A 46,147-nucleotide genomic window follows, 5' to 3' on the forward strand; every position below is an offset into this window, starting at 1 on the left:
CAGCGCCGATGGTACTGCACCCGGGAGGGTGTGGGAGAGTAGGACACCGCCGGACAACCATTAACGGTCAGGCCCCGACACACCAGTGCCGGGGCCTGACCCATTTAAAACCACACCCCCACCCCGGGCACCGGACCCCCGGACACCCAGGCACCCAACCCCGCCGGAAAACGCCATAAGCGAGCGAGCGTCGGCTCAGGAAGCGGCATAAGCGAGCGGGCGTCGGCCCAGGAAAGTCCCGGGACCCAGCAGAGGTGAGCGGGCGTCCCACCGGAAGCCCCCATACGTGAGCGAGCGTCCCGCCGGAAGCCCCCACACGTGAGCGAGCGTCCCGCCGGAAGCCCCCATACGTGAGCGAGCGTCCCGCCGGAAAACGCCATAAGCGAGCGAGCGTCGGTAGGGGGGTACAACTAGTCTCGAGCCGCTTGCGTCGCCGAGCGGTAATGTTGGTGCACATGGAGAGCCTTTTCAGTCACGCCGCGTCGGACTCCGAACCCCAGCCAGAGCAGCCCGGTGAGCTGGACCCCGTAGTCTGCACCGTCGTCGTGCCTTCGCCGGTGGCGCACGCTTTCATGGGCTTTACCGATCACCCACATTTGTGGTGGCCAATGGAGGACCACAGCGTCTACGGCGTGGGCTCGCACGTCGAATTCGAGGAGAATCTGGTCCTGGAGACGGCGGACGACGGCCGCACCTCAGTATGGGCAACGATCGACGATTGGCAACCGCCGTTGTCGTTCCATGCGAGCTGGTATCCAGGGAGTACGGCGATGTGGTCTACCGAGCTTCGGGTTGCGTTCAGGGCGGTCGACGGCGGCACGGAGGTTCGCCTGGTCCACACCGGCTGGGAAGGCGCCGAGGACCCCGCTCAAACCCGCGCGGACTACGCGGCTGACTGGCCCGGAGTTCTTGATCGCTATGTCAGATTCATGGGCGGCGGAAGTGAATAGAATCCGTCGCCTCCAGGCTGCCGACTGGCGGTTGCTTCGCGAGGTACGCCTTGAGATGCTCTCGGACACCCCTATGGCCTACGGGGAGAGCATCGCGGCCGCTCGGCGCCAGACGGACACCCAATGGCAAGAGCGCGCCGCAACCATGTCGGGCGACTCGAGTATTACCCTCGTGGCGGACGACGGCACGGACGGTAGCCGGATCAGGGGACTCATGCGCGTGGTCATCAAGCAGCCACAAGACCCCTCACAGGCGCGGCAAGCCATGCTCATCAGCGTCTATGTGGCCCCTGAGCACCGGGGCTTGGGCCTTGCTGACCAGTTGCTTGATGAGGCTTGCGCTGCAGCGAGTTCCGAGCTCGGGGCCGGCGTGATCGAGTTGGGGGTCCACGAAGACAACGTCCGCGCCAAGAAGTTCTATGCCCGGCACGGATTTGAAGTCACAGGCGCCTCGCGGCCCTATCCGCAGGATGAAGCCAAGCAGGAAATCGTCATGGCCCGGCGCATTCAGCTGCTCTCCGGGCCAAGCCATCCGGAACATCGCGCGATCGCCGCGTACTAGACTCGAAGCACTGAAAAACACCGCGAAGACTGCCGAATTGGCGTGTCCGCGGTGCTCAGCTGCGAAGGGATCCATCTTGTCGGACTACACGGCCGTTTCCGGACAAACCAAAAGCACCAGCGGGTTCCTGGATGAGCTTGCCGCGGCTCTCACCCCTGGGCAGGTGGCCGTCGACGAACCCACGCTCGTAATCTACGCTGCGGACAAAGGACCCGTCCTGGACCTTCACCTGCCCGTCGCAGTGGTGTTTGCGAATTCCGTTGAAGACGTCCAGCACGTGGTGCGCAGCTGCGCTAAACACGGGGTTCCGATTGTTGCCCGTGGTGCCGGAACCGGTGTTTCGGGGGGTGCCCATGCCAGCCAGGGATGCATCGTGCTCAGCTTGGAACGGATGAACCGCATCCTGCAGCTTAACGCGGACGACGAGACCGCCGTCGTCGAGCCTGGTGTGGTGAATGCCGATCTGAACGTTGCGGCGGCCGAACACGGCCTGATGTATGCGCCGGACCCCGCGAGTTACAAGATATCCACCATCGGCGGCAATGTGGCCACGAACGCCGGCGGCTTGCGCTGCGCCAAGTATGGGGTGACCAGGGACTCGGTGCTCGCGCTCGACGTCGTCCTGGCCGATGGATCGCTCATCCACACCGGACACCAGACCTTCAAAGGCGTGGCAGGCTACGACCTCACGGCCCTGTTTGTGGGCTCGGAAGGCACCTTGGGGATTGTGGTGGGCGTGACGGTACGCCTGCGCTACCTGCCCCGGGAAGTACAAACTGTGGCGGCTTTCTATCCGGATTTCCGTGGCGCCGCCGCGGGCGTCCTGGCGGTTGGCAAGGCGCGCGTCCAGCCCGCCATCATGGAAATGCTCGACGCCGGAACACTGGCCCAGCTCGACGAACTGTACGGCTCTGACCTCGGTGAGCGCGGACAGGCCCTGCTGCTGATCCAGACAGACGGATTCGGGGCAGCCGCGGAGGCCACGCTGGTGCGGGAAGTCCTGTCAGCTGGCGGTGCCAAGGTGATGGCGGGAGCGAATGCCGAAGCCGAGCGCCTCATCGAGATGCGGCGCTCGAGCCGCGGCGACGAGGTGGACAATGAATACCGCGTGGGCGAGGACGTCGCCGTTCCGAGGTCGCGACTAATGGACTACGTGGCTGCGCTCGAAGACATGGCCGTCAACCACGCTGTCCAGCTCAAGGTAGTGGCCCATGCTGGCGACGGCAACCTCCACCCCACGTTCTGGGTAGACCGGGTGGACACGGAAGTAGACGCAGACGCTATGTCCCGCCTCAATAAGGCCTTGGACGACTCCATCGACGCTGCACTGGAGATGGGCGGAACCATCACCGGCGAGCACGGGGTAGGGCAGTACAAGCTGCGATGGCTCGGCCTCGAGCAGGCCGAGCCTATCCGCGAGTTGCAGCACCGCATCAAGGAGCTTTTCGACCCCGCCGGGATCCTCAACCCGGGTAAAGCCATTTAGATTGTTGGTATCCCAAAATTAGGATCCGTCAATCCGGCGTCACGCGAGGCAACGGCTATAGCGGTAGTTTACTTTGATCCCCTGAGCCCATAATCTTATTTGGTATACCAAATAGACTCAAGGAGACGATCAATGGGACAAGCACGCCCGCCCCACCGCGGTTCTTCCGTGAAGGACGCAGGCTTCACCGCGGCCTGGGTCCTCGTTGCACTGGCCCTTGTCTCCATCAACCTTCGTCCAGCCATCACCACCATTGCCGGCACCATGGGGCAGCTGCAGGAAGGGTTCGGACTGGACGCGCATTTGCTGCCGCTGTTGGGCGCCCTGCCTGTCCTTGCCTTCGGCGTCTCGGCCCCTTGCGGCCCATGGCTGGCCCGTCGCCTCGGCACGGGCAGGGCGGTTGCTGTTGCGCTATTGGTGCTGGCCGTTGCGCTTCTCGTCCGCGTCCTGGTGCCCGGACTACTGCTGCCCGGCACGTTCGTTGCCGGGGCTTCGATCATGACCGCCAGCGTGCTGGTCCCACAGATCGTGAAGGCCAACCGTGGTACAGGCTGGTGGACGGGGCTGTGCACCATGGGTTTCGGGTTGGGCGCCGCCCTCGGTGCGGGACTCGTGCAGCCGTTGCAACACGTGCTCGGCGGAAGCCTTGCCTGGGCGTTGGCGGTCTGGGCTATTCCTGCCGTGATGGGTGCCGCGTTGATCCACCGCACCAGTGGAGCAACTGGACGCTCCGACGGGACTGGCCGCCCGGCGTCGGGGGTTGGTTTCCCGGCGGCGTCACTGGAAATGGGACTGAAGACGACGACGGCGGGCTGCACCGCGGGCGGCTCCCGCACAGTTCCGCTGCGGAAGCAGAGGACGGCCTGGGCAGTGACTGCCTTCTTCGGGCTGCAGGCCATGCTATATTTCGCCATTACCTCGTGGCTGGCAGTGTTCTTGGTGGCGAAGGGCCAGACGGAGGCCGACGCAGCTGCGCTCTTGGCTTGGTTCAGCGTTGCCGGGCTGCCTGCGAGCCTGCTGGCCCCCGTCCTGGCGGGGCGTCCCGCGGTCCTGAGGTTCATGGCTCCGGGGCTGGGACTGCTCGTCGCGGGGGCCTTGATGGGGGTCCTGACGGCGCCCGTGAGTTTGCAGTTCCTGATGGTTGGCCTGCTGGGGATCGTTCAGAGCGCGGGTTTCGGATTGGGAATGGCGCTGGTGGTCATCCGATCCACGGGACCACAGAGCGCGGGCAGCCTGTCCGCCATGAGCCAGGGACTGGGCTTCGCGTTGGCTTCCCTTGGGCCCTTGGGGGCGGGTTTCCTGCACGAATGGTCCGGTGGCTGGGACGTTCCTTTCTGGGCCCTGACCGCAGAAGCGGTACTCCTCGCCGCGGCCGGATTCCTCGCCGTGCGCGGGCCTGCGGTGTCCGGGGCAATCGCCGAAACCGAACACTTGAGCGAGCCCGCCGCCGTCGGGCGTTAACCTAAAGCCAGCGGCGCTAGCTTGGGCATCAGGGCGACGGCGTCCGGCAGCCCCGGTAACCAGAAAGTGGCCGGTCCCTCACAGAGGGACCGGCCACTTGCTAGCGGGCGGCTTAGACGAGTTCGAGCTGGTCTGCCACGACCTTGCCACGGTGGATCACCGTGCGGTCGGTGCCGCGGTCCATGACGGCGGAGGCGACCGTTTCGCCGTCGAGCAGCAGGAGTTCGGCGGGATCGCCGACCTCGATGCCCGGGCGGTGTGCCGTGCCCTTCAGGCGGGTGGCGGACGGGTCCAGGATGCTGGCGCCACCCACGGTAGCGATCGCGAGGGCGTGCTCGATCAGCTCGTCCTTGCGGAAGCCGTGGGTGAAGGCCAACTGCCATGTGCGGTCCAGCATGTCCGTGTTGCCGTAGGGGGACCAGTAATCGCGCTGGCCATCTTCGCCCAAGCCCATGCGGACGCCGGCCTCGGCGAGCAGGGGGATGGGCAACTGGCCGGAAATCGAGGGCGCCACGGACGCCATGGAGATGTCCAGCTCGGCGAACTCCTCGATGAGCCGGCGGGTAGTGGCCTCGGAGACACTGCCCAGCTGGTACGCGTGGGACATGGTGACCTTGCCCTGCATCCCCAGTGCGCGGGTGCGCTCGATCACCAAATCCGTGCTGAAGACGCCGAGTTCTCCGGGTTCGTGGAGGTGGATGTCGATGGGGACTTGGTACTTCTCAGCCAGCCCGAACACGATGTCCAGGTGCCTCGCGGGGTCGCGGTCCAGGCTGCAGGGGTCGATGCCGCCCATGACATTCGCGCCGGCCTTGAGGGCCTCGTCCATGAGGGGGACGGTGCCTTCCTCGAGGAGGAGGCCGGCCTGCGGGAACGCGATGATGTCGACGTCGGCCTGGTCCTTGAACTGCTCTTTGGCAGCCATCACGGCATCGAAGCGCTCAAGGCGGCAGTCCACGTCGACCTGGGCGTAGGAACGTACGCGTGTGGTGCCGCGCGCGATCATCCGGCCCAGGGTGTTGTTGACACGTTCTTGGAGAGGGACCTCGGCGTTGCGCCAGTTCTTCCGGTCGTTCATCATCATGGTCCACACGCCGGGCCCGCCGGTGTGTTCGCGGAACGGCAGCCCTATGCGGGTGGAGTCCAGGTGCACATGCACGTCAGAGAACGATGGCACCAGGAGACGGCCACGGCCTTCGACGACGGTGACGTCTCCCGGCGAGCCCGGCTGCGCTCCGGCTGCGACCGCGGTGCGTGCCGGGTCATGGGGCTCGACGCCGGCGATCTTGCCGTCCGTGATGAGGACATCGCTCAATGCTTGTCCCCACGGACGGACGGCGCGGATCAGGGTGTTCAATGTATTGCTCCTTTGGTAGTGGGTCTATTGCACACCAGCGCCGGCTCCGGCTGCCAGACCCGAATGGTGGCAGGCAGGCAGGAGCAGCTGCTGGCTGGTACGGGGACGGGCTCGCAGCCGTGGGTTCGACGCTGGACTGTAGCTGAGTCAACGGGCGTGCTCGATTCATGGCCCAAGGAGCAAGCTCCGGAACGTTTTGTATACCAAAAATAGACTAGAGCACGTTTTGTGGGATGTAAATCACAATATGCTCCAGCCTTGGAATACCAAGCGGTAATCTATTCTTCAGGCAGCAGTACCGACTCCCGCTGATCGCGATGACCCCTTCATGCCTCATGGCCGCTGCCGACGGGACGTGGACAGCGCATCGTTTCTACGATTCTGATGAGACCAATACCTGGGAGAGTCTTGGCAGTTTTGTAAAACTACCCTAGCCCTCGATCAGCTACGGATAAGCTGTTTCCGCCCGTGTATGCTCGGGTGGAACGCCGAGCGGCAACGTCCGCCCGGATCCAAGGACAACTGCACTCCATGGACGAAGACGATGGGGAATGGAAGGGTGGCCAAAGCCGATGTCGGAAACCCTGAATGGCCGCGACGACGAGGCTCGGGCTGAACAGGTCTACCAGCTGGTTCTCGAGGGAATCGTGGCCGGGAAATACGAGCAGGGCGGGCGGCTGCGCGAGCGGGAGCTTTCTGAGCTCTACAACGTTTCGCGAATCCCTGTTCGCGAAGCCATCCAACGCCTTGAGCAGGATGGCTTCGTTGAAACGTTCCCCCGCAGGGGTGCCATAGTCCGCCAATTGACGCTCACCGACGTCAATGAACTTTTCGACGTCCGGCTGTGCCTGGAAACGTTTGCCGCCCGCATGGCGGCCGTCCGCGTCGCGGAGGGCGAGCCGGGCGGGCGCCTTCAGGAACTGCTGGACGAGGCAAGGCAAGGGATCGACGACGGCCGGACTGACGACGTCGTGCGCCTCAGTGCGGCGTTTCACGCCGAAATCGTCCGACTCTCCGGCAACCGGCTGCTCATCGAATCCGTCAAGCCGTTGTTTGGCCGCATGCGCTGGATCTTCGGGTTGGCCCATAACCGAAGCAACGAACTCCAGCGCGACGAGCACGTGGAACTGTGCAGCGCCATCCTTGCCGGCAAGGCAGAGCTCGCCTACACCCTGGCGTATTCACACATCGAACTCGGACGCGAACCTGTGTTGGCGGGACTCGCGGAGACGCTGGAGCCCTGAACCCCTGCTAGTCGTCCGAGTCCGGGTATTCGTCCTGCTCGTACCGGGATTCCTCGGTTTCCACTTCCAGGATCTTCAGCAACGCCGTGTCCGGATTGAGCATGATGGCTGCCTCGTCGCGCCGGTGGCGCAGCACGGTGTCCAGGTAGGACTGCACCGCTTCGGCCAAGGGGATGTGGCTGTCCTGCTTCTGGCTCATGTACCAGCGGTGTTCCAGGACTTCGTGGACCACTTCTGCCGGCTCCAGCTTGCCTGCGAGGTCGCGGGGGATGGACCGGACGATCGGCTCGAAGATCTGGCTGACCCAAGTGTGGGCGCTGATTTCTTCGTCCATGTCCGGGTTGTTGTCCGCCCGGAATGAGTCCATGTCGTTGAGCAGGCGTCGGGCCTGGTTCTCCTGGGCGTCCAAGCCTGTGAGGCGGAGCAGCCGCCGCTGGTGGTGTCCGGCGTCGACCACCTTGGGCTGAAGCTGGATGGTGGAGCCGTCCGCGGTGGTCTTGATGGCATATTCTTCGACGTCGAAGCCGAGCTCGTTGAGGCGGCGGATGCGTGCGCCCACGCGCCAGCGCTCGCCGAGCTCAAAGGATTCCTTCTCAGTGAGTTCGGCCCACAGCCGGCGGTACGAGTCCATGATGAGCTCCGACGTCGCTACCGGGTCCACCTTCTCCTCGATCAGGCCGCCTTCGAGCAGGTCCATGAGTTCCCCGGCAATGTTGACGCGGGCGATCTCGAGATCGTACTCGCGCTGGCCCACCGAAAGATCGGGGTACAGCTCGCCGGTTTCGGCGTCCACCAGGTACGCGGCGAACGCGCCGGCGTCGCGACGGAACAAAGTGTTGGACAGGGAAACGTCGCCCCAATAGAAACCGATCAGGTGCAGGCGCACCAGCAGCAGCGCCTGGGCGTCGATAAGCCGTGTCAGGGTGTCCCGGCGGAGCATTTGCGAGAAGAGCGCACGGTACGGCATGGAGAACTTGAGGTGCCGGGTGACCAGCACGGGATTGAGCGGTTTGCCGTCGACAGTGGTGCGGCCCGTGATGACGGCGACCGGTTCGACGCACGGTACGTCCATCCGGGCCAGCTTGCGGAGCATGTGGTACTCGTGCCGGGCAACGTGCTCGGACGTCTCCTTGATGGCGATGACGGAACCGCCCAGGTGCGCAAAACGCACGATGTGCCGGGAAATACCGCGGGGCAGGGCGGCCAGGTTCTCGGCAGGCCAGTCCTCGAGCGCGATGTGCCACGGCAGGTCGAGGAGCTCGGGATCAGCTGCTGCAGCGGTGATGTTGAGGGATCCGATGACGCCCACCGGAGGGGCGGCGTCATTCGCACTGGCGGCCTCAGTGCGCGGGAGTTTGCCGATCTGCGCGTAGTCGGTGGGTTCGTCATGCCACTGGGCACCGCTTTGCTCGCTCATGGGTCAATTCTTCCGTATGGAGGCTGCTGTTAACGACGACGGCGGCCCGTCCACTCGGAAGGGCCGCCGTCGGTTCGAAATTAGGGGGCTGGTGGGTGGGCCCACGCCGGCAGGGTTCCCTGACCGAAGCGGAGCGAGGTTAGGGGACTGGTGGGTGGGCCCACGCCGGCAGGGTTCCCTGACCGAAGCGGAGCGAGGTTAGGGTGCCGGTGGGGACTAGTCGCCCAGGCGCAGGCCCGTCTTGGTGTCGAACAGGTGCACGTGGCCCGACTGCGGACGTACCCAGATGGACTCGCCCTTCATCGGGGGACGGCGGCCGTCGACGCGTGCCACGATGTCGTGGCTCTTGCCGTCAAGCGTGGTGTGACCGTAGACGTAGGCGTCGGCGCCGAGTTCTTCGACGACGTCGACCTCAACCTGAAGACCTTCACCGGCACCGACGGTCTCGAGGTCTTCCGGACGGGAACCGAGGGTGACGGTCTTGCCCGTAGCGTCTTCGAGGACGTCGTGCTGGACCGGGTAAACCGTGCCACCGAACTGGACGCCGCCGTCGACCACCGGCAGTTCCAGCAGGTTCATGGCGGGGGAGCCGATGAAGCCGGCCACGAAGACGTTCTTCGGGCGGTCGTAGAGGTTGCGCGGGGTGTCAACCTGCTGCAGAAGGCCGTCCTTGAGAACGGCAACGCGGTCACCCATGGTCATGGCTTCGACCTGGTCGTGGGTCACGTAGACCGTGGTGACGCCGAGGCGGCGGGTCAGGGACGCGATCTGGGTGCGGGTCTGGACGCGGAGCTTGGCGTCCAAGTTGGAAAGCGGCTCATCCATGAGGAAGACCTGCGGGTTACGGACGATTGCGCGGCCCATGGCAACGCGCTGACGCTGGCCACCGGAGAGTGCCTTCGGCTTGCGGTCCAAGTACAGCTCAAGGTCAAGAAGCTTGGCTGCTTCGCGGACACGCTCGGCACGCTCTTCCTTGGAGACGCCGGCGATCTTGAGTGCGAAGCCCATGTTGTCCGCAACCGTCATGTGCGGGTACAGAGCGTAGTTCTGGAAGACCATGGCGATGTCGCGGTCCTTCGGCGGGACGTCCGTGACGTCGCGGTCACCGATCAGGATGCGGCCGGAGTTCACATCCTCAAGGCCTGCGAGCATGCGCAGGGAGGTGGACTTACCGCAACCGGAGGGTCCAACGAGGACCAGGAATTCGCCATCGGCGATGTCGATGTTGAGCTTATCGACGGCGGGCTTATCTGTGCCCGGGTACAGACGCGTAGCGTTATCAAAAGTAACTGTAGCCACAGTTATCAATCCCTTCACCGGCAGGTACGTGCCGGACGATCCGTTGTGAATGGTTCATGTTTATTCAATTGGACTCCCCGCCCGGAGCTGGAGCCCAGGCAGGGGAGTTCGTGTGACGTCGCACGGTAGTTGTGCGTCACATCACAACCAAGAGTATGGCAGTAACTTCCGTTATTCGCGCAAATGTTACGGATGTCACATGTGAGATGTGTCTCCCGAGACTTCTCGGCGCCGTTCGCGAAGGACCGCTTCCAAGAGTTCGGCAACGTGAACAGGCGCTTCGACCCGGAATTCTGCCTGTGTGAAATCCAGCCCGACTTTCACCCCGACGTCGCCAGTGCCCAGCCGGGCAATCGCGTCTTCATCAGTGACATCGTCGCCCGCAAAAAGGATCCCCGTGGCCCCAGTGGCCTGGCGCAGGAACTCGACGGCCTCGCCTTTGGAGGAGTGCACCACCGAGGTCTCAAGAACGCGCTTGCCATTCTTGAGGAAGACGCCCGGGCGGCCTTCAAGGACCGTCCTGGCAGCGGCGACGGCGTCCTCCGCTACGTCGTCGGCGGCACGCCGGGTGTGGAGTACGACGCCGGCGGGCTTGTCTTCGAGGACTGTTCCCGGAGCTTCCTGCGAGATTCCGGCCAAAACCTCGCGGACTTCCGCGAGGAGCTCCCGTTGGGCATCATCGAGTTGGAGTTCTGCCGAACCGGGGCCTAGCCAGGCCTCTGCGCCGTGGCTGCCTATCAGCAGCGTGGCCTCGGGAGGTGAGGCGACCGCCCGCAGACTGGCCAATGCGCGCCCGGAGATGAGCGCCGTCGTCGTCCTCGGAAGTTTGGCGAGTTCGGCGAAAGCGGCGGCTGACCGCTGAAGCGGGCGTGCGTCGCCGGCGTGGTCGACTATCGGGGAGATGGTGCCGTCAAAGTCCATCGCCACCAAAAGATGGTCTGTTCCGGCGATCCGGCGGACGGCGTCGAGCAGTTCGGGCGGGAGGCTCAGCGGGGGAGTAGCTGCTGTGTCAGGAGTCATCGCGCACCACAATTTCTGCCAGGGCCGAGAGGAAGTCTGCGGACCAATGGTCGACGTCGTGATCGAGGATCTGTTTGCGCATGGACTTCATCCGGCGACGGGATTCATTCGGTGACAGGTGCACGGCCCTCATGATGGTGCTCTTGAGTCCGTCGATGTCGTGCGGGTTCATGAGGAGTGCCTGCTTGAGTTGATCTGCCGCGCCGGTGAATTCACTGAGAACCAGGGCCCCCGTGTTGTCTGTCCGGGCGGTGACATATTCCTTGGCGACCAAATTCATGCCGTCGCGTAAGGCCGTGACCAGCATGACATCGGCCGCGAGGTACAACGCGACCATCTCCTCGATGGGGTAGTTGTGGTGGAGATAGCGGACCGCGGTGTTCTGTATGGTGTCGTAGCTGCCGTTGATGTGGCCCACCGTGCCTTCGACTTCTTCGCGCAGGAGCCGATACTGCCGGACGCGTTCGCGGCTGGGGCTCGCCACCTGGATCAGCGTCGCGTCCTCCACTTTGAGCCGGCCYTCCTTGAGGAGTTCCTCAAAGGCCTTCAAACGGTGGGGGATGCCTTTGGTGTAGTCCAGGCGGTCCACGCCCAGGAGGATGGTCCTGGGGTTGCCAAGGTCACGACGGATCTGCCGGGCGCGTTCGATGATGTCCGGTCGTTCGGCGAGTTCGCTGATCCGGTCTACCGCGATGGATATCGGGAAGGCCTGTGCGCGGGCAATATGCGTAATCTGGCCGTCCGGCCCTTTGACATGGATCTGCTGCTGCTTGACGCTGGCGCCGAGGAAACGGCGCGCCGAGCGCATGAAGTTCGCTGCGTCGCTCGGGCGCTGGAAGCCCACCAAGTCGGCCCCGAGCAAGCCTTCGATGATGGCCTGGCGCCACGGCAGCTGGGCGAAGATCTCCGGCGGTGGGAACGGGATGTGGTTGAAGAAACCGATCCTCAGGTCCGGGCGCGCTGCGCGGAGCATGCTCGGCACGAGCTGGAGCTGGTAATCCTGGACCCATACGGTGGCTCCCTGATCGGCGTACTGGATGACGGCGTCGGCGAACCGTCGGTTGACCCGTCGGTAGGTGTCCCACCAGGTGCGGTGGAACTCGGGCGGGGCAATGACGTCATGGTAGAGCGGCCAAAGGGTTGCGTTGGAGAACCCTTCGTAATAGAGCTCAACATCGTCCGTGCTGAGTTCCACGGGAACCAAGTCCATGCCTTCGTGGCTGAAAGGCTCAAGGGGCTCGTCCGGGGCGCCATGCCAGCCGACCCACGCGCCGTCCGTCTTGGTCATCATCGGGGCGAGGGCCGTCACCAAGCCGCCGGGAGAACGGCGCCATCCGTCGTCGTTGCTTTCCGCGTCATCGCTGGAGTAGCGGTCTACCGGAAGGCGGTTGGAGACCACCATGAAATCGTATTTCGCTGCCTTTGGAGCCTGTCTGCCCCCAGGCGTGGTGTTGAGTTTTTCGCTTGCCAGTTCTTGCATTGCTGCCCCTTGGAGTTGCTTGTGACTCACATCCCACCCTACCGGCGGGAATCATCAAGGACACTTGCTCGTTCCTCAGACTGGAGTCCAAGACCCCAGCTTGTCTGTCAGTCTTCTCCCGTAAACTGGCCCCGTTGCCTTAGCTAGACCCACCAGACCAACGCCGTCGATCAATCACGAGGAACTGATGAGCCCCGCAAACGAACCACGCCTGTCCAAGGCAGAGCGCACCGCCCAGGCCCGCGAAAAGGCCCGCGAGATCCGCGAAGCTCAGTTGAAGAAGGACAAGCGCAATAAGTTGCTCATCGGCTGGGGAATTGTGGTTGCCGTCGTGGCGATCCTCGCCGTGGTTGCCTTGGTGGTCAGCCAGAACATTGCCAACAACGCACCCATTGCCGATCAGGGCCCGACGCCGGCCAACTCCAATGTGCACGGCGGCGTCACTCTCCTGAAGGGCACCGACGTGACGAAGGCCGCGGCAGCCACGGTCAACCTGGCCGACCTGCCGTCCGCCCCGGCAACCAAGCCTGCCACCGTGACCGCTCCCGGTGCCGAGGCTGAAGCCGGCAAGCCGGTCAAGGTGGTGGCCTACATCGATTTCATCTGCCCCGTCTGCAAGAACTTCGAAGCCACGTACAACCAGCAGCTGACCCAGCTGCGCAACGATGGCAAGATCAGCCTGGAGTACCGTCCGCTCGGCTTCCTCGACGCCAGCTCAAGCACCAATTACTCCTCCCGCGCTGCCAACGCCGCGGCCTGCGTTGTGAACTCTTCGCCGGACAAGTACTCGGCTTTCGTTGACCTGCTGTTCGCACGCCAGCCCGCTGAGGGTAGCGCAGGCCTTTCGGACAACGACCTCAAGAAGATGGCCACCGAAGCAGGCGCTGCCAACATTGACTCCTGCGTAGACAGCAAGACCTACCGCCCGTTCGTCAAGGTTGTTACCAAGGAGGCTGCCGTCATCGGAGTCACCGGTACGCCCACGGTCTTCGTCGAAGGCAAGCAGTGGGACGGCAAGACGGACCTCATCGCCGACTTGAATGCCGCTGCCGCCGCGAAGAAGTAGAGGGCTCTGCAAGGATTTTTGACGCCGGCTCGGGCGGTGCGCGCTATTTTGAGAACAGTGCGTGCCGGCCGGGCCGGCGCTTTGGTTTTGTGTGGGGCTGGGGCCTGGATCTTCAGGGCGCCCACCTCCGACCTCGCCGAATTTCCGTGGGCGGGAGGTCTTGGGCTAACCTTATCTAGCGTTCGTGCGCACCAGCTCCGGCTTGCCGGAGCGCCAGTCCCGGTCCGCCGGGGCACCTAGCTCCGGTCCGCCGGGGCGCGCCTCCTTAGCTCAGTTGGCCAGAGCACCGCTCTTGTAAAGCGGGGGTCGTCGGTTCGAATCCGACAGGGGGCTCTTAGTTTGGCTCTGACCTGCGGGTTTACTTTGGTAAACGGCCTGTCTGTGGGGGCTATTCCGACCGTCACTCGAAGTGTGTCGTCGGTTCAAACTCCGAGTGGATTCTGACATGGTTCCGGCCTCCGGTTTTAGTTCCGTGTGTAGCCCGGAAGAGGCCTAGTCCAGCCGTGACTCACCTTTAACTCACCTCAATCAGTTTGTTCCGCATCTGATGAAGCACCAATCAAACCCTTGCCTCGTCCAGTTCCCACTTTGGGAGAGCGGTATTGGAACATCCGCGGTATTGGAACATCAAGGAGAAAAAACTACGGGCCCAGTTCGCTTGAACTGGGCCCGTAGTATGCAAGGAGCGAGCAAAATTTACGCGGTGACACCACTTGGATGCCGTGTCGAAGTGAGGTCCTCGACGGCTTTCTGCATGTGCCGCTTTATGGCTTGTTGAAGTCCGCTCTGGTCCCGCGCCTCAAGAAGGTCCAGGATGTTTTGGTGTTCCTGTACCAGCACATCAATGCGGGGATATGCGACTTCCAGGCTGAGGATACACATGCGGGATTCCGCTGCGAGTGTCTCGTAAATCCGGATCAGTCGCGTGTTCCCCGTGCCTGAAACGAAAGCGGTGTGGAATTGCATGTCCAGCCTGGCGATCGCCTGCCAGTCCGACGCCGCAACCTGCTTCACCATGTTCTTGATGATGCCCTTGAGCTCTCGGCAGGTATCCGTGATCTGGTCCGGACCAGAGTCGAGGAGGGTGTTGGCGGCGGCCAGTTCCACTGCCTCGCGTACGGCATAGATCTCTTTGATGTCTTCGGTTGAAAGCTCCAGCACGAAAACGCCGCGATTACGCTTGCTCACCAGGATGCCTTCCTGGCACAGGCGCTGCAGGGCTTCCCTGAGGGGCCCCCTTGACGTGTTGAGCTGGCTCGCCAAGGCAGATTCGTTCACCTGCTGACCGGGGCTGAAAGCCCCTTGGACGATGAGCTCTCGGAGTTGGTCAGCGATCAGCTGCGCCGTGGGCCGGCCCTCCAATACGAACATTCCCTCCGGTGCCGCCATTGACATCCCCTCATTTCATACTTCGCCAAATTGAATCTATTAGACCGCTATCGCGGTGTACTTGTATTCCAGGAATTCCTCGATACCGATCTTTCCGCCTTCACGTCCCAGGCCCGACTGCTTGACGCCTCCGAAAGGAGCGGCGGGATTGGACACGATGCCGGTGTTGATCCCGACCATTCCGACCTCCAGTTCCGTTGAGAACCGCATGGCCTTGTCCATGCTTTCGGTGAATACGTAGCCCACCAGGCCCCATGCCGTGTCGTTGGCCATACGCAGTACTTCGTCCTCACTGTCGAAGGGCGTGATGGCTGCTACCGGTCCGAATATCTCCGTGGTCATCAGCTCGGATTCCAGCGCCACATCCGTCAGGACCGTGGGGGAGTAGAAGTAGCCTGGACCTTCCGGGTGGCTTCCGCCAGTCAGCACCCGTGCACCCTTGGAAACGGCGTCGGCAACGAGATACTCCACTTTGTCCAACCCTGCCTGTTCGATGAGCGGACCCACTTCGGTGCCTGCCGTAGCGCCGTTGCCCACCTGCAATTCTGACATCTTTTTGGAGAACTTCTCGCCAAACTCCTCTGCAACGGAGCGGTGGACGAAGAAGCGGTTTGCGGCCGTGCAGGCTTCGCCCATGTTCCGCATCTTTGCCTTCATGGCTCCATCCACTGCCTTCTCGATGTCGGCATCGGCGAGCACAATGAACGGTGCGTTCCCGCCGAGCTCCATGGAGGACCGCATGACGTTGTCCGCGGCCTGCCGCAGGAGGATCTTGCCCACCTCGGTGGAACCGGTGAAGCTGATCTTGCGGGCGATTCCGCTGTCCGTCCAGTTTCGTACCACGCTGGAGGCGCTCGATGTCGTCACAACGTTCAGCACGCCGTCGGGAAGTCCGGCTTCGCGGAAGATGTCCACAAGGGCCAGAGAGGTCAACGGCGTCAGCTCAGCCGGCTTGAACACAATGGTGCACCCTGCGGCGACTGCGGGGGCGATTTTGCGCGCGCCCATGGCGAGCGGGAAGTTCCAGGGGGTGACCAAGATCGAGGGCCCGACAGGTTCCTTGGTGATGAGGATGCGCGTATTTCCGTCAACGGAGGTGGTGCTGTCGCCGCCGATCCGTACGGCCTCTTCCGAGAACCAGCGAAGGAACTCGGCGCCGTAGGCTACTTCGCCCTTTGCTTCGGCGAGGGGCTTTCCCATTTCGGCGGTCATGATCGCCGCGAGCCGGTCGGTATTGGCAATGACCAGATCGAAGGCGCGCCGCAGGATGTCGGCCCGTTGACGCGGCGTGGATTTGCTCCATTCTGCTTGCGCGCGACCTGCGGCCTCGATGGCCAGGGCGGCGTCTTCAGGACCGCCGTCGGCGACGTCGGCAATGACTTCGTTCGTGGCCGGGTTCTCTACCGGGAAGGTGGCGCCGTCAGCGGCACGTTGCCATTTTCCGTCAATGAACAAGTCTGTGTGGAGAGTGGTGGGATCAAATGAGGGGTTCATGTTCGCTCTTTCAGTGATCAGGGACTAGGAAGTGGCCGACTTGAGCGCCTGCGTGAACTTCGACAGGCCTGCCTGGATTTCATCGCTGCTGACGTTCAGCGCGGGGATGAGACGAATGACGTTGCCGTACGGGCCGCAGGTGAGGAGCAGGAGCTCTTCCTTGATGGCAGCCTGCTGGACCGCGAGTGCGGTTGCCGCGTCGGGAATGTTGCCTTCGGCGGTGAATTCGACGCCCTGCATGAGGCCGCGTCCGCGCACGTTGCCGATTCCCGTGAATTCTGCCTGCAGCGCGTCCAGCCCTGCCCGCAGTTCTTCGCCTCGCAGCAGGGCATTTTCCACCAGGTTCTCCCCCTGAATGACGCCCAAGGTGGCGACACCGGCTGCTGCTGCGACCGCGTTTCCACCGTACGTACCGCCTTGGGAACCAGGCCAGGCCTTGCCCATCAAATCCGCCGACGCGGCAATTGCTGAAATCGGGAAGCCGCTTGCGAGGCCCTTTGCAGTGATGACCACGTCGGGGAGTATCCCGGCCCAGTCGTGCCCCCAGAACTTGCCCGTTCGGCCGACGCCGGCCTGGACCTCATCGAGGATAAGCACGATGCCGTGCCGGTCTGCCCGTTCCCGAAGTCCTTGGAGGAAGGCAACAGGCGTGGGGATGTATCCGCCGTCACCCAGGACCGGTTCGATGATGAAGCCTGCCGTATCAGCCGGGGTACTGACGGTCAGAAGGAGGTGGTCCAGTTCCTTCAGGGCAAACTCAACAGCCGTGGCTTCGTCCCATCCGTACCGGTACCAATGCGGGAAGGGAGCTATGTGCACGCCACCCATCAGAGGGGAGAATCCTGAGCGGAACTTGGTCCCGGCGGTGGTCAAGGACGCTGCAGCCACCGTCCGCCCGTGAAAGCCTCCCTGGAAGGAGATGATGTTGGGGCGGCCGGTTGCCATGCGGGCCAAGCGGATGGATGCTTCCACGGCTTCTGATCCGGAAGTTGCGTAGAAGACACTGTCCAATCCCTCGGGCAGAACGCTGCCAAGGAGTTCCGTCAGTTCCAGAAGGGGCTTGTGCATCACGGTCGTGTACTGGGCGTGGACAATCTTGCCCACCTGCTCGCGGGCTGCAGCCACCACATCCGGGTGGCAATGGCCGGTGCTGGTCACGCCAATCCCGGTGGTGAAGTCGAGGTACTTCTTGCCGTCGGTCGCGTGGATCCAGCTGCCGGACGCGTAATCGACGACCACAGGAGTCGCCTGCTTCAGGATAGGACTAAGTGCTGCCATGGCTTCATACTTTCTTAGTAACTGTAGATTGTCAACAATACGCGATCTTGAGTTCACCCTGGGAACCCATACGAAGTCGCTAAATCTTCTCGAACCTCTGGGGCCGAACGAAGTCCAGCCCGTCAAACCAGCGCTTACCAAGGGCTTCGCTGGCTGCGATCTCGCCGTAGCCGGAAGCCATTTTGAATCCGGCACCTGAGAATCCGGTTGCAGCGTAGATCCTGCGCGAATTGTCGAGGAACCCCAGCAAAGGCTGGGAGTCCGTGGTGAAGAGGTCCGGGAACGCGTCCGAGCGAACGATGTTAGGAAAAAGGCCGGGGAAGAACTCACGTACCGTCTCGGTGGTTTCCGCGATCTCCGCTGCGGTGAGGTCCCTTGGCACTGAGTCAGCCGCCGGCGTTGGCGCGCCGCGACCATCCAAGGTGGCTTTTACCGTCACTCCGTCAACGCTCGGTGCACCGTACATGGAGCGGTCTCCGGAAATCCTGATGAAGACGGGGAATCTCTCCGGTGAGAATTCCGCAGCGTCCCGGGCCACGAACCAGGACAGGAATATGCGCCGCGTCTCGGTTGCCGCTTTCAGATAGTCGGGCATGAGTTTTTGGGACCAGCCGCCGGACGAGACGATCACGTTTTCGAACGTCCAGGACTTGTCGTCCGAGGTGACGACCACGCCGTCGTCAGTTTCCCGAATGCTGTCGATCAGCGTGTCGGTGACCACTTTCGCCCCGTTTGCCTGTGCGGCGGCAACTGCCGCCGTCACTGCGCGGTCAGTGCGCAGGGCGCCGGCATGCGGATCGAACACAGCGCAGTCATCAGGCCGAAGGTTATGCTGCGGATACCGTTCCGCCATGGCGTCGCGGCTCAAGCTCTCATGCTCAGCCCCGTTTGCCCGGGTCGTTTCGAGCAGGGCGGCGATGTAGGGGCCATCAGCTGTCCCGATCGATAGCCCGCCGCAGCGCGTCAGAATGTCCTGGCCCGATTCCGCCTCGAGTTCGGCCCAGAGGCTGCGGGAACGCTGCAGGATGGGGTAGTAGCTAGGGTTGCCGCGGTAAATCATGCGGAAGAGGCGGGTGTCGCCGCCAACGGCGCTTCGGGCGTGACCCGGTGACTGCGCCTCGAATCCGACGACGGAATCGGTCAAACGGGATGCCTGCCACAAGGCCATGCTTCCGATGCTGCCCAGGCCGATCACGGCCAGTTTTCCGTCCATTTTAGAGCACCTGCTTAAGGAAGGCTTGGGTCCGGGGTTCTTTGGGGTTGGCAAGGACCTCCCGGGCATCGCCGCGTTCGACGACGAAGCCCTCGTCCATGAAGATCAGCGAGTCGGCGACTTCGCGGGCGAAGCCCATTTCATGGGTGACGACGACCATGGTCATGCCCTTTTTGGCGAGGTCCTGCATGACCATGAGGACTTCGCCGACTTTCTCGGGGTCCAAGGCGCTGGTGGGTTCGTCGAAGAGCATGATCTCCGGATCCATGGCCAAGGACCGCGCGATGGCGACACGCTGCTGCTGTCCGCCGGAAAGCTGGGCCGGGTAGTGGTCGCCGAAAGCGCCCAGACCGACGCTGGCCAGCAGCTCGTCGGCCCGTTTGGCTGCCTGCTTCTTGTCACCGCGTTTGACCAGCACGGGGCCGGCCATGACGTTCTCCCGTGCCGTCATGTTGGGGAAAAGGTTGAACTGCTGGAAAACCATGCCCACCCTGGTGCGCTGCTCGGCGAGTTTCTTCGGACTGAGGGCATGGTAGGCGGTGTCGGTTTCGTAGTATCCGAAGTCGTCACCGTTGACCTTCAGGACCCCCGAGTCGACAGTCTCGAGCCCGTTGATGCAGCGAAGGAGCGTTGATTTGCCGGATCCGGACGGGCCGATGATGCAACAGACCTCACCGCAGGCGATGTCCAGATCGATGTTCTGCAGGACTGTTTTGTAACCGAACGATTTTCGGATCCTACGGGCGTGAATGGTGCCGTCGGTACTCATCGGGCAACACCTTCCGGTTCTGTGAGCACAATCTTCTTCGCCTTCCGGGGAAGCCTGGAGGATGTACGGGAGTATTTTTTCTCGAGCAGGGATTGCGGGTAGCTCAGAAGAAGGGTCATCACGAGGTACCACAGGCTGGCAACGATCAGCAGCGGGATAGTCTCGTAGGTGCGGGCGTAGATGAGCTGGGCGCTTTGCAGAAGCTCTGCGACACCGAGCACGCTGACCAGCGAGGTTTCCTTGAACATGCCGATGAATTGATTGCCGGTGGCAGGGATGATCGATGGCATGGCCTGGGGAATGATGACCTTGCGCATTTTCGTTGCGCTGCTCATTCCCAATGAGTCGGCAGCTTCAGTCTGGCCTTTGCCGACGGCGGAGAAGCCGCCGCGAATGATTTCGGCCATGTACGCGGCTTGATTGAGGCTCAGACCAATCAGGGCTGCCGTGATCGGTGCCATCAGGGCGTTGATGTCGACCGCCGTGCTGATGTTGGTGAAAGGAATGCCGATGGTCAGGTTCGGGTAGAGCGCGGCGATGTTGAACCAGAAGATCAGCTGGACCAGGACCGGCGTACCCCGGAAAAGGGTGATGTAGACGCCTGCCGTGGCCGCGATCGGTTTGATCTGTGAGGACCTCATGATCGCCAGCGCCAGACCCAGAAGGGTGCCCAGGAGCATGCTTGCTACCGTGAGGAAGATCGTGAGCATCAGCCCGCGGAGGATGGTTTCCTGGGTGAAGTACTTGGCGACCACGTCCCACTTGAAGTTGGGGTTGGTTGACACGGAAACCAGGATGCCGAGCCCAATCAGGCTGCACACCACCCAGGCGACGTACTCGAAGGTGCTTCGCCGCCGCAGCCTCGGTTTGAGTGCTGAAGGTATCCCACTCATCTTGCTTTCACTTTCTTCGGAGATCAGGGATTGCATGACCTGCCCTCTAGTTCAGTTTGGCGTCAGTGATGGCACCCGATTCGAGGCCCCAATTCGAGAGCGACTGTTTGTAGTTCGGGCTGTTCAGGACCGACTGGACGGCAGCCTGAATAGCGGGTGTCAACGGCGAGCCCTTCTTGAGACCGACGGATGTAAGGTCGCTTGAGCCGACGTTGATCTGGGGGGTGAGGATAGTGAACGTGCCCGGCTGCTGCTTCGCGGCCCACGCAAGGGAGGTGGTGTCGTAGAGGATGCCGTCGATGCGCTTTGACGCCAGTTGGGTCAGCGCTTCCTGGACGTTGGGAAGCGTGACGGCGTTAATGGCTGGTTGTCCCTTGGAAGTGCAGGTTTGATCCGAGAGGGCCGGGAGGCGCTTCAACTGGCCCGTCGAACCGGCTGTGACGGCAATGTTCTTACCGCACAGGCTCTCATTGGTGAGCTTCAGCGGATTTCCCGCGCTCACGGCTATTGAATTGCCAGCCTTGAAGTAGTCGATCATATCCAGGACCTTCAACCGCTCGGGTGTGGGGGACATGGTGGTGACGGTGAAGTCGTAGCGGCCGCCGTCGATACCGGGAATGATCGTGTCAAACACGGTGTTCTCGAACTTCAGCTTCAGCCCGAGCTTCTTGGCCACAAGACGGGCAATATCCGGGTTCAGACCGATCGGGGTCTTGTTGTCATCCGAGAGGAAGGTGGTTGGCGGGTAGTGAAGGTCCATCGCCACCGTCAGCTCACCTTTGTCCTTGTAGGACTGCGGCAGCAGCTTGACCGCGGCCGCATCGGGCTGGACGCCCTCGGAAATATCAGCGGTGTTCGACGTCTTAGAGCTGTCCGGTGCCGGGGTGTTTGTGGTGGTGCCTGCGCAGGCCGTCAGTGCAAGCAGTACAGTCAGTGCTGCGGCTGCAGTTTGTGCCTTGGTTCGAGTCTTCATAATGCTTCCCTTCGAAGGGGTAGTCAGTTGGTGGTTGTCACCGGGGAGGGGAGAAGTGTGATTTGTGTGATCCGAATCTCTCTGCCGTCTAATGCAATGCAACCCCCTCAACAGTAGATTGTCAACAATTTACAGAAACTTTTTTGAGGGGCGGGATCGGATCTGAACCGTCCGATCTCAGCTACGCAAACTGTTGACAATTTACAATTTTGGGGCCTAGAGTCGAGTCATCGGGCAGGATCTTCCAGCCTGCCGGGGACCCGTTCCCCGTTCACCGCGCGCTTCCCCAAACCTCCAATACGCAGGGACGGCGACCGCTTCCATTTCCTGACAAAGAACGGAACCGAACATGGCAGACACCAACTTCCGGCCGAAGTACATCTCTTTTGATGTCTACGGCACCCTCATCAACTTCGACATCGATCCCACCACGCGTCGCCTGCTCGATGGCCGGATCTCTGAAGAGCAGTGGCCGGCCTTCAAGAAGCAGTTCCGTGGGTACCGGTTCGACGAGGTCCTTGGCGACTACAAGCCCTACGAGGCGATCCTTCAGGATTCCTTTGACCGCGTGTGCAAGCGCTGGGGCATCGGGCCCACCGAAGGCGCCGGCGCAGAGTTCGCTGAGGCTGTACGCGGCTGGGTTTCCCACGAGGACGTACCGGCTCCGCTGAAGCTCATGGGCGATAACTACAAGCTGGTGGCTCTGTCCAACGCAGACGACAGCTTCCTGGACATCAGCATTCCCAAGCTCGGCGCAGACTTCCACGCCGTGTTTACCGCTGAGCAGGCCCGGGCCTACAAGCCGCGCTACCAGGCCTTCGAGTACATGCTGGACACCCTGAACGCCAAGCCGGAGGACTTCCTGCACGTCTCCTCGCACACACGCTACGACATGCATCCGATGCACGACATGGGCTTCCGGAACCTCTGGATGCTGGATCGTGGCTACGACCCCATTGGCGAGGGCTACGACCTCACCACAGTTAAGTCCCTGGACGAGATCAACAAGCACCTCGGTCTCTAACCGACTTCGAGGCTGAAAGGTCAACCGTGAAACTCACCCCCTACTGGCTGGACACAGCCGAACCGTCCGGAGACTACCGGCGGACTCCTGTGCCGGAGAACGTCGACGTCGCTATTATCGGCGCCGGATTTACCGGGCTGTCCGCAGCCCTTGAGTTTGCCCAGCAAGGCGCAAGCGTCGCTGTCTTCGAGCGCCACACTGTTGGCTGGGGCGCCTCCGGACGTAACGGGGGCATGGCAACGACCGGCTTGGCCATCAGTTTCAACACAGCCGTCAAGCGGTACGGGAGTACCCGTGCCGTGGAGATGTTCCGCGAATACAACGACGCGATCGACAGCATCGAGAAGCTCGTCCACGACAACGGCATCGACTGCGACTACAAGCGCTTTGGCAAGCTTTCGTTGGCCTTCCACAAGTCCCACTACGAGGGGATGCTGAAGTCCCAGGAGCAATTGGCAAAACTTGCCGACTACCACGTGAAGGTCATTCCCGAGTCGGAGATCCACGGCGAAATCGGTACGGATTTCTATCACGGTGCAATGCTTGATCCGCTGGGGGCCGGCCTCCACGTGGGCAAGTTCGTGCACGGCTTGGCCGGTGCAGCCGCGGCTGCCGGAGCTGACATTTGCGAGAACGCCGGCGTCACCGAGCTGAAGAAAGTCTCCGGCACGGTCCATGACGTCCACACCACCCGCGGCATCACACGGGCCAAGCAGGTTCTTGTCGCTACAAGCGGATACACAGGCAATGTCACACCCTGGCTGCAGCGCCGCGTGATTCCGGTGGGCAGCTTCATCATTGTCACCGAACCTTTGGCGGAGGACGTCGTAAACCGCATCCTTCCGCACAGGCGCCAAGCCTCGGACAGCAAGATGCTGACGTACTACTTCCGGATCACCCCTGACAACAGGCTCCTTTTCGGCGGACGCGCTCGATTTGCGCTGTCCAGCCCGGATTCCGACGTCAAGAGCGGCGAAATCCTGCACAAGGCGATGACTGAGCTCTTCCCGTATCTTGCCAACGTGAAGGTGGACTACACTTGGGGCGGCCTGGTGGACCTCTCCATGGACCAGATGGTGCACGCCGGCGTGCACGACGGCCTGTTCTACTCGCTCTGCTACAGCGGCCACGGCGTGCAAATGGCCGCCCACATGGGCAAGAAGATGGCCCATTACATGGCCGGAGACAAGCAGGCGAACGTGTGGGAAGACTTGAAGAACCCGCCCGTGCCCGGCCACTTCGGCCCGCCGTGGTTCCTGCCCTTCATCGGTGGAGCCGCGAAGATCATCGACCGTTTCAGCTAGGCAAGGTAAAGGTCCCCATGAGTTCATCAACAACCGTCACTGACGCGCGCCCAAAAACAGGGGAGGAAACGGCCTGCAGGCGGGCAAGCATTGCCGCACTTCCGGGTGGTGCATTCTTCGAAGGCCGTTGGGAGACAGCCGACAGGATCCTGGAGGTTCGGGATCCTGAAGATGGCGTGCTCTTGGGCAATGTGTGTTCCTCGACCCCACAGGATGTGCGGCGGGCCGTAGCCTACATTCATCGGCACCTGCAGGACGGTGAATGGCCCCTCCGGGCCCGCCGCGAGGCTTTGGAATGTGCAGCAGTGCTTCTGGCGGAGCAGTCCGTTCGCTTCGCGGAGATCATTGCCGCGGAAAGCAGCAAGACCATCAACGAGGCCGAACGTGAGGTGCGCCGCTGCATCGAAACGTTGCGGCTCTCCGCTGCTGCGTCCAGCGAACTCAATGGAGAAACTCTTGCTTTTGATGACAGCATGGCCGGAGCAAACAAGATCGGCTGGTACAGCCGCAAACCGGTGGGAATCGTCGCGGCCATCACACCGTTCAATGATCCGCTCAATCTTGTGGCACACAAGCTGGGGCCAGCGCTCATCGGAGGCAACGGCGTCGTACTTAAATCCTCGGGCCGAACGCCGCTGACCGGGCTGGCTTTCATCCAGCTGCTGCTGGAAGCTGGTGTCCCTGCTGGACGCATCGCCGCGATTGTCGCCGGACCTGGAGTCTCCGAGGCGATCGTGACGGACCCGCAGGTGGACCTCATTTCCTTTACTGGCGGCCCAAAGACGGCGGACCGCATTGCTGCTGCCGCGGGTGCCAAGAAGATCCTCTCGGAACTGGGCGGCAACAACGCCACGATCGTCTGTTCGGACGCTGAACCAAAGAAGGCCGCTGAAGCGATCGTTGCCGGGGCGTTCGGAGTGGCCGGCCAAAACTGCCTGTCTGTCCAGCGCGTCTACGTCCACATTTCGCTGTTCGACGAGGTCCTCGAACTCGTGATCGCCGGGACCAAGGCGCTCCGCGTCGGGGCGAAGTTTGATCGCGGCACGGACATCGGTCCGCTCATTACCGAGTCAGAGGCGCGCCGGGTGGAGGAATGGGTTGAGGAGGCCAAGGCTGCAGGCGCCACCGTCCGCGTGGGCGGGAAGCGCCGCAACGCGTTCTACCAGCCAACGGTTCTCACGGACGTGCCGGCCGACTGCCGTGTCATCCGCGAGGAAGTGTTCGGCCCGGTGGTCAGCATCATGCCGTTTATCCAGGTCTCCGACGCCATCCACGCCGCCAATAATTCCGAGTACGGGCTCCAAGCGGGTGTTTTCACCGAATCCATCGATCTGGCCCTGGCAATCGCCGAGAAGCTGCACGTTGGCGCCGTCGTTATCAATGAGACCAGCGACGTGCGGATCGATTCGATGCCCTTCGGCGGGTTCAAGAAATCGGGTGTCGGCCGGGAAGGCGTCAAGCACGCCGTGCGTGAGATGACCGAACCCAAAAGCACCATCATCAAACTGGCAGAGCAGGCCTCCGGGTGGCAGCAGCTGACGACCGTAGAACGGAATGCATCATGACTACCCACAAAATCGCCGTGATCGCGGGCGATGGCATCGGCAAGGAAGTTGTCCCCGCAGCGATCGAGTGCCTTGAACGCATCGCTGGACTCCACTCGTTGAGCCTTGAGTTCACCCATTTCGAGTGGGGGTCCGACTACTACGCCGAGCATGGGCGCATGATGCCCCTGGACGGCCTCGAACAGTTGGCGCAGCACGACGCCATTTTCCTGGGTGCCGTGGGTTCTCCGGCTGTGCCGGACGCTGAATCCCTCTGGGGTCTGTTGATCCCCATCCGCCGCGAATTCCAGCAGTACATCAATCTCCGTCCAGTGAAAACGCTCGACGGCGTGAAGTCGCCTCTTGCATCCAAGGAACCTATCGATATCCTCATCGTGCGTGAAAACAACGAAGGGGAGTACTCGGAAGTCGGCGGCCGTGCCTACCGCGGGCTGCCGCATGAAATCGCGGTCCAGGAAACCATTTTCACGCGCCTGGGAGTATCGCGGGCCGCGCACTACGCCGCATCGCTCGCATCTTCCCGGAGGGGCCGACTGACCTCGGCAACCAAGAGCAACGGCATCATCCACACCATGCCGTTCTGGGACGAAGTGGTGGAAGAAACAACCCGCCTCTACCCTGATGTGACGCTCACCAGCGAACTCGTGGACGCGTTGGCCGCGCACCTGGTCCTGAAACCCTGGACCTTTGATGTGATCGTTGCTTCCAACCTGCTCGGCGATATTCTCTCGGACCTGGGCAGCTCCGTCACCGGCTCCATCGGCGTAGCCCCCAGCGCCAACCTCAATCCCGAAGGTGACTTCCCTTCCCTCTTCGAACCAGTCCATGGATCGGCCCCGGATATCGCCGGCAAAGGCCTGGCGAATCCTGTGGGCCAGATGTGGTCGGGGGCCATGATGCTCCAACACCTTGGCCACCCGGAAGCTGCCGAGCACCTCCAAATGGCCTTCGAGTCTGTCCTACGGGAAGGCCTGGGTACCCGCGATGTCGGTGGACCGTCCTCGACGTCCGAATTCACCGCCGCTGTCCTGGACGCCATCGACGCCGTTGGCGCGATAGGCGCCACCACGGAGAACAAGCCGGCGGCAGCAACGGCGTCGTCATGACAGCCACGGAACGCAGGCGGCCCGTCGTCGTAGCACTGTACCGTGAGGCTTTGCCGCCCCGGCTGCAGGAGATCGAGGAGCTGGCGGATGTCCGCCTTACCAAGGCCGACGGGCTTGCTGAGGCGCTGGACGGCGCGGACGTGTTGTACCAGTGGCACTCGTTCTCACCTGCCTTGAAGGAGAACTGGGCTGCAGCCTCTTCGCTGAAGTGGGTTCATGTCTCGGCGGCAGGCGTGAGTCAGCTCCTCTTCGATGAGCTTGTCCAAAGCGACGTTGTGTACACGAACTCACGGGGTGTGCTCAGCCGGGCCATTGCCGAGTTCGCACTCGGCTTCGTTTTGGACACGGCCAAGGATGCGCAGGCTTCGTTCCGGCTACAGCAGCAACAACGCTGGCAGCACAGAATCACGCAAAAGATCCAGGGACAAAATGCGCTGGTGGTGGGCATCGGATCGATCGGACGTGAAATCGCGCGTCTGTTCCGAGCCGTGGGCATGGAGGTCAGCGGCGCCGGACGCACAGGCCGTCCTGGGGACGATGAGTTCGACTGGATCTACTCCTCCCAAGACTTGCCCGGCATCGTCCATGGCTTCGACTATGTTGTGCTCGCCGCTCCGCTGACCGCGGAAACCAGGGGACTGCTGAACTCCGACGTTCTTGCGTCCATGAAACCGTCGGCGCACCTGATCAACGTCGGCCGCGGCGAACTTGTGCACACGGGCGCCCTGACTGAAGCGCTGGCATCGGGCTCCATCGCCGGTGCCGCCCTTGATGTCGTGCACCCGGAACCCTTACCTGAAGGGCATGCGCTTTGGAGTATGGAGAACGTCATCATTACCCCTCACATGAGCGGTGACACTGAAAACTATCTCGATGACCTCGGCAATCTGTTCGTGGAGAATCTGGGACGGTTCGTCAACGGCGAACCATTGTTGAACGTGGTGGAGAAGACCCTCGGATTTGTCCCTGTTTCCTGATCCAGAAGGCAGCTAAGGAGCCGCAACATGCCCTCTATTGCCAAGGCGTATATCGCCGCTTCGGCTACGTCCCCGCTGCAGCCCGGCGTCATCGAACGCCGCGATCCGGGTGAGTTCGACGTCAGAATTGCCATCCAGTTCACCGGCATCTGTCATTCCGATATCCATACTGCGCGAGGCGACTGGGCAAACGTCAACTTCCCGGTCGTCGTAGGACATGAGATCTCCGGAATTGTGGAAGCTGTCGGAGGCAAAGTGACGCGCCATGCGGTGGGCGACCGGGTAGGTGTTGGCTGTTTCGTGGATTCATGCCGGAACTGCGTCAACTGCCTCGCGGGCGAGGAGCAGCACTGCCAGTCGGGATCGACGAGTACCTACAATTCTGTGGGCCGGGACGGCCGGCCAACTGCAGGCGGCTACAGCAACAGCATTGTTGTGGACGAGAATTACGTCCTGCGGATTCCCGAGGGCATTTCGCTCGAAGCAGCCGCACCATTACTGTGCGCCGGCATAACCATGTACTCGCCTCTCCGCAATTGGGGTGCGGGCCCGGGAAAGCGGGTGGCCATTATCGGCATGGGCGGGCTCGGCCACATGGGCGTCAAGATCGCGACGGCACTAGGGGCGCAAGTGACGGTGCTGAGCCAATCACTCAGGAAGCAGGAGGACGCGCTTCGCTTCGGGGCGAAGGCCTGCCACGCGACGTCGGATCCCGCCACTTTCTCGCGCCACCAAGGGCATTTCGATTTGATCATCAATACTGTCTCCGCAGACATCGACGTCGATCAGTACCTTTCCTTGCTCGCCCTGGACGGCACTCTGGTCATCGTAGGGATGCCTTCGAAACCACTGACACAACGGGCCTGGTCCTTGGCCAGTTTCAGACGTAATCTGGCCGGTTCAAAGATGGGCGGCATCAGGCAGACCCAGGAAATGCTGGACTTCTGCGCCGCCCATGGGCTCGGCGCCGAGGTGGAGATCATTCCGGCCAGCAAGATTGACGAGGCTTTTGACCGAGTCATTGGCAGTGCGGTGCGGTACCGCTTTGTCATTGACGCAGCGACATTCTGATCTTCCGTAGAGGTCCTGGATATTCCAGGTCTTTAGGACGACGCCACCAGCAGCGGATTCCGGCTGTTCCGGATGGATCCAACGGCCATGTTGGATCCCGAGTCAGTCATCGGAACGCTCCCAGTTGCACATCGACTGACAGGAGGATGGCACCCAGCGCAACGATTCCGACGCAGATGTGTGACAAGGAGTTGGATCTAAACATCCTCCTACGCCCTGTGCCTTCACTGGACGGCCGGTTGTGCAAGAGGGCACTTGTGCTAGTCAGGAACCCCGCCGCGATAAGCATGACTAGGCTGCCCATCAGACCTCCCAGTTGAAGGATCCGGGATGGCCGTCACGTCCCGCTGCTGCCACAGCGTCCTGGGCAGGTGTAGACAATGTCATGACGAGCAACTCGTAGTCGTCCTCTATGTGGAAGAGCCGACGATCACCGATACCATCGGTCACCCAGATCATTCGGCCATCTTCGGTTCGTTCGTCAATGGTGCCCCTGTGGCACTGCATACCGCGCCGGAGAAGGGTGACGATGTCTCCGCGCTGAAGGGATGTCCATAGGGACACTTGACTGGACGTACGACCGCTTTGTCGCATTCTTGTCTGCCTTTCTTGTCCGGCACGAGATAAGGAACCTCACGCAGTCTATCGTCGATTGTTGACAATTGCTAGACGGAGGAGCATGTAGTTTCAACGGATTTCCGCTAATTGGAGGGGGATTTCGGGGCTTCCGCATCCCTGACTAAAGGCAGTTTGCATCATGCGAAGAAGCAAAGCAGTCCTCCTCGGCGCAGCAGGCGCCACCCTCGACGGTCTTGACCGACGAGCGGGAATTCACGGGGCGCCGTCGCAGTTGGCGTCCCGCAGCTGGAGGACACGCTTGTCGAGGCCGTTCGGGACCGGATTCCGCTTAGCGGCCTGCTTCCTGCGGCCGCCGTCGGGAAGGTTCACCACTAGGTTCCGTCGCGCAGCCGGCCTTTAGAAATCCGGAGGCCGGCCTGTGCCACCAGTTCGGCCAGCCATGGGCGATGACCTCGATGAAATATCATCCCCGGTGGAAGTCCCTGTACGGTGGGAACGGAATCTGTAATGTCGATGGTTACCCGGCCGCCCCCCATTGGCGCGTTGGTGATATGCAGGTCCCCGTAGGAAGGCGGCAGCTTCGGGTCCATCCAGAACCCGCCGCGGGAAACATGGGCGTCGTATCTCATCAAGCTCGTCACTAGTTGGATGGGTGACGTTGCTGCCCAAGCCTGGGGCGAGCATGCAGTCGGATAGGGCACGGGTTCGCTGTACTGGTCCCTGTTGAATCCGCAGAAAAGCTCCGGAAGGCGGCCTTCCGAGTAGCTGGCAGCTTCAAACAGGGCGGATGCAATCCGTTGCGCCTCCTCGACGAATCCGTAGCGCATCAGGCCGGCGGCAATGACGGCGTTGTCGTGCGGCCAGACGGAGCCGTTGTGGTAGCTCGCAGGGTTGTAGGCGCCCATGTCGCTGGCCAGGGTTCGCACGCCCCAGCCGCTGAACATCTCAGGGGACATCAACCGTTCGGCGACCAGGGGCGCCTTGTCTTCATCTACGAGGCCTACCCAAAGGCAGTGCCCCATGTTCGAGGCGCAGGCATCCACCTGGCGTTTGTTGCCGTCCAAGGCTATGGCGTAGTACCCACGATCGGGCATCCAGAACTGCTCATTGAACCGTTCCTTCAACCGTGCGGCCCGATCGGCGAATTCGGCCGCCAAAGCTGCGTCTCCGTCGTCGTAGGCAATCCAAGCTCGTGCCATGTACGCGTCATAGACGTAAGCCTGAACTTCGCAAAGCGCGATTGGCGGTTCTGCGAGGGTTCCGTCGGCGAAGTTAATCCCGTCCCAGGAGTCCTTCCATCCCTGGTTGATCAAACCCCGGTCGTTGAGGCGTTCATACTCGACGAAGCCGTCGCCGTCCCTGTCGCCGTAGTCCCGAATCCAGTCCAAAGCCTTGTCCGCATGGGGGAGCAGGGCGGCGATGGTGTCCTTGGCAAAGCCCCAACGGCTGACCGAGCCCAAGACCGTCACGAAAAGCGGTGTCGCATCGATGCTGCCGTAGTAGATGGACTTGCCTCCCAGGGCCAGGCCGCTGGAGACGTCCAGCCTCACCTCGTGCAGGATCTTGCCCGGTTCCTCCTCTGTCACCCGGTCGACGACCGCCCCCTGCCGGTCCGCCAACGTCTGCAGTGTGCCAAGTGCCAAAGATGGATCAACGGACATGGCCATCTCCGAGGCCCACAATGAGTCACGGCCAAACAGCGTCATGAACCAGGGTGCACCGGCTGCCACCACAATCCTCTCCGGGTGGGTGGGGTCCTCGATGCGAAGGGCGCCAAGATCGTCGTAACTGCGCCGCAGCGTCCGTTCGATGGAGTGGTTGCCCATGTGGAGAACGGGAATCTTGGCCACCCATTCCTGTCGGCGGCGGTCGCTGCGTGAGAGTTCGCCGACGGCGGGATGAACCACAGCTGCTGCCGGCACCATTCCGTCATGCACTGGCGTCACGGTGAGCACCGTTTTCCATTGGCCATGTGGCGGGATGGTGGTTCGGTACGTCAGCGCCTCCGAAGTGACATCCGCACCTTCGGATTTGATGACGACAGCCTTCCGGATGTCCTGCCAACTTGCACGGATGGTGAGTTCATGTTCGCCCGGCTCGCGTGATTCGCTCCATTGGCGCTGGACCCGGGCTTCCTTCACCTCGAATACGTCCGCGAAATCGGAACTTACCTTGAACGAGATCAAGCATTCTGTCGGCTCCGTGGAGTGGTTGTGCACCGTGACATGCTCCAGGATTCCAACGCCGACTTCACGAATGCGCTCCACGATGAGCGGACTGTCTCCATATCCGTCCGACCGGACCACACGGCCAGCAAAAACGGCCCGGTAAGGCTCCTTGGTCTGGGCCGCCAGTGGCTCCAGTGGCTGGTCGTTGATGGTCAAGTTCCAGCGCGACAGGATGCGTGTGTCCTGGACGAATACCCCGTGCGGCGAATCCGGATGGATGTCCCCGTTGGGCAACGAGATGCAGAAAGACGTACCTTCCACGAGGGTTACCGTCCCGGCGCCGAGCGGGCCGGCGGCCGTGTCAGCATTCCATCCAGCCATTGTTGGCTCCTTCAAGAACCCGTGTCAGGCAGCCTCGGCCTTTCGTCAGGCGCTGGCGTCCCTTCTACGTCCTCACACCGACGCTACTCCTGCGCTCACATGCGGGCCAGAGAGGTCGGGGCAGGCGCCGCGCCTGACCGGGACATTTTCCATCTCGGCAATATCGTCGATTGTTGACAATTGCTAAGGTTGAGTTTGTGCTCTTCCAAAGACGGGGGCACTTTCGAAGGGCGCAGTCCCAGAAGGAGTAACAATGGTCAAGGCCACTGTCATGAGCGATGCAAACACAACGAATCCGGGCGAGCACAGCCCCAAGGCAACCTCCAGCACCCCGGGACAGACCGAGGTGTCGTTGCGTCTTTGGGCCCGCGAAGGGCTGAAGACGGGCATCTGGGAGGTCACTCCAGGAACGTTCGCGAGTACCCGGCCAGGCTATGACGAGATCTGCCAGATCCTGAGCGGCACAGCGACCATCACGGAAGAAGACGGAAGCAGTTTCGAAGTTGGTCCGGGTTCCTTGTTCGTAACGCCTGAAGGGTGGCGGGGCACCTGGACGATCCACGAAACCCTCCGCAAGATGTGGGTTGTGATCGATCTTCCCGCCTAGTAGCCGCGGCCTGGTACGACGGAAAACGCCCCCGGGACAGAACCCACTGTTCCGGGGGCGCCGGCGGACAGCGGCCTACGGCATCTGCGCGCACCACTACTTTCTGGTTGTTGGAGGAACGGTTTCTTGAGTTGCGCCCCATAGGTTTGACGGGAATCGACGATGCGTTCACCGACATCGTGTCCGACGACGACGGCGAGGCGTGGGACTGGAGGAGTCCTGGCTGCGGATCCACGCCGCTGACAAGCCCACACCATCGCCGAACCGGCTCGAACTTAATCGCGGCACGCGTTGGCCAGCCGGTCAGCGCCGTCGAACCTCAACCCGCCACAAAGAAAGTTATTCCATGGGCACCCTCACCGAACGCATCAACATACAAATGAATAGCCGCCAAGACCTTGACGATCGCCTCGAGGCCGCGGTGCGTGACCTGCAGGAAGCGGCCCTGTGCGCCGGGACACGTGGGATTCTCATTACTCGCCATTTGCCAGGCCGGTACACGGCTGGACTTTCCGATCAGGTTCCTTTCGGCATGACCCGCGAACTCTTTCGGTGACTTCGATACGGTCCCCGCCCATCCTGGACACCGAGGAAGGAAACGGACCCAAGCCCAGCGCGTTCAACAACTTGGCACTGCTACTAGGGCGTGGCAGGGAGGCTCTCCGTCAAATCCTTTGCCAACATGACTTGGTTTCATCGCCGTACGTTCGCATAATCGTCAACTGTAGACAATACGATGAACGTCATGAACTCTTACCTCACTGCATCTGCGACCGTCTATACCGTCCCTCCGCTTTGGCAAATGCTGTCTCTATTTGGCTACTTCGTCGGCCTGTTCGCGGCCATCGGCACCACCGTGACGTACGCGGCGGTGGTACGCCCGGCACTGCGGATACCTGGCAACGAGGGTGGCGATGTCGAGACCCTGCGTCGCCGGACTGCGACCTCCCTGGCGTGGGCCGGGGTCCTCCTGGCCGTCACCGCCTACTTCCAGCTCGCGGTCTTCGTGGCCCAGTCGGGGAAGGGGGCGCCGTACGGCGATGCCCTGGAACCCGGACAGATATGGGCCTTCATGAGTGCGCCCGCGAAGCCGGGCAACTGGGTTTCGGAGGGCACGCTCTTCCTGGTGCAGAGCCTCATTATCGTCCTGACCTCCGCCCTGCTGATCGCCCTCTTCAGCCCACGCGCACGGCGCCGGCTGGACAGGCTGGCGCTGACGGCGCTGCCCCTCGCCCTGGCGGCGACGCTGATCAGGCTCGTACCGCCGGCCCCCTTCGCGACCACAGAGGCTCTGCTAACCAAGGTCTTCTTGCAAACCCACATTGTCAGTGGCGGCGTTTGGCTCGGCGGTCTGGCCCTGCTCGTCGTCCTGGCCGGCACCCGCCGCAGTCTGAGCGATCGCGCCGGCCTGCTGTGGGCGGACATGTGGCGGCGTTTCGGCTTTGTCGCACTGATAAGCGTCGGAGCGGTACTGATCTCTGGCCTGTGGCTGACCTGGCAGCACATCGGCAGCATCCCGCAGCTATGGACCACGACCAATGGACTGATCCTGCTGGTCAAGATCATTCTGGTATTGGGCATGATCGCTGCCGGCGCCGTGAACTCGTTCTGGCTGATGCCACGCATCGCCCTGGCCCGTCACGCCGACCCGGCCGCCTCCCTCGTACACCTGACCCTTGGTCACTTCCCGAAGGTCGTCTGGACCGAGGTCGCCCTCGGTGTAGGCGTACTGACAGCCATTACCTTCTTCAACGGGTCGGCCCGCGTCGAGGCGACGGGCCAAGGCGCCCCGCCGGTTGACGCAGGCCTCGTCACCGCCGGCGTTGTCCTCTCCCTCACGCTGGCGGCTTCTCTCTACGCCTCTGCGAAGGCCTCGGATGCACTGGCCCGACGCCGGATTGCCGCCCATGCCTAGCGGTGCCGCGGCGGGTAAGACCCGTCAGTTACGTGTCCGCCTGAGCTCGGGGGAAGCTGGTCGAACCCCGTGTGATGAGCCTTGTTGCGAGCTCAACCCTGGGCCCCTCCGTGGTTACGTCGATGCCTTCTCTCTGATTCGTTAGGCGCAGGAGCATGCGAAAGGCGGTCGCTCCCATTTCCTGAATAGGCTGCCTCACAGTGGTCAGTTGTGGTGTCGCCCAAGTTGCTTCGGGAATGTCGTCGAATCCGACGACGCTGACGTCCCCGGGGATGTTGAGCCCGAGGTAGCGCGCGGCGTCGTAGACGCCGAGAGCCATCAGGTCCGACGCTGCGAAGATGGCCGTAGGCCTGTCCTCGCGGCTCAGGACGTCGACGGCGAAATCGCGTGCCTCGTCACGGTTCCAATCGGCAGCGCCGACCAAGCGAGGCTCGACGTGCAGTTCCATGGCCGACAATGCAGAGCGAAAACCGTCGAGGCGCGCTCGACTGTAGAGGTGATTCTTCACTCCTCCGATGAGGGCGAAATGCTTGTGCCCGAGGCTCAGTAGGTGCTCCGCCGCAATCCGTCCACCTTCCCAGTTCGCCACGCCCACGCTTGCGGTACTTCGCGGAGCAGGGCTCATCGGATCGACGAGGACCACGGGAATGCCAGCCGTATCGAGTGCACTTAGCTGTGTCGACGTGGGATCGACCAGGACGACGATGGCTCCGGTTGACGGGCGGCGCAGGAGCCGGCTCACCCAGTCGCGGCCCGCGCGGGCGATGGTGAGGACCACGTCGCAGTCCGCGACCGCCGCGGCTTCTTCGACGCCAGTGAGGATGCTGTTGGCCCATGAGCCTTCGATGTTGCTCACTACAAGGTCGACGAGGCGAGGTGTGGCCGCGAGCGAGCGACCCACCGGGCGGGGTCCCTTGGTCTTCGCGTAGCCCATCTCCTGTGCGATCCGGACCACCCGTTCACGCGTTGCGAAGGACACGTCTGTCGCTCCGCGGAGCACCTTTGACACCGTCGGTGTGCTGAGGCCGGCCGCGGCTGCTACGTCGGCCAAGGTCGGATTCTTGCCATCCGCTGCGGGGCTCATGTTTTTGCGCAAAAAAATTTTCCTTTGATCTCAAAATTGCGATATGTATACTCTCTCTGCGCAAAAGGATATTTGAAAATTGCGCAACTTTTCAATAGTCGATGACCCGGTGGCGGGTCGAGGAGGAAAGTCGATGGAGACTTCACGTTTTACGACATCGAGGCGAGGCTTCTTGGGCCTTGTCGGAACCGGCGCGGCCGTCGCCGCTCTTGCGGCCTGCTCGACTGGGGGCGGCGGCGGTGGGGCAAGTGCCAGTTTGAAGTTCTGGAACATGCCCTGGGGTACTCCCGCGTTCAACACGCTTGACAGCAAGATCACCCTTGGCTACAAGCCGGAGTCTGGGCTTCCTGCGGCGACTTATCAGGCAATCCAGTGGGCAAACTTCAACCAGACGTTCTCGTCTGCGCTCGCGTCGAAGACCGGGCCCGCCATCTCCTCGGGCGGCGGAACCCAGGCGTTCCAATTCGCCAAGCAAGGCTTTATCGCTCCCGCGGACGGCCTCATCGAGAGCTGGAAATCCAATGGCATCTACGATGACTTCCTTCCTGGAGTCCTCGACACGATGAAGACCGACGCCGGATACGTCGCGGTTCCGTACAACCTTGACATGCGGGTGAACTGGTACAACAAGGAGCTCCTCGAAAAGGCGGGCGCGACTCCTCCCACCGACTGGCAGTCCTACCTCGACGCAGCGGCCGCTCTGAAGAAGATCGACGTGTACGGGTTCGCGGCCAACGGCAACGCCAGTGGCGGTAACGCCTTCCAGATGATCGTGGGCCTGATGATCAACAACGGCGGCGGCATCTTTGACGAGGAGCGCAAGCCGAATCTGGTGACCGCCGCGAACATCGAAGCGCTCGAGTTCGTGCGCGAGAACATCAGCAAGGGCTACATGGACCCTGCCGCCATCAGCTATACGGCGACGAACGCGAACTCGCAGTGGAAGGCCGAGAAGTTCGGCATGGGCTTCGACGTCCCCAACCTCGCGGCCAATGTCGGTGGAGCGTCCTCATCGCAGTTGGTGGTCGGCGATCCGCTCACTAGCGCCAGCGGCAAAAAGGGCGCCCTGTATTTCCCGAACAACATCATGATGTACAAGAACACGCCCAGCCAGAAAGGCTCGGAGGCGTTCATGACCTATTACTACCAGAACATGAAGGCCCTATGGACCCAGAACACCGGCATCGGCCTCCCGGTTCTGAAATCAATCGCGGCGACCCCGGAATTCCAGTCGGACCCAAACGCAGTCAAGATCGTCAAGATGTGGCAGCCCATCRCCAAGACCTGGGCGGCGCCCGGTGGAACCGCCCTTTTCTCGAACATCTCTTACGTCGACAGCACCCCTGCCATCTCCGACTTCGGCCAGAACGTTCTCTCGGGTAAGTCTGCGAAGGACGCCCTGACGACATTCCAGTCGACGTTGACGTCGCTCATCAAGGACTGATCCATGACATCCACGAGCATCGCCGAGAGCGTCAAACGCGCACGCCGTGGGGTCGGACCGGCCGGGGCGGGACGCAAGCCCGGTCCGGCGCCCGCCGGTCGGGCCAGGAAACGGTTTACACCGCGCACCTGGACATTCATAGCATTCGCAGCACCATCGCTCATCCTCCTCCTGCTCCTGAACGTCTACCCGCTCGTCTATGCCTTGATTCAAGCACTCCATGACGGAACCCTTCTCGAAACCGGGCCCTTCGTCGGATTGAAGAATTTCGGCGACGTACTCGCCCAGCCCTCGTTCTGGTCGGCGACGTCCTTCACCGTCGTCTTCACGGTGGTTGGGGTGTTCGGCTCCTGGCTCGTCGGACTCGCGCTGAGCCTGCTGCTACGCACCCACATACCGGCCGGCGGACTGTTCAAGGTACTGCTTCTCCTGCCGTGGATCGTTCCCACGGTCGTCTCCGCGACGTCGTGGAACTGGCTGGTTGCAACACCCCAGAGCCCGCTTCCGGTGATCGCGGAGCATCTAGGCTTCGGAAACGTGCTCTTCCTGGCAGACCCGATGCTTGCGCAGGTCGTCGTCTGTCTCTTCAAAGTATGGATTTCGTTCCCGTTCATGATGATGATGATGTCGTCGGCTCTCGCCTCAGTCGACACGAACGTCTACGAGGCGGCGAAGGTCGACGGGGCGACAGGGTGGCAGTCGTTCCGGCTCATAACACTCCCGCTGATTGCGCGCACGACGTTTGTGTCGTGGATTCTGATGACGATCTTCTGCGTGAACGACTTCCCGACGATCTTCCTGCTCACCGGCGGGGGTCCGGCACATGCGACGACATCGCTGGTCCTCCTCGCCTATCTCACTGTGTTCCAGAACTTCCAGACCGGGCCCGGCGTCGCCATCGCGTTCTTGATGACGTTCGTCCTCGTGGTGATCTCGGTCGTTCTTTACCGCCAGATCCGAAAGGTCAACGTCGAATGATAACGACCAGTGCTCCCCAAGAAGCAGTCCGAACGGGACCCAGGGACAGGAGCGGGACTCCGGCCGACCGCCAGGCCTCTCAGGACATCCGTCAGAGAGGCAAGTGGCCCCGCTTCGTCTTGATCCTGCTCATGACCGCCGTCGTCTTGGTCCCGATCGTCGCCGTCTTCGGACTGTCGCTGACACCGTCACTCGGCTCGAATGCAGAGGGTCTCACCTTCGAGAACTTCGGGAACATCTTCACGCAGACGGCGGTCCTGACCTGGCTCGGCAACAGCCTTGTCATCACCGCCTTCACCGTCGTTGTCGCCGTCGCGGTCGCGGCTCCCGCCGGTTACGTTCTGTCCAGGGCCCGCAACCGGCTCGTGTCGGGATATTCGCTCATCTTGTTCGTCGTGCAGTCCCTGCCTGTCGTCACCTCGGCGATACCGCTCTTCATCTTGTTCGCGAACCTCGGGTTGGTCGACAGCCTCTTTGGCGTCGTGATCATCTACGTCGGTGCCACGATGTCGGTCGCCATCTGGATGATGGCCGCCTACTACGACTCCATCCCCATCGCTCTCGAAGAAGCCGCCTGGATAGACGGTGCCTCGATCTTCGGTTCGTTCACCCGCATCGTCCTCCGGAACTCCCTGCCGGGCATCCTCTCAACCGCGATCTTCTCGTTCCTCCTGGCCTGGAACGATTACCTCATCGCCGTCGTGTTCCTCCGGTCCGACCCGAATTACACCCTTCCGGTCGGCTTGGAATCCTTCTTCCAGCAGAATGCCACCAACTGGGGACTCGTCATGGCGGTCGCCGTCGTGATGATGCTCCCGCCGATCATCCTGTTCGCGTTCCTCAACAAGCACTTCTCGGTCGGCGGAATCGGCGGGTCGCTTTCCAGCCGCTGAGCGACGCCCGTAAGAACGCATCAACGAACTATGTCGCATGGCGGCAGCAAGGAAAACATGAGTACCCCTGATCCAATATTTACGACCAAAACCGCACTTGTCGTGCGCGGCGGTTGGGACGGGCACCAGCCCGTCGAGGCCACAAACCTCTTCATCCCGTTCCTCGAGGCGCGCGGCTACACGGTGCGTGTGGAGGAATCACCCGCGGTCTATGCTGACAGCTCCTACATGCCCTCGCTCGACCTCATCGTCCAGTCGAACACGATGACCTCGATCCAGAAGGAAGAGTTCGAAGGTCTCCGATCCGCCGTCGAAGCGGGAACGGGACTCGCAGGCTGGCATGGCGGCATCGCCGACTCCTATCGCAACAACTCCGACTATCTGCAGTTGATCGGAGGCCAGTTCGCTGCGCACCCCGGCAAAGCTCCCGGAGAGCTCACCGGCGATCAGTCCGACAACTACCGTCCTCACACCATCAACATGACCGAAGCGGCAGCCTCGCACCCCATCACCGAAGGCATCACCAACTTCGAGCTGACCACTGAGCAGTACTGGGTACTCCACGACGACTACAACGACGTGCTAGCGACCACCACCCAAGCCGTCCGGCCCTGGGATCCGTGGAAACGCGAAATCACCTCACCCGCCATCTGGACCAGGCAGTGGGGCGAGGGCCGCATCTTCGTCTCTACGCCCGGCCACCGTGTCGACATCCTCGAGAACCCGAACGTCAAAACCATCATCGAAAGGGGACTGCTGTGGGCGTCCCGCTAACCGTCGGAGTGATCGGCGTCGGAAAGATCAGCGAACAGTACTTCGAGAGCCTCCCGAAGCTGCCCGGTCTCAAGCTCGTCGCTGTCGCAGACATCAACGAAGAACGTGCGCACGAGGTCGCGGCGGAGCAGGGTGTTGAAGCCCTGACAGTCGATGAGCTCCTCGCCGACGACCGAATCGACTCGATCATCAACCTGACCATCCCCGCAGCGCACGTCGAAGTCGGGACGCGGGCGCTCCACGCCGGCAAGCACGTCTTTGCCGAGAAGCCCCTTGCGCTGTCCCCGGAAGAAGCCCTCCCCATGCTGGAGCTTGCCGACTCTTTGGGACTTCGAGTCGGTAGTGCCCCCGATACGGTCCTCGGCACGGGCGTCCAGACTGCCCTGCAGCTTCTCAACTCAGGTGCCATCGGCGCGCCGGTAGCGGCGCAAGTTCACTGGTCCGCACCGGGACACGAACGCTGGCACCCGTCACCAGTCTTCTACTACCAACCCGGCGGCGGCCCACTATTCGATATGGGTCCCTACTACCTGACCAGCCTCGTCATGTTCTTCGGACCGGTCCTCCGCGTATCGGGAGTGGCCACTAGGTCCGACCGTGCGCGAACCGTCGAGACCGGCCCCCTGGCCGGCACTCCGATTCCCGTGGAGATCGACACCCATGTCAGCGCGATCCTCGAGCACGCGAACGGGGTGACCACCACGATCACGGTCAGCTTCGAAGTCTGGGCCACCCGGACACCGCTCTTCGAGATCTACGGCACCGATGGCACCATCGCTGTCCCCGACCCGAACCGATTCTCCGACCCCGTCGAACTGGTGACCAGGGAAGAACCGGAACGGCGTGAGGTGCCAACCTCTGCTGGTTACGAGGACGCCGGGCGAGGTTACGGCCTCGCAGACATGGCCAGAGCCATCGAGACAGACCGCCCACATCGGGCCTCCGGACGGGTAGCGTTCCACGTCCTGGAGGTCATGGATGCCATCACGCGCGCGAGTCAAGAGCGTCGGGTCATTGACGTGGACAGCACGGTCGACAGGCCGGCCGTCGTGCCCTTTGGCGCGGCACCCGACACCTGGTAGCCGCGCGAATCGCGTATGGCGCACCGCACCCTCTTCCGGCTCATCGTCCGGAAACCTAGCTGAATCTACTCATAGACTTTGGAGAGTTTGACCATGGCATCTTCGCCCCGGCTCGTCGTCAACCTGGACATCGCGGGCCCCACTATCAGCCGTCATGTCTACGGCCATTTCGCTGAACACTTGGGCCGTTGTATCTACGGCGGTTTCTGGGTGGGGGAGGACAGCGGGATTCCCAACACCCGGGGTATCCGGAATGACGTCGTGGAAGCCCTGCGCGAACTCCGGATCCCCAATCTGCGCTGGCCGGGCGGCTGCTTCGCCGATGAATACCATTGGCGTGACGGCGTCGGCCCCCGTGGGCAGCGCCCGCGCATGGTCAATTCCCATTGGGGCGACGTCGTCGAGGACAACTCCTTCGGCACTCATGAGTTCATGGACCTCTGCGAGATGCTCGGCGCGGACGCCTACGTCAACGGCAATGTGGGTTCCGGCTCCGTCCAGGAAATGAGTGAATGGGTCGAATACCTCACCCGCGCCGATGATTCACCGATGGCCGCCCTCCGCCGGAAGAACGGCCAGGACGAGCCCTGGAAGGTCCCTTTCTTCGGCATCGGCAACGAGCCCTGGGGGTGTGGTGGCCACTTCCGCGCAGAGGCGTATGCAGATGTGGCCCGGCAGTACAGCACGTTCGTCCGTTCCCACAATGGAAACGAGGTGTACCGGATCGCGGCCGGTGCCAACGCCGATGACGTGGCCTGGACCAAGGCCCTGATGGAGGCGCTGCATGACAAGGGAGGTGTGGACCGCAAGGCATTCCCATACCAAGGGATTTCCCTGCACTACTACACAATGTCCGGCCACTGGGACGCGAAGGGCTCTGCCGCCGAATTCAGCGAGGAAGAGTACTGGAAGACCGTCAAGGCAGCCCAGCAGATCGAGACTCTGCTGAGTGCCCACTCGACCATGATGGACGTCTACGACCCGCACAAAGCAGTGGGTCTGGTCCTGGATGAGTGGGGTACGTGGTGGGACGTGGAGCCCGGCACCAACCCCGGCTTCCTGTATCAGCAGAACACCATGCGGGACGCCCTGGTGGCGGCCATCCACTTCGACTCCTTCCACCGCCACGCGGACCGCCTGGTCATGGCCAACATCGCCCAAACCGTCAACGTCCTTCAGGCCATGTTGCTCACCGACCCGGAGAGCGGCGCCCTGGTCAAGACCCCCACCTTCCACGTCTTCGCCATGAACGCCGGTCACCAGGACGCCGCGGTGCTGCACACGCACATGGACTCCGGCGCCCCGCATGAGCTGGATGGTGCCCAGCTCCCGACATTTACTGCGTCTGCCAGCACCAAGGATGGCCAGGTACTCATCTCGGTGGCCAATCTTGGGCTGGAGGATGAGAGCGAGGTGGTCCTGGATCTGCGTGGCGGCCGGCTGGAGCACGTGGAGGCCCTGGTGCTCGGCGGAGACAGCGTCGCAGCCTTCAATGCGCCTGCCCATCCCTACGCCGTCGCACCCCGTCCGCTGGAGGTGAAGGAACGCGACAGCCAGCTGGTACTCCGCCTGCCGGCCCACTCGTTCGCCACGGTTCGCGGCGCACTGGCCGGTCAGATGCCCGGGACTGTTGCTGCCGCCGAGGTGGCCACCGCTTCAACCATGGGCAGCAAGCCGTGCCTCAACTGCTGAGCAGTGATACGGCAACAGGTACGCGCTCGGGGAACGAATAGGCGCGGCCTGATCCATGGCCGTGAGCACACTTGCCAAGACCCAGTTAAGTACTGCTAACGGGGTTGCGTGCTGCCCTTGCGGGGGTTTGCAAACGCTTCGCCGTTGACCGGAATACGGATGCGGCTTGCTGGCCGGCGGGGCTGAGCCTGCGGTTGGCAAGGTGGGCGAGGAGGATCCTCCGCGTCGGGGAGCTGGCGAGTGGAATGGCGATGATGTCTGGACGGAGCGCACTCAGGGCGAGCTGCGGGGCCAGGGCGATGCCGATGCCCGCGGCGACCATGCCCTGCGTCTCTTGATAGTCGTTGGCCGCGAAGGCGATACGCGGTTCGAAGCCGGCATCGTGGCAGACCCGTCGGAGGACATCGGCCACGGGGTGTTCGTCGCGGACGATCCACTCCTGGTCTCTCAGCGCGTCGATCCGCACGGCGCGACGCGCCGCGACAGGGTGGTCGCACGGTACGAGCAGCATGGTGGGGTCATCCATGAGCCGAACAACGTTCAGGTCCTCGTCCTCGATGCGCTCCCATGGGTAGTCCCACAGCAGCGTGAGCTCGATGTCCCTTCGCCGCAGCCGTTCGAGCAGGCCGTCCCGTCGCGCGCTGACCACCGTGACGGCGACCTCCGGATGACGCGCGCGGAAGGCGAGCACGACGTCAGGCATGAGGGAAGCCCCAACGGTGGGGAACGTCCCCATGTGCAGTTGGCCTCGCCTCAGCCCGGCGAACTCGCCCATCTCCGCCCGAGCGGCCTCGATTGTCCTGTCGATCTCGTCCGCATATCGCAGGAGCGCCTGACCTGCATCGGTGAGCACGACGCCCCTTGGATGGCGGTCAATCAGGGCGACGCCCACTTCGTGTTCAAGCTTCGCGATCTGCTGGGAGACGGCTGACGTCGTGAAGGACAGGGCCGTCGCGGCGGACGTCAGTGAGCCGGAACGGCTTACCTCGCGGAGCAGATGGAGTCGGTGCAGGTCAAGGTCGGCCATGGATTGAGTTTAGCAAAAGTGAAGGGCAGTCGAGAATCCTGTGATTGTGCTGAACTCTCGGGGCGTGGATCGTAGAAGGAGCAGGCGCCGTGAGGCGTGACCACGACACGTGAAGGAAAAAGACCATGCAACTCCGCGGTCATTGGTACCGGGGCGGCACGAGCAAGTGCTGGCTCTTCGACTCCGAAGACGTGGCCCGCCACGCCGGGAGCCGCGAGGAGATCCGCACCCTGCTGGCCGATGCTTTCGGCGCAGCGGATGCCCGCCAGCTCGACGGCGTCGGCGGCGGCACTTCGACGACGTCGAAGGCCGCGGTGGTCGGGGCCACTCCCGAGGGGCCGGCGGACCTGGACTACCTCTTCGCCCAGGTCGGGATCGGGGACCCCACCGTGGAACTCGGTTCCAATTGCGGGAACTGCGCCACGGCGATCGCCCTGTACGCCGTCCAGTCGGGCATCGTCCCTCCCCGCAACGGAACAACGAGGGTCAGAATGCGCAACCTCAACACCGGAGCCGTGCTGAGCGGCACGATCGCGACCCCCAGCGGCCGCATCCCGACGTCGGGCCTGGCAAGTGTTCCGGGCAGCAGCGCGCTGGGCGTTCCCGTGAGCCTCTCGTTTCACGCCCCGTGGGGGCGGACCACGGGCGCGGTTCTGCCGACGGGGAGGGCAGCCGACAAAGTCTCTGCTGACGGGCTTATTCTTACGGCGACTCTGGTTGACGCCGGCGCGCCCTCGGTGCTGATTCCGGCTGACGAGGCAGGCATCGACCTATCCTCGATGACCGGCAATCTGTCCGAGCACCTGCCAAGGCTCGTGGCAGCTCGGGCGGCGGCCGGTCTGATGATGGGGTTGAGGAAGCCCGAAGATCCTCCGCAGAATGCCGTCCCAAAGGTCGGCGTCGTGGCAGCGCCGGGCGACTACACCGCGGCCGACGGAACGAGCTTCGCGGCCGACAGCCACGACCTGCGGGTGCGGATGCTCTCCATGCTCGCGCCCCACCCCGCCATCGGCCTGACCTCGGCCGTTGCAGTCTCCCTCGCTGCTGCCCTGCCTGGATCGGTAGTGGCCAAAGCGCTGCGCCCGGCAGACAGCGCTCACCAAGGGCGTCGGCTTCTGCGCATCGGAACCCCCGCCGGTGTCATCACCACCGAGGTCGTCACAGACGACAACGGTCACGTCAGCGAGGTCGCCCTCCACAGGGTGGCCCGCCAACTCGCCGTCGCCGACATCGACGTCGCACAGCCTGTGCCACAGACGGCCTAGCACCCACAACCTGCCCCTGCCATCATGAATAGGGCACTCACCCAGGAAGTTGTTCAATGAAGATCAAATCCATCCTCGGACACCTCTATGTCCAGGTACTCATCGGCGTCGCGCTCGGCATCCTCGTCGGAGCGCTGTGGCCCGACCTCGGTTCCTCCCTCAAGCCCCTCGGCGACGGCTTCGTGAAGCTCGTCAAGTTCATGATCGCGCCGATCGTCTTCTGCACCATCGTCAGCGGCATCACCTCCCTGACCGACACCAAGAAGGTCGGCCCGACCCTGATCCGTTCGCTGGGCTTGTTCTACGTGCTCACGTTGGTGGCCTTGGCCATTGGCCTGGGCGCGGTCATGCTTTTCCAGCCTGGCGTGGGCATGCACATCAACCCAGCCCACCTCGATACCTCGGTCGCCTCGAAGTACACAACCCAGCTGCCCAGCAGCAACCCGGCGGACTTCCTGCTGAGCATCATCCCCACCACCTTCATCGGAGCCTTCGCCGACGGCGAAGTCCTGCCCGTACTGGTCATCGCGCTGCTCTGCGGCTTCGCCTTCAGCAAACTCGGCGCACCGGGCCAGCTGGCCCTGAACGTGGTCAACAGCTTCAACAAACTGCTGTTCGTCGTGTTCGGCTACCTCATGAAGGTCGCTCCCATCGGGGCGTTCGGCGCCATGGCGTTCACGGTCGGCAAGTACGGAGCCCACTCGATCGGCAACCTTGGAATGCTGATCCTCGCCTTCTACACCGCGTGCATCGTCTTCGTGCTGGTCGCCCTCGGCATCCTGGCGAAACTGACGGGTTTCAGCCTCTGGCGGATCCTGCGCTACTTCCGCGATGAGTTCCTCATCGTCCTCGCCACATCCTCAAGCGAACCCGTCCTTCCTCGTCTGCTCACCAAACTTGAGCGCCTTGGCTGCGACCGCGGCGTCGTCGGCCTCGTGGTCCCGACCGGCTACTCCTTCAACCTCACGGGCACCGCGGTCTATCTCACGCTCGCTTCGATGTTCATAGCCCAGGCCTGCGACATCCATCTGAGCTGGGACCAGATCCTGCTCATGCTCGGGATGATGCTCCTGACTTCCAAGGGTGCAGCGGGCGTGACGGGCAGCGGCTTCGTCGCCCTCGTCGCGACCCTGACGATCATGCCCACGCTGCCGGTTGCCGGCGTGGCCCTCATCGTCGGCATCGACCGCTTCATGAGCGAAGCCCGCGCCCTCACCAGCACGGTGGCCAACATCGTCTCGTGCGTCGCCATAGCCAAGTGGCAGCACGCGCTCGACACCGAGAAGCTCCAGTCCGAGCTAAAAGCAGGTTTCGTGCCCACCGAGGCGGAAAAACTCCAGCTCACGGAACCAGCCCTGGCCCACTGAGAGAGCCCATGACGAGCCAGGTTACTCCCCAGGGCTGGAGCCTGACTCGCCCAACAGCTGCCTTCGCGGGCCCCCACGAAGCCGCATCGGACACCAGACCCTGCATACTCCATCGCAACAGGTAACCCGAAAGTCGGGCGCAGGAGCCCGGGTCCGATGCCAAGGGGGCGGGGAGCAGGCACACTGCCCCCGCCCCATCCCCAAGCGACCGGATCAAACGGAACCAAAAACAATCCAGGGAACACGATGACCCGGCTTGCAGCAGGCCACTCCGGACGAACTTATGCAGACACCGAGCGGCGCTCCGACGCCGAAATGAAGCGCATACCGACTCACCCCTATTTCGGGGACTGTCCGATAAACGGTGTGTGGATCCGGCCGGTTTCATTAGTGAGTGGTTCTTTCGAACCGGCCGGCGAAGGTGATCGCGAACGCGTTCAGCGCAGGCTTCCACCTCATCATCCAGCGTGCCCGACCGCCGCCGGTCGGATCA

The 46,147-nt window shown here is 62.5% G+C and carries 39 protein-coding genes and 1 tRNA gene; 24 read left to right on the forward strand and 16 right to left on the reverse strand.

Annotated elements, in window-relative coordinates:
• Positions 1-455: 455 nt before the first annotated feature.
• The 4 genes from AC1DLO_RS21440 to AC1DLO_RS21455 all read left to right on the forward strand — a co-directional run bounded on the left by AC1DLO_RS21440 (position 456) and on the right by AC1DLO_RS21455 (position 4,459).
• Positions 456-950, forward strand: coding sequence for an SRPBCC family protein (locus AC1DLO_RS21440; protein WP_184738141.1), 495 nt, complete (start codon positions 456-458; stop codon positions 948-950).
• Complete coding sequence (locus AC1DLO_RS21445) at positions 943-1,512, forward strand: GNAT family N-acetyltransferase (protein WP_476891700.1); 570 nt, start codon at positions 943-945, stop codon at positions 1,510-1,512. The genes AC1DLO_RS21440 and AC1DLO_RS21445 overlap by 8 nt, the downstream gene beginning before the upstream one ends.
• Positions 1,513-1,588: 76 nt before the next feature.
• A complete protein-coding gene (locus tag AC1DLO_RS21450; RefSeq protein WP_476891701.1) occupies positions 1,589-2,998 on the forward strand; it encodes an FAD-binding oxidoreductase in 1,410 nt (469 codons plus the stop codon).
• A 132-nt stretch (positions 2,999-3,130) separates the two neighbouring features.
• The gene (locus AC1DLO_RS21455) at positions 3,131-4,459 is read left to right on the forward strand and encodes an MFS transporter (RefSeq protein ID WP_476891702.1); all 1,329 of its coding nucleotides are present in this window, start codon (positions 3,131-3,133) and stop codon (positions 4,457-4,459) included.
• Positions 4,460-4,571: 112 nt separating this feature from the next.
• Here AC1DLO_RS21455 and AC1DLO_RS21460 read toward each other — a convergent pair whose 3' ends face one another.
• A complete protein-coding gene (locus AC1DLO_RS21460; RefSeq protein WP_476891703.1) occupies positions 4,572-5,816 on the reverse strand; it encodes an amidohydrolase family protein in 1,245 nt (414 codons plus the stop codon).
• A gap of 572 nt (positions 5,817-6,388) precedes the next feature.
• Between AC1DLO_RS21460 and AC1DLO_RS21465 the strand changes: the two genes are divergently transcribed.
• Positions 6,389-7,060, forward strand: coding sequence for a GntR family transcriptional regulator (locus AC1DLO_RS21465; RefSeq protein WP_476891704.1), 672 nt, complete (start codon positions 6,389-6,391; stop codon positions 7,058-7,060).
• A 7-nt stretch (positions 7,061-7,067) separates the two neighbouring features.
• On the opposite strand, the gene AC1DLO_RS21470 is transcribed toward AC1DLO_RS21465, so the two are convergent.
• The 4 genes from AC1DLO_RS21470 to AC1DLO_RS21485 all read right to left on the reverse strand — a co-directional run bounded on the left by AC1DLO_RS21470 (position 7,068) and on the right by AC1DLO_RS21485 (position 12,276).
• Positions 7,068-8,477 carry a DUF4032 domain-containing protein gene (locus AC1DLO_RS21470; protein WP_184738135.1) on the reverse strand — a complete coding sequence of 470 codons (1,410 nt, stop codon included), beginning with the start codon at positions 8,475-8,477 and terminating at the stop codon, positions 7,068-7,070.
• A gap of 216 nt (positions 8,478-8,693) precedes the next feature.
• On the reverse strand, positions 8,694-9,776 hold the full coding sequence (locus AC1DLO_RS21475; RefSeq protein WP_461835333.1) for an ABC transporter ATP-binding protein: 1,083 nt from the start codon (positions 9,774-9,776) through the stop codon (positions 8,694-8,696).
• 195 nt (positions 9,777-9,971) lie between these two features.
• Positions 9,972-10,796, reverse strand: coding sequence for a trehalose-phosphatase (otsB, locus tag AC1DLO_RS21480; RefSeq protein ID WP_184738131.1), 825 nt, complete (start codon positions 10,794-10,796; stop codon positions 9,972-9,974).
• Positions 10,786-12,276, reverse strand: a complete 1,491-nt coding sequence (locus AC1DLO_RS21485) for an alpha,alpha-trehalose-phosphate synthase (UDP-forming) (protein WP_476891705.1) — start codon at positions 12,274-12,276, stop codon at positions 10,786-10,788. Before AC1DLO_RS21485 ends, otsB begins: the two co-directional genes overlap by 11 nt.
• Positions 12,277-12,463: 187 nt before the next feature.
• On the opposite strand from AC1DLO_RS21485, the gene AC1DLO_RS21490 reads away from it, so the two are divergent.
• The gene (locus tag AC1DLO_RS21490; protein ID WP_476891706.1) at positions 12,464-13,342 is read left to right on the forward strand and encodes a DsbA family protein; all 879 of its coding nucleotides are present in this window, start codon (positions 12,464-12,466) and stop codon (positions 13,340-13,342) included.
• A gap of 259 nt (positions 13,343-13,601) precedes the next feature.
• Positions 13,602-13,675 (forward strand) — tRNA-Thr (locus AC1DLO_RS21495).
• Between the two features lie 363 nt (positions 13,676-14,038).
• Here AC1DLO_RS21495 and AC1DLO_RS21500 read toward each other — a convergent pair.
• The 7 genes from AC1DLO_RS21500 to AC1DLO_RS21530 form a co-directional block, all read right to left on the reverse strand.
• Entirely contained in the window at positions 14,039-14,731 is a 693-nt protein-coding gene (locus AC1DLO_RS21500) for a GntR family transcriptional regulator (protein ID WP_476891707.1), read from the reverse strand.
• 39 nt (positions 14,732-14,770) lie between these two features.
• Complete coding sequence (locus AC1DLO_RS21505) at positions 14,771-16,225, reverse strand: NAD-dependent succinate-semialdehyde dehydrogenase (protein WP_476891708.1); 1,455 nt, start codon at positions 16,223-16,225, stop codon at positions 14,771-14,773.
• 24 nt (positions 16,226-16,249) lie between these two features.
• Positions 16,250-17,503, reverse strand: a complete 1,254-nt coding sequence (locus AC1DLO_RS21510; protein ID WP_476891709.1) for an aspartate aminotransferase family protein — start codon at positions 17,501-17,503, stop codon at positions 16,250-16,252.
• A 79-nt stretch (positions 17,504-17,582) separates the two neighbouring features.
• Positions 17,583-18,716: an N-methyl-L-tryptophan oxidase gene (gene solA / locus AC1DLO_RS21515; protein ID WP_476891710.1), complete on the reverse strand. Its 1,134-nt coding sequence runs from the start codon at positions 18,714-18,716 to the stop codon at positions 17,583-17,585.
• A 1-nt stretch (position 18,717) separates the two neighbouring features.
• Positions 18,718-19,485: an amino acid ABC transporter ATP-binding protein gene (locus AC1DLO_RS21520; RefSeq protein WP_476891711.1), complete on the reverse strand. Its 768-nt coding sequence runs from the start codon at positions 19,483-19,485 to the stop codon at positions 18,718-18,720.
• Entirely contained in the window at positions 19,482-20,414 is a 933-nt protein-coding gene (locus AC1DLO_RS21525; RefSeq protein ID WP_476891712.1) for an amino acid ABC transporter permease, read from the reverse strand. Before AC1DLO_RS21525 ends, AC1DLO_RS21520 begins: the two co-directional genes overlap by 4 nt.
• A gap of 10 nt (positions 20,415-20,424) precedes the next feature.
• Positions 20,425-21,351: an ABC transporter substrate-binding protein gene (locus AC1DLO_RS21530; RefSeq protein ID WP_476891713.1), complete on the reverse strand. Its 927-nt coding sequence runs from the start codon at positions 21,349-21,351 to the stop codon at positions 20,425-20,427.
• A 349-nt stretch (positions 21,352-21,700) separates the two neighbouring features.
• On the opposite strand from AC1DLO_RS21530, the gene AC1DLO_RS21535 reads away from it, so the two are divergent.
• Genes AC1DLO_RS21535 through AC1DLO_RS21560 form a run of 6 tightly spaced genes read left to right on the forward strand, consistent with a single transcriptional unit; the run spans position 21,701 to position 28,398 of the window.
• Positions 21,701-22,375, forward strand: coding sequence for a haloacid dehalogenase type II (locus tag AC1DLO_RS21535; RefSeq protein ID WP_476891714.1), 675 nt, complete (start codon positions 21,701-21,703; stop codon positions 22,373-22,375).
• Positions 22,376-22,401: 26 nt separating this feature from the next.
• Positions 22,402-23,679 (forward strand): NAD(P)/FAD-dependent oxidoreductase, encoded by a 1,278-nt coding sequence (locus AC1DLO_RS21540; protein ID WP_476891715.1) that lies wholly within the window; start codon positions 22,402-22,404, stop codon positions 23,677-23,679.
• Positions 23,680-23,696: 17 nt separating this feature from the next.
• Positions 23,697-25,244 carry an aldehyde dehydrogenase family protein gene (locus tag AC1DLO_RS21545; RefSeq protein ID WP_476891716.1) on the forward strand — a complete coding sequence of 516 codons (1,548 nt, stop codon included), beginning with the start codon at positions 23,697-23,699 and terminating at the stop codon, positions 25,242-25,244.
• Positions 25,241-26,350, forward strand: a complete 1,110-nt coding sequence (locus tag AC1DLO_RS21550) for a tartrate dehydrogenase (protein ID WP_476891717.1) — start codon at positions 25,241-25,243, stop codon at positions 26,348-26,350. Before AC1DLO_RS21545 ends, AC1DLO_RS21550 begins: the two co-directional genes overlap by 4 nt.
• Entirely contained in the window at positions 26,347-27,327 is a 981-nt protein-coding gene (locus AC1DLO_RS21555; RefSeq protein ID WP_476891718.1) for a D-2-hydroxyacid dehydrogenase, read from the forward strand. The genes AC1DLO_RS21550 and AC1DLO_RS21555 overlap by 4 nt, the downstream gene beginning before the upstream one ends.
• Before the next feature lie 27 nt (positions 27,328-27,354).
• A complete protein-coding gene (locus AC1DLO_RS21560; RefSeq protein ID WP_476891719.1) occupies positions 27,355-28,398 on the forward strand; it encodes an NAD(P)-dependent alcohol dehydrogenase in 1,044 nt (347 codons plus the stop codon).
• 303 nt (positions 28,399-28,701) lie between these two features.
• Here the strand turns inward: AC1DLO_RS21560 and AC1DLO_RS21565 are convergent, their stop codons facing one another.
• Complete coding sequence (locus AC1DLO_RS21565) at positions 28,702-28,857, reverse strand: hypothetical protein (RefSeq protein WP_476891720.1); 156 nt, start codon at positions 28,855-28,857, stop codon at positions 28,702-28,704.
• A 491-nt stretch (positions 28,858-29,348) separates the two neighbouring features.
• Entirely contained in the window at positions 29,349-31,526 is a 2,178-nt protein-coding gene (locus tag AC1DLO_RS21570; RefSeq protein WP_476914604.1) for an amylo-alpha-1,6-glucosidase, read from the reverse strand.
• A gap of 271 nt (positions 31,527-31,797) precedes the next feature.
• Here AC1DLO_RS21570 and AC1DLO_RS21575 point away from each other — a divergent pair, with 271 nt between their 5' ends.
• The 3 genes from AC1DLO_RS21575 (at position 31,798) to AC1DLO_RS21585 (ending at position 34,048) form a co-directional block, all read left to right on the forward strand.
• A complete protein-coding gene (locus AC1DLO_RS21575) occupies positions 31,798-32,133 on the forward strand; it encodes a cupin domain-containing protein (RefSeq protein WP_476891722.1) in 336 nt (111 codons plus the stop codon).
• A 346-nt stretch (positions 32,134-32,479) separates the two neighbouring features.
• Complete coding sequence (locus AC1DLO_RS21580; protein WP_476891723.1) at positions 32,480-32,689, forward strand: hypothetical protein; 210 nt, start codon at positions 32,480-32,482, stop codon at positions 32,687-32,689.
• Between the two features lie 246 nt (positions 32,690-32,935).
• On the forward strand, positions 32,936-34,048 hold the full coding sequence (locus tag AC1DLO_RS21585) for a CopD family protein (RefSeq protein WP_476891724.1): 1,113 nt from the start codon (positions 32,936-32,938) through the stop codon (positions 34,046-34,048).
• A gap of 28 nt (positions 34,049-34,076) precedes the next feature.
• Here the strand turns inward: AC1DLO_RS21585 and AC1DLO_RS21590 are convergent, their stop codons facing one another.
• The gene (locus AC1DLO_RS21590) at positions 34,077-35,132 is read right to left on the reverse strand and encodes a LacI family DNA-binding transcriptional regulator (protein ID WP_476891725.1); all 1,056 of its coding nucleotides are present in this window, start codon (positions 35,130-35,132) and stop codon (positions 34,077-34,079) included.
• A 133-nt stretch (positions 35,133-35,265) separates the two neighbouring features.
• Here AC1DLO_RS21590 and AC1DLO_RS21595 point away from each other — a divergent pair, with 133 nt between their 5' ends.
• From AC1DLO_RS21595 to AC1DLO_RS21620, 6 genes are all read left to right on the forward strand, one after another.
• Positions 35,266-36,576 carry an ABC transporter substrate-binding protein gene (locus AC1DLO_RS21595; RefSeq protein ID WP_476914605.1) on the forward strand — a complete coding sequence of 437 codons (1,311 nt, stop codon included), beginning with the start codon at positions 35,266-35,268 and terminating at the stop codon, positions 36,574-36,576.
• A 3-nt stretch (positions 36,577-36,579) separates the two neighbouring features.
• A complete protein-coding gene (locus AC1DLO_RS21600; RefSeq protein WP_476891727.1) occupies positions 36,580-37,554 on the forward strand; it encodes a carbohydrate ABC transporter permease in 975 nt (324 codons plus the stop codon).
• Positions 37,551-38,447 carry a carbohydrate ABC transporter permease gene (locus AC1DLO_RS21605; RefSeq protein ID WP_476891728.1) on the forward strand — a complete coding sequence of 299 codons (897 nt, stop codon included), beginning with the start codon at positions 37,551-37,553 and terminating at the stop codon, positions 38,445-38,447. The genes AC1DLO_RS21600 and AC1DLO_RS21605 overlap by 4 nt, the downstream gene beginning before the upstream one ends.
• A 57-nt stretch (positions 38,448-38,504) precedes the next feature.
• Positions 38,505-39,221, forward strand: coding sequence for a ThuA domain-containing protein (locus tag AC1DLO_RS21610; RefSeq protein ID WP_476891729.1), 717 nt, complete (start codon positions 38,505-38,507; stop codon positions 39,219-39,221).
• Positions 39,206-40,303 (forward strand): Gfo/Idh/MocA family protein, encoded by a 1,098-nt coding sequence (locus AC1DLO_RS21615; RefSeq protein ID WP_476891730.1) that lies wholly within the window; start codon positions 39,206-39,208, stop codon positions 40,301-40,303. Before AC1DLO_RS21610 ends, AC1DLO_RS21615 begins: the two co-directional genes overlap by 16 nt.
• 93 nt (positions 40,304-40,396) lie before the next feature.
• The gene (locus tag AC1DLO_RS21620; protein WP_476891731.1) at positions 40,397-41,995 is read left to right on the forward strand and encodes an alpha-N-arabinofuranosidase; all 1,599 of its coding nucleotides are present in this window, start codon (positions 40,397-40,399) and stop codon (positions 41,993-41,995) included.
• Between the two features lie 85 nt (positions 41,996-42,080).
• On the opposite strand, the gene AC1DLO_RS21625 is transcribed toward AC1DLO_RS21620, so the two are convergent.
• Positions 42,081-43,022, reverse strand: a complete 942-nt coding sequence (locus AC1DLO_RS21625; protein ID WP_476891732.1) for a LysR family transcriptional regulator — start codon at positions 43,020-43,022, stop codon at positions 42,081-42,083.
• 125 nt (positions 43,023-43,147) lie between these two features.
• Here AC1DLO_RS21625 and AC1DLO_RS21630 point away from each other — a divergent pair, with 125 nt between their 5' ends.
• Positions 43,148-44,287, forward strand: coding sequence for a PrpF domain-containing protein (locus AC1DLO_RS21630; RefSeq protein ID WP_476891733.1), 1,140 nt, complete (start codon positions 43,148-43,150; stop codon positions 44,285-44,287).
• Between the two features lie 56 nt (positions 44,288-44,343).
• Positions 44,344-45,654, forward strand: coding sequence for a C4-dicarboxylate transporter DctA (gene dctA / locus AC1DLO_RS21635; RefSeq protein WP_476891734.1), 1,311 nt, complete (start codon positions 44,344-44,346; stop codon positions 45,652-45,654).
• Positions 45,655-46,147 lie beyond the last annotated feature (493 nt).

Source organism: Arthrobacter sp. 01T419 (assembly GCF_056398865.1).

Coding starts and splice junctions, on each gene's coding strand:
- AC1DLO_RS21630 (WP_476891733.1), top strand. CDS start 43,148: ATGCAACTCCGCGGTCATTGGTACCGGGGCGGCACGAGCAAGTGCTGG.
- AC1DLO_RS21570 (WP_476914604.1), bottom strand. CDS start 31,526: ATGGCTGGATGGAATGCTGACACGGCCGCCGGCCCGCTCGGCGCCGGG.
- AC1DLO_RS21600 (WP_476891727.1), top strand. CDS start 36,580: ATGACATCCACGAGCATCGCCGAGAGCGTCAAACGCGCACGCCGTGGG.
- AC1DLO_RS21455 (WP_476891702.1), top strand. CDS start 3,131: ATGGGACAAGCACGCCCGCCCCACCGCGGTTCTTCCGTGAAGGACGCA.
- AC1DLO_RS21520 (WP_476891711.1), bottom strand. CDS start 19,485: ATGAGTACCGACGGCACCATTCACGCCCGTAGGATCCGAAAATCGTTC.
- AC1DLO_RS21620 (WP_476891731.1), top strand. CDS start 40,397: ATGGCATCTTCGCCCCGGCTCGTCGTCAACCTGGACATCGCGGGCCCC.
- AC1DLO_RS21530 (WP_476891713.1), bottom strand. CDS start 21,351: ATGAAGACTCGAACCAAGGCACAAACTGCAGCCGCAGCACTGACTGTA.
- AC1DLO_RS21470 (WP_184738135.1), bottom strand. CDS start 8,477: ATGAGCGAGCAAAGCGGTGCCCAGTGGCATGACGAACCCACCGACTAC.
- AC1DLO_RS21510 (WP_476891709.1), bottom strand. CDS start 17,503: ATGGCAGCACTTAGTCCTATCCTGAAGCAGGCGACTCCTGTGGTCGTC.
- AC1DLO_RS21605 (WP_476891728.1), top strand. CDS start 37,551: ATGATAACGACCAGTGCTCCCCAAGAAGCAGTCCGAACGGGACCCAGG.
- otsB (WP_184738131.1), bottom strand. CDS start 10,796: ATGACTCCTGACACAGCAGCTACTCCCCCGCTGAGCCTCCCGCCCGAA.
- AC1DLO_RS21500 (WP_476891707.1), bottom strand. CDS start 14,731: ATGGCGGCACCGGAGGGAATGTTCGTATTGGAGGGCCGGCCCACGGCG.
- AC1DLO_RS21560 (WP_476891719.1), top strand. CDS start 27,355: ATGCCCTCTATTGCCAAGGCGTATATCGCCGCTTCGGCTACGTCCCCG.
- AC1DLO_RS21610 (WP_476891729.1), top strand. CDS start 38,505: ATGAGTACCCCTGATCCAATATTTACGACCAAAACCGCACTTGTCGTG.
- dctA (WP_476891734.1), top strand. CDS start 44,344: ATGAAGATCAAATCCATCCTCGGACACCTCTATGTCCAGGTACTCATC.
- AC1DLO_RS21550 (WP_476891717.1), top strand. CDS start 25,241: ATGACTACCCACAAAATCGCCGTGATCGCGGGCGATGGCATCGGCAAG.
- AC1DLO_RS21505 (WP_476891708.1), bottom strand. CDS start 16,225: ATGAACCCCTCATTTGATCCCACCACTCTCCACACAGACTTGTTCATT.
- AC1DLO_RS21565 (WP_476891720.1), bottom strand. CDS start 28,857: ATGATCTGGGTGACCGATGGTATCGGTGATCGTCGGCTCTTCCACATA.
- AC1DLO_RS21590 (WP_476891725.1), bottom strand. CDS start 35,132: ATGAGCCCCGCAGCGGATGGCAAGAATCCGACCTTGGCCGACGTAGCA.
- AC1DLO_RS21625 (WP_476891732.1), bottom strand. CDS start 43,022: ATGGCCGACCTTGACCTGCACCGACTCCATCTGCTCCGCGAGGTAAGC.
- AC1DLO_RS21555 (WP_476891718.1), top strand. CDS start 26,347: ATGACAGCCACGGAACGCAGGCGGCCCGTCGTCGTAGCACTGTACCGT.
- AC1DLO_RS21545 (WP_476891716.1), top strand. CDS start 23,697: ATGAGTTCATCAACAACCGTCACTGACGCGCGCCCAAAAACAGGGGAG.
- solA (WP_476891710.1), bottom strand. CDS start 18,716: ATGGACGGAAAACTGGCCGTGATCGGCCTGGGCAGCATCGGAAGCATG.
- AC1DLO_RS21535 (WP_476891714.1), top strand. CDS start 21,701: ATGGCAGACACCAACTTCCGGCCGAAGTACATCTCTTTTGATGTCTAC.
- AC1DLO_RS21440 (WP_184738141.1), top strand. CDS start 456: ATGGAGAGCCTTTTCAGTCACGCCGCGTCGGACTCCGAACCCCAGCCA.
- AC1DLO_RS21585 (WP_476891724.1), top strand. CDS start 32,936: ATGCTGTCTCTATTTGGCTACTTCGTCGGCCTGTTCGCGGCCATCGGC.
- AC1DLO_RS21465 (WP_476891704.1), top strand. CDS start 6,389: ATGTCGGAAACCCTGAATGGCCGCGACGACGAGGCTCGGGCTGAACAG.
- AC1DLO_RS21490 (WP_476891706.1), top strand. CDS start 12,464: ATGAGCCCCGCAAACGAACCACGCCTGTCCAAGGCAGAGCGCACCGCC.
- AC1DLO_RS21580 (WP_476891723.1), top strand. CDS start 32,480: ATGGGCACCCTCACCGAACGCATCAACATACAAATGAATAGCCGCCAA.
- AC1DLO_RS21575 (WP_476891722.1), top strand. CDS start 31,798: ATGAGCGATGCAAACACAACGAATCCGGGCGAGCACAGCCCCAAGGCA.
- AC1DLO_RS21525 (WP_476891712.1), bottom strand. CDS start 20,414: ATGCAATCCCTGATCTCCGAAGAAAGTGAAAGCAAGATGAGTGGGATA.